55 protein-coding genes (1 of these 55 cut by a window edge) are annotated in these 56,482 nt (G+C 72.6%); 37 read left to right on the forward strand and 18 right to left on the reverse strand.

Going from position 1 to position 56,482, the window contains the following annotated elements; genetic code table 11:
• Positions 1-115 precede the first annotated feature (115 nt).
• The 8 genes from mshD (at position 116) to pstB (ending at position 9,674) form a co-directional block, all read left to right on the forward strand.
• Positions 116-1,078: a mycothiol synthase gene (mshD, locus tag AC07BF_RS28335; RefSeq protein ID WP_363586540.1), complete on the forward strand. Its 963-nt coding sequence runs from the start codon at positions 116-118 to the stop codon at positions 1,076-1,078.
• A gap of 321 nt (positions 1,079-1,399) precedes the next feature.
• Complete coding sequence (locus tag AC07BF_RS28340) at positions 1,400-3,577, forward strand: RNA degradosome polyphosphate kinase (RefSeq protein WP_363586586.1); 2,178 nt, start codon at positions 1,400-1,402, stop codon at positions 3,575-3,577.
• A gap of 103 nt (positions 3,578-3,680) precedes the next feature.
• Positions 3,681-4,769: a CHAD domain-containing protein gene (locus AC07BF_RS28345; RefSeq protein ID WP_363586541.1), complete on the forward strand. Its 1,089-nt coding sequence runs from the start codon at positions 3,681-3,683 to the stop codon at positions 4,767-4,769.
• A gap of 52 nt (positions 4,770-4,821) precedes the next feature.
• Positions 4,822-5,280: an NUDIX hydrolase gene (locus AC07BF_RS28350; RefSeq protein WP_400808967.1), complete on the forward strand. Its 459-nt coding sequence runs from the start codon at positions 4,822-4,824 to the stop codon at positions 5,278-5,280.
• 243 nt (positions 5,281-5,523) lie between these two features.
• Positions 5,524-6,654 carry a phosphate ABC transporter substrate-binding protein PstS gene (gene pstS / locus AC07BF_RS28355; RefSeq protein WP_363586542.1) on the forward strand — a complete coding sequence of 377 codons (1,131 nt, stop codon included), beginning with the start codon at positions 5,524-5,526 and terminating at the stop codon, positions 6,652-6,654.
• A 149-nt stretch (positions 6,655-6,803) separates the two neighbouring features.
• Positions 6,804-7,781 carry a phosphate ABC transporter permease subunit PstC gene (gene pstC / locus AC07BF_RS28360; RefSeq protein ID WP_363586543.1) on the forward strand — a complete coding sequence of 326 codons (978 nt, stop codon included), beginning with the start codon at positions 6,804-6,806 and terminating at the stop codon, positions 7,779-7,781.
• A complete protein-coding gene (gene pstA / locus AC07BF_RS28365; protein WP_363624989.1) occupies positions 7,778-8,854 on the forward strand; it encodes a phosphate ABC transporter permease PstA in 1,077 nt (358 codons plus the stop codon). Before pstC ends, pstA begins: the two co-directional genes overlap by 4 nt.
• Positions 8,855-8,897: 43 nt before the next feature.
• Entirely contained in the window at positions 8,898-9,674 is a 777-nt protein-coding gene (pstB, locus tag AC07BF_RS28370; RefSeq protein ID WP_063348284.1) for a phosphate ABC transporter ATP-binding protein PstB, read from the forward strand.
• Positions 9,675-9,831: 157 nt separating this feature from the next.
• Here the strand turns inward: pstB and AC07BF_RS28375 are convergent, their stop codons facing one another.
• Together AC07BF_RS28375 and AC07BF_RS28380 are read right to left on the reverse strand one after the other, a co-directional pair.
• Positions 9,832-10,827: an inorganic phosphate transporter gene (locus AC07BF_RS28375; protein ID WP_063348283.1), complete on the reverse strand. Its 996-nt coding sequence runs from the start codon at positions 10,825-10,827 to the stop codon at positions 9,832-9,834.
• Between the two features lie 5 nt (positions 10,828-10,832).
• Positions 10,833-11,453 (reverse strand): DUF47 domain-containing protein, encoded by a 621-nt coding sequence (locus tag AC07BF_RS28380; RefSeq protein ID WP_063348282.1) that lies wholly within the window; start codon positions 11,451-11,453, stop codon positions 10,833-10,835.
• Positions 11,454-11,867: 414 nt separating this feature from the next.
• On the opposite strand from AC07BF_RS28380, the gene AC07BF_RS28385 reads away from it, so the two are divergent.
• The gene (locus AC07BF_RS28385) at positions 11,868-12,260 is read left to right on the forward strand and encodes a metal-sensitive transcriptional regulator (RefSeq protein ID WP_363586545.1); all 393 of its coding nucleotides are present in this window, start codon (positions 11,868-11,870) and stop codon (positions 12,258-12,260) included.
• A gap of 70 nt (positions 12,261-12,330) precedes the next feature.
• Here the strand turns inward: AC07BF_RS28385 and AC07BF_RS28390 are convergent, their stop codons facing one another.
• Positions 12,331-12,531 carry a hypothetical protein gene (locus AC07BF_RS28390; protein ID WP_363586546.1) on the reverse strand — a complete coding sequence of 67 codons (201 nt, stop codon included), beginning with the start codon at positions 12,529-12,531 and terminating at the stop codon, positions 12,331-12,333.
• Between the two features lie 196 nt (positions 12,532-12,727).
• Positions 12,728-13,627 carry an SCO4651 family lipoprotein gene (locus AC07BF_RS28395; protein WP_363624991.1) on the reverse strand — a complete coding sequence of 300 codons (900 nt, stop codon included), beginning with the start codon at positions 13,625-13,627 and terminating at the stop codon, positions 12,728-12,730.
• Positions 13,628-13,789: 162 nt separating this feature from the next.
• Here AC07BF_RS28395 and AC07BF_RS28400 point away from each other — a divergent pair, with 162 nt between their 5' ends.
• Positions 13,790-13,987 carry a hypothetical protein gene (locus AC07BF_RS28400; protein WP_363586548.1) on the forward strand — a complete coding sequence of 66 codons (198 nt, stop codon included), beginning with the start codon at positions 13,790-13,792 and terminating at the stop codon, positions 13,985-13,987.
• Positions 13,988-14,001: 14 nt separating this feature from the next.
• On the opposite strand, the gene AC07BF_RS28405 is transcribed toward AC07BF_RS28400, so the two are convergent.
• On the reverse strand, positions 14,002-14,715 hold the full coding sequence (locus AC07BF_RS28405) for a phosphatase PAP2 family protein (protein ID WP_363586549.1): 714 nt from the start codon (positions 14,713-14,715) through the stop codon (positions 14,002-14,004).
• A 185-nt stretch (positions 14,716-14,900) separates the two neighbouring features.
• Positions 14,901-16,127: a C40 family peptidase gene (locus AC07BF_RS28410; RefSeq protein ID WP_478334096.1), complete on the reverse strand. Its 1,227-nt coding sequence runs from the start codon at positions 16,125-16,127 to the stop codon at positions 14,901-14,903.
• Positions 16,128-16,366: 239 nt separating this feature from the next.
• Here AC07BF_RS28410 and AC07BF_RS28415 point away from each other — a divergent pair, with 239 nt between their 5' ends.
• From AC07BF_RS28415 to AC07BF_RS28440, 6 genes are all read left to right on the forward strand, one after another.
• A complete protein-coding gene (locus AC07BF_RS28415; RefSeq protein WP_350885142.1) occupies positions 16,367-16,717 on the forward strand; it encodes a hypothetical protein in 351 nt (116 codons plus the stop codon).
• Between the two features lie 172 nt (positions 16,718-16,889).
• Positions 16,890-17,705: a hypothetical protein gene (locus tag AC07BF_RS28420; RefSeq protein WP_363586550.1), complete on the forward strand. Its 816-nt coding sequence runs from the start codon at positions 16,890-16,892 to the stop codon at positions 17,703-17,705.
• On the forward strand, positions 17,695-18,978 hold the full coding sequence (locus AC07BF_RS28425; protein ID WP_478334097.1) for a hypothetical protein: 1,284 nt from the start codon (positions 17,695-17,697) through the stop codon (positions 18,976-18,978). The genes AC07BF_RS28420 and AC07BF_RS28425 overlap by 11 nt, the downstream gene beginning before the upstream one ends.
• Before the next feature lie 7 nt (positions 18,979-18,985).
• Positions 18,986-20,560 carry an SCO6880 family protein gene (locus tag AC07BF_RS28430; protein WP_350885148.1) on the forward strand — a complete coding sequence of 525 codons (1,575 nt, stop codon included), beginning with the start codon at positions 18,986-18,988 and terminating at the stop codon, positions 20,558-20,560.
• Positions 20,561-20,614: 54 nt separating this feature from the next.
• The gene (locus AC07BF_RS28435) at positions 20,615-21,964 is read left to right on the forward strand and encodes an ATP-binding protein (protein ID WP_363586551.1); all 1,350 of its coding nucleotides are present in this window, start codon (positions 20,615-20,617) and stop codon (positions 21,962-21,964) included.
• Between the two features lie 248 nt (positions 21,965-22,212).
• A complete protein-coding gene (locus tag AC07BF_RS28440) occupies positions 22,213-24,012 on the forward strand; it encodes a bifunctional metallophosphatase/5'-nucleotidase (protein ID WP_363624999.1) in 1,800 nt (599 codons plus the stop codon).
• Between the two features lie 73 nt (positions 24,013-24,085).
• On the opposite strand, the gene AC07BF_RS28445 is transcribed toward AC07BF_RS28440, so the two are convergent.
• The 5 genes from AC07BF_RS28445 to AC07BF_RS28465 all read right to left on the reverse strand — a co-directional run bounded on the left by AC07BF_RS28445 (position 24,086) and on the right by AC07BF_RS28465 (position 29,612).
• Entirely contained in the window at positions 24,086-25,600 is a 1,515-nt protein-coding gene (locus AC07BF_RS28445; protein WP_363586553.1) for a sensor histidine kinase, read from the reverse strand.
• Positions 25,597-26,367 carry a response regulator transcription factor gene (locus AC07BF_RS28450; protein WP_363586554.1) on the reverse strand — a complete coding sequence of 257 codons (771 nt, stop codon included), beginning with the start codon at positions 26,365-26,367 and terminating at the stop codon, positions 25,597-25,599. The genes AC07BF_RS28445 and AC07BF_RS28450 overlap by 4 nt, the downstream gene beginning before the upstream one ends.
• 63 nt (positions 26,368-26,430) lie before the next feature.
• Positions 26,431-27,567: a S1C family serine protease gene (locus AC07BF_RS28455; RefSeq protein ID WP_400808931.1), complete on the reverse strand. Its 1,137-nt coding sequence runs from the start codon at positions 27,565-27,567 to the stop codon at positions 26,431-26,433.
• Positions 27,568-27,692: 125 nt separating this feature from the next.
• A complete protein-coding gene (locus AC07BF_RS28460) occupies positions 27,693-28,754 on the reverse strand; it encodes a LacI family DNA-binding transcriptional regulator (protein WP_363632082.1) in 1,062 nt (353 codons plus the stop codon).
• Between the two features lie 126 nt (positions 28,755-28,880).
• Positions 28,881-29,612: a response regulator transcription factor gene (locus tag AC07BF_RS28465; protein WP_478334098.1), complete on the reverse strand. Its 732-nt coding sequence runs from the start codon at positions 29,610-29,612 to the stop codon at positions 28,881-28,883.
• A gap of 679 nt (positions 29,613-30,291) precedes the next feature.
• Here AC07BF_RS28465 and AC07BF_RS28470 point away from each other — a divergent pair.
• From AC07BF_RS28470 to AC07BF_RS28500, 7 genes are all read left to right on the forward strand, one after another.
• Positions 30,292-30,585 carry a MoaD/ThiS family protein gene (locus tag AC07BF_RS28470; protein WP_478334099.1) on the forward strand — a complete coding sequence of 98 codons (294 nt, stop codon included), beginning with the start codon at positions 30,292-30,294 and terminating at the stop codon, positions 30,583-30,585.
• Between the two features lie 5 nt (positions 30,586-30,590).
• Complete coding sequence (locus AC07BF_RS28475) at positions 30,591-31,967, forward strand: hypothetical protein (RefSeq protein WP_363632083.1); 1,377 nt, start codon at positions 30,591-30,593, stop codon at positions 31,965-31,967.
• Positions 31,968-32,147: 180 nt separating this feature from the next.
• A complete protein-coding gene (locus AC07BF_RS28480; RefSeq protein ID WP_363586559.1) occupies positions 32,148-32,873 on the forward strand; it encodes an LmeA family phospholipid-binding protein in 726 nt (241 codons plus the stop codon).
• A gap of 301 nt (positions 32,874-33,174) precedes the next feature.
• Positions 33,175-33,255: an Ms5788A family Cys-rich leader peptide gene (locus AC07BF_RS28485; RefSeq protein ID WP_350517234.1), complete on the forward strand. Its 81-nt coding sequence runs from the start codon at positions 33,175-33,177 to the stop codon at positions 33,253-33,255.
• Positions 33,256-33,486: 231 nt separating this feature from the next.
• Complete coding sequence (locus AC07BF_RS28490; protein WP_063351213.1) at positions 33,487-34,323, forward strand: sulfurtransferase; 837 nt, start codon at positions 33,487-33,489, stop codon at positions 34,321-34,323.
• Between the two features lie 38 nt (positions 34,324-34,361).
• Positions 34,362-34,652, forward strand: coding sequence for a DUF1416 domain-containing protein (locus tag AC07BF_RS28495; RefSeq protein ID WP_030059605.1), 291 nt, complete (start codon positions 34,362-34,364; stop codon positions 34,650-34,652).
• Between the two features lie 118 nt (positions 34,653-34,770).
• Positions 34,771-35,043, forward strand: coding sequence for a DUF3099 domain-containing protein (locus tag AC07BF_RS28500; protein WP_350885170.1), 273 nt, complete (start codon positions 34,771-34,773; stop codon positions 35,041-35,043).
• Positions 35,044-35,046: 3 nt separating this feature from the next.
• Here the strand turns inward: AC07BF_RS28500 and AC07BF_RS28505 are convergent, their stop codons facing one another.
• Positions 35,047-35,409 carry a DsrE family protein gene (locus AC07BF_RS28505; RefSeq protein WP_063348267.1) on the reverse strand — a complete coding sequence of 121 codons (363 nt, stop codon included), beginning with the start codon at positions 35,407-35,409 and terminating at the stop codon, positions 35,047-35,049.
• 348 nt (positions 35,410-35,757) lie between these two features.
• Here AC07BF_RS28505 and AC07BF_RS28510 point away from each other — a divergent pair, with 348 nt between their 5' ends.
• The 3 genes from AC07BF_RS28510 to ygfZ all read left to right on the forward strand — a co-directional run bounded on the left by AC07BF_RS28510 (position 35,758) and on the right by ygfZ (position 37,904).
• Positions 35,758-36,360 (forward strand): heme-binding beta-barrel domain-containing protein, encoded by a 603-nt coding sequence (locus AC07BF_RS28510; RefSeq protein WP_350885173.1) that lies wholly within the window; start codon positions 35,758-35,760, stop codon positions 36,358-36,360.
• 106 nt (positions 36,361-36,466) lie between these two features.
• Positions 36,467-36,931, forward strand: coding sequence for a Fur family transcriptional regulator (locus AC07BF_RS28515; protein WP_363586561.1), 465 nt, complete (start codon positions 36,467-36,469; stop codon positions 36,929-36,931).
• A gap of 10 nt (positions 36,932-36,941) precedes the next feature.
• The gene (gene ygfZ / locus AC07BF_RS28520; RefSeq protein ID WP_363586562.1) at positions 36,942-37,904 is read left to right on the forward strand and encodes a CAF17-like 4Fe-4S cluster assembly/insertion protein YgfZ; all 963 of its coding nucleotides are present in this window, start codon (positions 36,942-36,944) and stop codon (positions 37,902-37,904) included.
• Positions 37,905-37,923: 19 nt separating this feature from the next.
• Here the strand turns inward: ygfZ and dtd are convergent, their stop codons facing one another.
• On the reverse strand, positions 37,924-38,364 hold the full coding sequence (dtd, locus tag AC07BF_RS28525) for a D-aminoacyl-tRNA deacylase (RefSeq protein ID WP_363586563.1): 441 nt from the start codon (positions 38,362-38,364) through the stop codon (positions 37,924-37,926).
• A gap of 500 nt (positions 38,365-38,864) precedes the next feature.
• On the opposite strand from dtd, the gene AC07BF_RS28530 reads away from it, so the two are divergent.
• From AC07BF_RS28530 to AC07BF_RS28540, 3 genes are all read left to right on the forward strand, one after another.
• Positions 38,865-39,485, forward strand: a complete 621-nt coding sequence (locus tag AC07BF_RS28530; RefSeq protein ID WP_363632086.1) for an RsiG family protein — start codon at positions 38,865-38,867, stop codon at positions 39,483-39,485.
• 73 nt (positions 39,486-39,558) lie between these two features.
• Positions 39,559-40,521, forward strand: a complete 963-nt coding sequence (locus AC07BF_RS28535) for an asparaginase (RefSeq protein ID WP_363586565.1) — start codon at positions 39,559-39,561, stop codon at positions 40,519-40,521.
• A 182-nt stretch (positions 40,522-40,703) separates the two neighbouring features.
• A complete protein-coding gene (locus tag AC07BF_RS28540) occupies positions 40,704-40,913 on the forward strand; it encodes a dodecin (protein WP_063348261.1) in 210 nt (69 codons plus the stop codon).
• Positions 40,914-40,974: 61 nt separating this feature from the next.
• Here AC07BF_RS28540 and AC07BF_RS28545 read toward each other — a convergent pair whose 3' ends face one another.
• The 3 genes from AC07BF_RS28545 to AC07BF_RS28555 are packed head-to-tail and all read right to left on the reverse strand — an operon-like array spanning position 40,975 to position 43,870.
• Positions 40,975-41,790 carry a heme ABC transporter ATP-binding protein gene (locus tag AC07BF_RS28545; protein WP_363586566.1) on the reverse strand — a complete coding sequence of 272 codons (816 nt, stop codon included), beginning with the start codon at positions 41,788-41,790 and terminating at the stop codon, positions 40,975-40,977.
• Positions 41,787-42,848 (reverse strand): FecCD family ABC transporter permease, encoded by a 1,062-nt coding sequence (locus AC07BF_RS28550; RefSeq protein WP_363586567.1) that lies wholly within the window; start codon positions 42,846-42,848, stop codon positions 41,787-41,789. Before AC07BF_RS28550 ends, AC07BF_RS28545 begins: the two co-directional genes overlap by 4 nt.
• Positions 42,845-43,870: a heme/hemin ABC transporter substrate-binding protein gene (locus AC07BF_RS28555; protein ID WP_400808916.1), complete on the reverse strand. Its 1,026-nt coding sequence runs from the start codon at positions 43,868-43,870 to the stop codon at positions 42,845-42,847. Before AC07BF_RS28555 ends, AC07BF_RS28550 begins: the two co-directional genes overlap by 4 nt.
• A 185-nt stretch (positions 43,871-44,055) precedes the next feature.
• On the opposite strand from AC07BF_RS28555, the gene AC07BF_RS28560 reads away from it, so the two are divergent.
• Positions 44,056-45,606, forward strand: a complete 1,551-nt coding sequence (locus AC07BF_RS28560; protein WP_363632088.1) for an HtaA domain-containing protein — start codon at positions 44,056-44,058, stop codon at positions 45,604-45,606.
• A 57-nt stretch (positions 45,607-45,663) separates the two neighbouring features.
• Positions 45,664-47,331: an HtaA domain-containing protein gene (locus AC07BF_RS28565; RefSeq protein WP_478334100.1), complete on the forward strand. Its 1,668-nt coding sequence runs from the start codon at positions 45,664-45,666 to the stop codon at positions 47,329-47,331.
• Between the two features lie 94 nt (positions 47,332-47,425).
• Here AC07BF_RS28565 and AC07BF_RS28570 read toward each other — a convergent pair whose 3' ends face one another.
• Positions 47,426-48,094, reverse strand: a complete 669-nt coding sequence (locus AC07BF_RS28570; RefSeq protein WP_363586572.1) for a biliverdin-producing heme oxygenase — start codon at positions 48,092-48,094, stop codon at positions 47,426-47,428.
• Between the two features lie 215 nt (positions 48,095-48,309).
• Complete coding sequence (locus AC07BF_RS28575; protein WP_063348256.1) at positions 48,310-48,801, reverse strand: inorganic diphosphatase; 492 nt, start codon at positions 48,799-48,801, stop codon at positions 48,310-48,312.
• A 76-nt stretch (positions 48,802-48,877) separates the two neighbouring features.
• On the opposite strand from AC07BF_RS28575, the gene dacB reads away from it, so the two are divergent.
• The 6 genes from dacB to folE form a co-directional block, all read left to right on the forward strand.
• Positions 48,878-50,530 carry a D-alanyl-D-alanine carboxypeptidase/D-alanyl-D-alanine endopeptidase gene (dacB, locus tag AC07BF_RS28580; RefSeq protein ID WP_478334101.1) on the forward strand — a complete coding sequence of 551 codons (1,653 nt, stop codon included), beginning with the start codon at positions 48,878-48,880 and terminating at the stop codon, positions 50,528-50,530.
• Positions 50,531-50,632: 102 nt separating this feature from the next.
• Positions 50,633-51,808: a zinc-dependent metalloprotease gene (locus tag AC07BF_RS28585; protein ID WP_363586574.1), complete on the forward strand. Its 1,176-nt coding sequence runs from the start codon at positions 50,633-50,635 to the stop codon at positions 51,806-51,808.
• A gap of 290 nt (positions 51,809-52,098) precedes the next feature.
• Complete coding sequence (tilS, locus tag AC07BF_RS28590; RefSeq protein WP_363586575.1) at positions 52,099-53,226, forward strand: tRNA lysidine(34) synthetase TilS; 1,128 nt, start codon at positions 52,099-52,101, stop codon at positions 53,224-53,226.
• Between the two features lie 70 nt (positions 53,227-53,296).
• Positions 53,297-53,851, forward strand: coding sequence for a hypoxanthine phosphoribosyltransferase (hpt, locus tag AC07BF_RS28595; protein ID WP_063348252.1), 555 nt, complete (start codon positions 53,297-53,299; stop codon positions 53,849-53,851).
• Positions 53,852-54,079: 228 nt separating this feature from the next.
• On the forward strand, positions 54,080-56,134 hold the full coding sequence (gene ftsH, locus AC07BF_RS28600) for an ATP-dependent zinc metalloprotease FtsH (protein WP_363586576.1): 2,055 nt from the start codon (positions 54,080-54,082) through the stop codon (positions 56,132-56,134).
• A 104-nt stretch (positions 56,135-56,238) separates the two neighbouring features.
• On the forward strand, positions 56,239-56,482 hold the 5' end (the start) of the coding sequence (gene folE / locus AC07BF_RS28605) for a GTP cyclohydrolase I FolE (RefSeq protein ID WP_063348250.1). Its footprint extends 362 nt past the window's final position; the window shows 244 of its 606 coding nt (coding positions 1-244); its start codon is at positions 56,239-56,241; its stop codon lies off the right edge, out of view.

The following is a 56,482-nucleotide window of genomic DNA, read 5'->3' on the forward strand; positions in this document are numbered from 1 at the left end:
TGCAGGGGGGACCCTGTGGGAGAGTAGGACGCCGCCGAACAATCATTCACAGAGAACCCCCATCCGGGAAACCGGATGGGGGTTCTCTGCATTTCCGGTGACGTATCGTCGGGGCATGGACGATCAGACAGCGGTCATTGCGAACAGTGTGCTCCGCCCCGAGCAGCGCGACGGCGCCCTGCGCGTTCTGGCGGACGCCCAGGCGGTGGACGGCCGGGCTGCCGTGTCCGAGCAGGGCCGGCTTCGGCTGCGTTCCTCGGACACTCCGCGCCCCGGCGTGAGCCACTTCATCGAGAGCGAGCACGGCGCCGCCGTCGGTTACGGACAGCTCGAAGTCCCGGAGGGCCCCGGGGCCAACCCCGCCGCCGAGCTGGTGGTCGACCCGGCCGCCCGCGGCCGCGGCCTGGCCCGGCCGCTGGTGGACGCGGTGCTGGCACAGGCCCACCGGGCCGGCCGTGACGCGGTGGACTTCTGGGTGCACGGTGGTCACCCGGCGGCCCGGCACCTGGCCGGCCGGTACGGGGCCGAGCTGGTGCGCGAGCTGCGGCAGATGCGCCGCAGCGGGCCGCAGACCGAGGCCGTCGCCATCCCCGAGGGCGTCGAGCTCCGGACCTTCCGCCCCGGCGAGGACGACGCCGAGTGGCTGCGGTTGAACGCGCTGGCCTTCGCCCACCACCCGGAGCAGGGCTCCTGGACGGAGCGGGACCTGGCCGAGCGGCTGGCCGAGCCCTGGTTCGATCCGGCCGGCTTCTTCCTCGCCACCCGGGGCGGCAAGGTGGTCGGCTTCCACTGGACCAAGGTGCACCCGGCCACCGCCACCGAGCCTGCGCTCGGCGAGGTCTACGTGGTCGGGGTGGACCCGGCGGAGCAGGGCAGCGGTCTCGGCCGTGCCCTGACCGCTGCCGGTCTGCGTCACCTGACCGGTTCGGACGCCGGCGAGCGCGGACTGGAGACGGTCCTGCTCTACGTCGACGCCGACAATCCGGCCGCGGTGCGGGTATATGAACGACTGGGGTTCACCATCCACGAGGTGGACCTCATGTACCGCGTCCAGTACCGCGAGGACCAGGCGGCCTAGGACCCGGACAGGACCTACGGGACCGGGCAGGACCTAGCGGCTCCGGGCGGTCCGGGGCAAGAGGCCGGATGTCACCGGCCCTTGCCCCGACCGACTCAGCTTTCCTCCTGGCCATGCGGTGTTTACCGTGGATTCAATTGCTGCCGCGAAGATCACAGGATGAAGTCCGTAGTGTCTCGCTCGTGCAGAGTCGACCGCCACGCGCCGGCCGGCCCTGTACGGACCGCGCCCGGCGGGTGGGCGTTGGCCCTGGGCGAGGACGACGGCCCGCAGAGCCATTCGCGTCCGGACGACGTCCTGCTGCTGGAGGAGCTGGAGCCCATGAGCATCCCCCGCCCCGTCTCTGCCTCGCTGTCCCCGCCGGCCAGGATGTCCGGTGCGCTGGGGATACCGCCCGAGCTGCCGGCCGAGGACGAGCAGGAGTTCGACGCACTGCCGCAGGGCCGCTTCCTGGACCGCGAGCGCAGTTGGCTCGCGTTCAACGAGCGCGTCCTGGAGCTGGCCGAGGACCCTGGGATCCCGCTGCTGGAGCGGGCCAAGTTCCTCGCCATCTTCGCGAGCAACCTGGACGAGTTCTTCATGGTCAGGGTGGCCGGGCTGAAGCGCCGGATCGCGACGGGCGTCGCCCAGCGCAGCGCGTCCGGCCTCCAGCCGCGCGAGGTGCTGGACCTGATCTGGACCCGCTCGCGCGAGCTGATGGCGCGGCACGCCGCCGCCTTCCAGCAGGAGGTGCTGCCGGACCTCGCCACCGAGGGCATCGAGGTGGTCCGCTGGCCGGAGCTGGCCGAGAAGGAGCAGGCCCGGCTGCACACCCTGTTCCGGCAGAAGATCTTCCCGGTCCTCACCCCGCTGGCGGTCGACCCGGCGCACCCCTTCCCGTACATATCGGGGCTCTCGCTCAACCTGGCCGTGGTGGTGCGCAATCCGGTCTCGGGGCACAAGCACTTCGCCCGGGTGAAGGTGCCGCAGTCGCTGGCCCGCTTCCTGGAGGCCTCGCCGCAGCGTTACGTCCCGCTGGAGGACGTGATGGGCGCGCACCTGGAGGAGCTGTTCCCGGGCATGGAGGTGCTCGCGCACCACGCCTTCCGGGTGACCCGCAACGAGGACCTGGAGGTGGAGGAGGACGACACCGAGAACATCCTCAAGGCCCTGGAGAAGGAGCTGATGCGGCGGCGCTTCGGCCCGCCGGTGCGGCTGGAGGTCGAGGAGTCGATCGACCCCTACATCCTGGACCTGCTGGTGCGGGAGCTGAACATCACCGAGGCGGAGGTCTTCCCGCTGCCCGGTCCGCTCGACCTGACCGGTCTGTTCGGGATCGCCGAACTGGACCGCCCGGAGCTGAAGTACCCGAAGTTCGTGGCGGGCACCGCCCGCGGGCTGACGGACGTCGAGTCGGCGTCCCAACCGGACATCTTCGCCGCGATGCGCGAGCGGGACGTCCTGCTGCACCACCCGTACGACAGCTTCTCCACCTCGGTGCAGGCCTTCCTGGAGCAGGCCGCCGCCGACCCGGACGTCCTAGCGATCAAGCAGACGCTGTACCGCACCTCCGGCGACTCGCCGATCGTGGACGCGCTGATAGACGCGGCGGAGTCGGGCAAGCAGGTGCTGGTCCTGGTCGAGATCAAGGCGCGCTTCGACGAGCAGGCCAACATCAAGTGGGCCCGCAAGCTGGAGGAGGCCGGCTGCCACGTCGTCTACGGCCTGGTCGGGCTGAAGACGCACTGCAAGCTGTCGCTGGTGGTCCGGCAGGAGGGTGACACCCTGCGCCGCTACTCGCACGTCGGCACCGGCAACTACCACCCGAAGACCGCCCGGCTGTACGAGGACCTGGGGCTGCTGACCTCGGACCCGCAGGTCGGCGCCGACCTCTCGGACCTCTTCAACCGGCTGTCCGGCTACTCGCGCCGGGAGTCCTACCGCCGCCTGCTGACCGCCCCGCGCGGCCTGCGCGACGGGCTGGTCTCCCGGATCCACAACGAGATCGCCCACCACCGGGCCGGCCGGCCGGCGTACGTGAAGATCAAGGTCAACTCGATCGTCGACGAGGCCGTGATCGACGCGCTGTACCGGGCCTCGCAGGCCGGCGTACCGGTCGACGTCTGGGTACGCGGGATCTGCGCGATCCGGCCGGGCGTGCCGGGGCTGAGCGAGAACGTCCGGGTCCGCAGCATCCTGGGCCGCTTCCTGGAGCACTCCCGGGTCTTCGTGTTCGGCAACAACGGCGATCCGGAGGTCTGGATCGGCAGCGCCGACATGATGCACCGCAACCTGGACCGCCGGATCGAGGCACTGATGCGGATCACCGACCCGGCCCACCGGGCCGAGCTGTCCGGCCTGATCGACCTCGGGATGTCGGACGAGACCGAGTCCTGGCACCTGGGGCAGGACGGCGCGTGGACCCGCCACTCGCAGGACGCCGAGAGCCGGCCGCTGCGGCACGTCCAGGATCTGCTGATCGACTCGCGCCTGCGCCGCCGGGCCGCCGCCTCGCGCTGACGCGACCACTGATGCGAGCCGCTGGAACCGCAGGGGACCGGTTCCGGCGGTCGGCCACCAGCCCCGGGGGGACGAACCCGGGGGAACGGGGATCTACCACGCCATGACCGATGCGCCGATGACGGCCCAGGCGGCCGCCACCACGACCGCCGGGGACATCCTCTCCAGCCACCTCACCGCCCAGGCCGGCGCGTTCCTGCGCGCCCTGCCGCTGACGGTGGGCGAGGTCGGCGCCAGACCGGGGACGGCCGCGGTCGTCCCGGCGGCCGGCACCGCCGACCTGCTGCGGGCGGTCCGGCGGATCGGCGGGCTGCTGCACACCTTCGGCTCCGTCTTCGAGCAGGCCTGGGCCCAGGAATCGCGCACCGAGCTGCGCTGGCTGCTCAACCTGCTGGCGCTGGAGCCCGGTTACGTCCGCCGCTCGGCCCGGCTGCTGGGCGCGCTGGACTCGCTGAGCGGCAGCGATCCGGACGGGACGGGCATGCTGGCCGGGCACGTCGGGGCGCCCAAGGCGCGGGCGCTGCTGGACCGGCAGCTGACCCTGGCCCGGACCAGGGCGCACTCCTCGGTGCTCCAGGAGCTCCGGTCGGCCCGGCTGCACGCGCTGGCGGACCGGATGACGCTGCTGGTCGGCGACGCCCCGCTGCTGGAGTCGGCGGGCGGCCGGGCGCCCGCGGTGCTGCTGCCGCAGGCGGCCGCCGCGTTCACGGCGCTGTCGGCGAGCGCCCAGCAGCTGCCGCTGCACCGGGCGGCCACGCCGTACGGAGGTGACGGGCTGCGCCGGCTGGGCGCCGTCCCGGCGGCGCGCGGCGCGGTGGACGCGGACACGGCGCTGGCGGCCGACGACGCGCCGTGGGCACGGACGCGCATCCTGGTGAAGCGGGCCCGGTACGCGCTGGAGGTGTGCGGTCGCGGGTCCGCCGAACTGGACGAGTTGGACGGGGTGTTGGGCCGGCACCAGGAGGCGGCGGACGCCGCGGTCACCGCGGCCACCGCCGCGCGGACCCCGCGGATCACCCCGGCGACCGCCTACGTGCTGGGCGTGGTGCATGCTGATCAGCGACTGGAGGTGGAGGCGGCGCGGTACGCCTTCGGCCGCCGGTGGTCCGACCTCCCGCCCGGCCTGGACGGCTGGCCGGACCTCCCCCCTGCCGAGGGCTGGGGGCATTCCCCCGCACCACGGACGGCCTGAATTGCGCGATCGCCTGAGCACCGGGCCGGCAGCGGACGCACCCGCGACCGGGGTGGGGCACGCCCGGGTGATCCTGGCGGCGGGTGCGGTGCTGTGGCTGCCGGGACGGCCGAAGAAGAGCGGCCGGCTGGGGCGGCCGCGGATCGCGGTGATCCACCGGCCCAAGTACGACGACTGGAGCCTGCCGAAGGGCAAGCTCGACCCGGGGGAGGGAGTGGTCGCGGCGGCGCTGCGCGAGGTGCGCGAGGAGACCGGGTTCGCCTGCCTGCTCGGTCCGGAGCTGCCGGCCCAGCACTACCTGGCGCAGGGCCGGCCGAAGGAGGTGCGCTACTGGGCGGCGGTGCCGTCGAGCGGGGCGTTCCGGCCGAACCGCGAGGTGGACCGGCTGGAGTGGCTGCCCGCCGGGAAGGCCCGCGCCCGGTTGACGCACGACCGCGACCGGTTGCTGGTCGACGCCCTGCTGGCGATCCTGGGTGCGAAGCCCGTACGGGCGAGTGATCACCCTCGGTGACGGGACGGTGGAAGTGATCTCGTCGCGCCCTCGCCGTGACGCAACCGTGACTACCTGGCGTAGTTTCCTGTCATCCTTTCGAGGTTCACTCTCCGTTCACTTGTGACCGGCTGTCGTGTCACCTACCCGGCCTAACTTCGGGTTTACCGGAGGGCCGAACGGGCCCCGGACCACAGCAGAACCCGCGCCCGCCGTCCTCGCACGGCCCGCGCGACGGGCAATGCCACAGAAAGGGACACCCCTGTGAAGCTCCAGCGGAACGGCCGCTCCAAGGCCCTCGCCATCGGTGCCATGGCGCTCGTCAGCTCGCTGTCGCTCGCTGCCTGCGGCTCGGACGACAACGGTGCCAAGGCCGCCGGTGGCTCCAGCGGCTCCGCTTCGGCCGCCGCGGTCAACTGTGGCAAGGGCGGGACGCTGCTCGCTGCGGGCTCGACGGCTCAGGCCAACGCGATCGACGTGTGGAAGACCACCTACGGCGCGTCCTGCTCCGGCACCACCGTCAACTACAGCGGTGGCGGTTCCGGCGCCGGTGTGCAGCAGTTCAACCAGGGCAAGGTCGCCTTCGCCGGCACCGACTTCGCGCTCAAGCCCGCCGACGTCGACACCTCCAAGACGGTCTGCACCGGCGGCAAGGCGATCGACCTGCCGCTGGTCGCGGGTCTCGTCTCGCTGGTCTACAACGTCGACAACGTCGACAACCTGGTCCTGGACGGCCCGACCTCCGCCAAGATCTTCGACTCGCAGATCACCAAGTGGAACGACCCCGCGATCGCCGCCCTGAACCCGGGCGTGCAGCTGCCGGACGCCGAGATCCAGACCGTCCACCGCTCGGACGACTCCGGGACCTCGTACAACCTCACCTCCTACTTCGCCAAGACCTCCGGTGGCGCCTGGAGCGCCGCGCCGGACAAGGCGTGGAAGGGCAAGGGCGGCCAGTCCGCCCAGGGCAGCGCCGGCGTCTCCGCGCAGATCAAGCAGGTCAAGAACTCCATCGGCTACGCCGAGCTGTCCTACGCGCAGAGCAACAACCTCAAGAGCGCCAAGATCGCCACCGGTGCGGCCAAGCCCGTCGAGGCGACCGCGGCCAACGCCGCCCTCACCTTCGCCTCCTCCACCGTCGTGGGCACCGACGGCGACCTCGCCCTCTCCCTGGACTACGGGACCAAGGCCGACAACGCCTACCCGATCATCCTGGTGACCTACGAGATCGCCTGCGACAAGGGCAACAAGCCGGAGAACCTCGAGAACCTGAAGTCCTTCCTGACCTACGCCATCAGCGACGCCGCGCAGAAGGCGATCGGCGACAAGGGCTACGTCCCGCTCCCCGCCGCCATCAGCGACAAGGTCAAGGCCGCCGTCTCCTCCCTGGCCTGACCCGACAGGAGCACCGGTGGGACGGCCCCGTGAGCGAGGGGGGCCGGGGTCGTCCCACCGGAACGCACCGACCCAGCACCAACGTCCGGGGCACCGCCGCCATGGTGCCGTCCCCCTTCCGGGGCGGCACCACCAGACCGGAGTAGACAATGACTTCATCCTCCCCTGCCGCCCCGCGAGGCAGGGAACGCCGACCGCGCGACAGCCGCTTCGGCGACAAGATCTTCATGAACCTCGCCCGCGGTTCGGGCATCCTGCTGCTGGTCATCATGGCCGCGATCGCCGGCTTCCTGGCCTGGCGCGCGGGCCTGGCCCTCAGCACCAACGAGGGCAACTTCCTCACCACCTTCGAGTGGACGCCGGACGCCACGAAGCCGGTCTTCGGCATCGCCGTCCTGGCCTTCGGCACCCTCGTCAGCGCCGTCATCGCGATGACGATCGCCGTCCCGGTGGCCATCGGGATCGCGCTGTTCATCTCGCACTACGCGCCGCGGAAGATCGCCCAGCCGTTCGCCTACCTGGTCGACCTGCTCGCCGCCGTCCCCAGCATCGTCTACGGCCTGTGGGGCGCGCTCTTCCTGGTCCCGCACATGGACGGCCTGACCAGCTGGCTCAACCAGTACCTCGGCTGGACGTACCTCTTCGACCAGACCAAGACCGGCACCCCGCGCAACCTGTTCACCGTCGGCATCCTGCTGGCGATCATGGTCCTGCCGATCATCACGGCGGTCTCCCGCGAGGTGTTCCGCCAGGTGCCGCGGATGCAGGAGGAGGCGGCGCTCGCGCTCGGCGCGACCCGCTGGGAGATGATCCGCACCGCGGTGCTGCCGTTCGGCCGCCCCGGCATCATCTCGGCCTCGATGCTCGGCCTCGGGCGCGCGCTCGGCGAGACCATCGCCGTCGCGGTGGTGCTGTCCGCGAGCAACGTGCTCTCGCTGCACATCCTCGACGCGGGCGGCGGCACCTTCGCGCAGAACATCGCGCTGAAGTTCGCCGAGGCCGGCAACAACGGGCGCGACGCCCTGATGGCCTCCGGCCTCGTCCTGTTCGTCATCACCCTGCTGGTGAACGGTGCCGCGCGACTGATCATCGCCCGCCGCAAGGAGTACTCGGGGGCCAACGCATGACCGCGGCAACGACTTCCGTCACGGCCGACGCCCGGCCGCTCAGCCGGTCCCTGACCGCCAACCGGCTGCCCAAGTGGGCCCCGGCCGCCGTCGCGGTCGGCTCGATCGCGGTCGGCTGCGGGATCGGCGCCGCCGCGGGGCTGGAGAGCCACTTGCAGTGGGGCCTGATCTCGGCCCTGCTGTTCCTGCTGGTCAGCTACGGCGTCTCGGCCCAGGTCGAGGGCCGCCGCCAGGCCAAGGACCGGTTCGCCACCTCGGTGGTCTGGGTCGCCTTCATCCTGGCCGTCGTCCCGCTGATCTCCCTGACGGTCTACACGGTCCAGCAGGGCATCGGCGTGGTGAACGGGAACTTCCTGAGCCACTCGATGAAGGGCGTGATCGCCTCCGGCCCCGGCGGCGGCATCTACCACGCGCTGCTCGGCACCATGCAGCAGGTCGCCCTGGCCACCGCAATGGCCGCCCCGGTGGGTCTGCTGACCGCCGTCTACCTGGTCGAGTACGGCCGCGGCACGCTCGCCAAGACCGTCACCTTCTTCGTCGACGTCATGACGGGCATCCCGTCGATCGTCGCCGGTCTGTTCGTCCTCTCGCTCTGGAACATCGCCCTGGGCTTCAGCTACTCGGGCTTCTCGGGCAGCCTCGCACTGGCGATCCTGATGATGCCGGTCGTGGTCCGGTCCACCGAGGAGATGCTCAAGCTCGTCCCGAACGAGCTGCGCGAGGCCTCGTACGCGCTCGGCGTGCCGAAGTGGAAGACCATCCTGCGGATCGTCCTCCCCACCGCGATCGGTGGCATCACCACCGGCGTGATGCTGGCGGTCGCCCGCATCACGGGCGAGACCGCCCCGGTGCTGATGCTGGTCTTCGGCGCCGACGCCATCAACAGCAACCCGTTCGACGGACCGCAGCAGTCCCTGCCGATGTACATCTGGCAGCAGTACTCGGTGGTCAACAACGACTTCGGCTACGCCCGCGCCTGGGGCGCCGCGCTGGTGCTGATCGCCTTCGTGATGGGGCTCAACCTCATCGCCCGGGGCATCGCACGCTGGCGCTCGCCCAAGGGCGGACACTGAGCGACCGACTGACGTACGAAGACAGACGAGAGAAGCAACGATCATGGCCAAGCGCATCGACGTCAGCGGACTGTCCGCCTACTACGGCACCACCAAGGCCATCGAGGACATCTCGATGAGCATCGAACCCCGCTCGGTGACCGCCTTCATCGGCCCCTCCGGCTGCGGCAAGTCCACCTTCCTGCGCACCCTCAACCGGATGCACGAGGTGATCCCCGGCGCCCGGGTCGAGGGCAAGGTCCTCCTGGACGACGAGAACCTCTACGCCTCGAACGTCGACCCGGTCGCCGTCCGCCGTTCGGTCGGGATGGTCTTCCAGCGCCCGAACCCGTTCCCGACCATGTCGATCTACGACAACGTGATCGCCGGGCTCAAGCTCGCGGGCGTGCGCAAGAAGTCCGTCCTGGACGAGGTGGTCGAGCGCTCGCTGAAGGGCGCCAACCTCTGGAACGAGGTTCACACCCGGCTGAACAAGCCGGGGGCCGGCCTCTCCGGCGGCCAGCAGCAGCGGCTGTGCATCGCCCGTGCCATCGCGGTCGAGCCGCAGGTCCTGCTGATGGACGAGCCCTGCTCCGCGCTCGACCCGATCTCCACCCTCGCGATCGAGGACCTGATCGGTGAGCTGAAGTCGCAGTTCACCATCGTCATCGTGACCCACAACATGCAGCAGGCGGCCCGCGTCAGCGACCGCACCGCCTTCTTCAACCTGGCCGGCGTCGGCCAGCCGGGCAAGCTGGTCGAGCTGGACGACACCCAGCGGATCTTCTCCAACCCGTCGGTCCAGGCGACCGAGGACTACATCTCCGGCCGCTTCGGCTAGGCCGTACCCCCGCCACGAGCCGACGGACCGCGGTGTCCGGAGGCGAACGGCGAGCACACAGGCTGCTCCGCGGTGCTGCATGGCGGTGCCGCCGTGGAGCATGAAGAAGGGCCCGCCCCCGAGATGTGGGGGCGGGCCCTGTCACGTGCGGGGCCGGTCAACCCCAGAACAGGTGGGCGAACCAGTACACCAGCGCTGCGACGATGGCGGCCGCCGGCATCGTGATGAACCAGCCGAGCACGATGTTCTTGGCGACGCCCCAGCGCACCGCGCGGATCCGCTTGGTGGCTCCCGCGCCCATGATCGCCGCGGTGATCACGTGGGTGGTGGAGATCGGAGCCTTGAAGACGAACGAGGTGACGTACATGACCGTCGCGGCGGTGGCCTCGGCGGCGAAGCCCTGCGGCGGATCCAGCTCGATGATCTTGCGGCCGAGCGTCCGCATGATCCGCCAGCCGCCCGCGTAGGTGCCCAGCGAGAGCATCGTGGCGCAGGAGATCTTCACCCACACCGGGATGCCCTCGCCGGAGTGGTGGCCGGAGATGGTGAGCGCCATCACCACGATGCCCATGGTCTTCTGCGCGTCCTGCAGACCGTGCGCCAGCGCCATCGCGGCGGCCGAGGCGGTCTGGGCGACCCGGAAGTTGCGCTTGGCCTTGTGCGGGTTGGCCCGGCGGAAGATCCACAGGATCGCCAGCATCACCAGGAAGCCGCCGACCAGGCCGACCACCGGCGAGACGATCATCGGGATGACGATCTTGTCGAGGACGCCGCCCCAGATCACGTCGATGCCGCCGGCCATGGCCGCGCCCACCATGCCGCCGAACAGCGCGTGCGAGGAGGAGGACGGCAGGCCGAAGTACCAGGTGACCAGGTTCCAGGCGATCGCCCCGACCAGTGCGGCGAACAGGATCACCATGCCCCGGTCGCCGGTGGGGGTCTCGATGATCCCCTGGGAGACGGTGTGCGCCACGCCGCTGCCGAGGAAGGCGCCGGCCAGGTTCATCACCGCGGCCATCGCCAGCGCGGCCCTGGGGGTCAGCGCCCGGGTGGAGACCGAGGTGGCGATCGCGTTCGCGGAGTCGTGGAAGCCGTTGGTGTAGGTGAAGAAGAACGCAACGCCGACGACGGCGATGAGTGCTGCCATGTCCACGAGGGTCAGGACTCCTTGACGGCGATGGTCTCCACCGTGTTGGCGACGTGCTCGAACGCGTCCGCCGCCTCCTCAAGAACGTCCACGACCTGCTTGAGCTTGAGCACCTCGATGGCGTCGTACTGGCCGGAGAACAGGTGGGCGAGCAGCTTGCGGTGGATCTGGTCGGCCTGGTTCTCCAGCCGGTTGACCTCGATCCAGTACTCGGTGAGGTTCGACATGCTGCGCAGGTTCGGCATCGCCTCGGCGGTGAGCTCGGCAGCCCGGGCCAGCACCTCGATCTGCTGCTCGATCCCCTTCGGCAGCGTCTGGATGTCGTAGAGGACGACCAGGTCGACGGCCTCCTCCATGAAGTCCATGATGTCGTCCAGCGACGAGGCGAGGTTGTAGATGTCCTCGCGGTCGAAGGGCGTGATGAAGGACGAGTTCAGCTGGTGGAACACGGCATGGGTGGTGTCGTCCCCGGCGTGCTCGGCGGCGCGCATGCGCTCGACGATCTCCGCGCGGGCCGACACGTCTGATCCCAGCAGTTCCAGCAGGAGCTTCGAACCGACGACGAGGTTCTCCGCGGCGGCAGAGAACATGTCGTAGAAGCTCGTCTCCTTCGGGGTCAGGCTAAAACGCACGGAAATCTCCGATGTGCGGGGTAGGGACTGAACGATGCTAGGTGCAACCAAGCGCAATCGCGCAAACGGGGTGGTGATGGTGGAGGCGGAACCTCCTCTTCCGTTCGGCTGCCGCACCAGCTGACCCGGACCGCACACCCAGGTGCGGACGTGAGCCCCCAGTCTGACGGAACCTCGCCCGGATTGTCCCCGTGGTACGTACGGAAGACGGGGGCGCCGCTCAGACGGGTGAACCGCGCGGCGGCCCGCCCGCAGCCCGTTCGCAGACCATCCGGAACCCGTTCGCAAACCGTCCGGAACCCGTCCGGAACCCTTCGGCACATGCCGCGTCGGCCGTCGGAACACCACGGACGGCCCCGGTGTTGGACACTGGTGGCCGACGCAGCCACCAGGCATCCAGACGAAGGCGGGCCGATGACCACGACGCAAGCGCGCACCGAGCCGGACCACGGGCACGGCACCGACGCGCAGGCCGACGCACCCGCCGCCCCCGCGGCCGCCGCAGGACATCAGGGCGGGCACGGTCCGCACGGCTACAGCGCGCAGAAGGACGCCCACCTCAAGCGGCTGCGCCGGATCGAGGGCCAGATCCGGGGCCTCCAGCGCATGGTCGACGAGGACGTCTACTGCATCGACGTGCTCACCCAGGTCTCGGCCGGCACCAAAGCGCTGCAGTCCTTCGCGCTGTCCCTGCTGGAGGAGCACCTGCGGCACTGCGTCGCGGCCGCCGCCGAGGAGGGCGGTGCCGAACTCGACGCCAAGGTCGCGGAGGCCACGGCCGCGATCGGCCGGCTGCTGCGCAGCTGAGGCCGGGCCGGGCGAGCGGGTCCGGGCCGCGCACGCCCCCGGTCGCCGACACCCCCGAGCCGCGAACGCCCTACCCGTCGGCCTGCCGCCAGGCCTCGCCGTCGGTCCGCCCCGGCTCGGTCCGGTCGAGCAGCACCTCGTCGATCCGCTCGGTCGGCAGCCGGTCGCCGGTGCTGGCCGTCGCGGCGATCATCAGCTCGCCGGCCAGATCGATCTCGTCGAGGGCCGCGTCGTCGTGGCCGCCGCTGCGGCCGCCCGTGGACGACACCACCTGCACCACCCCTTCAGTGCCTCGCCAGCCCGGGCGGCAGCCACCCGACGTCCAGCCTAGGCACTTCGGAGCCCGTCCACATGGCACGGACGGGCCATCTCGACGCCGCCGAAACGGGTGACCGCCGCTCCCCGGGCGGCCACCCGCTCCGGCGGCGCCCCGGTTCGCCCCGGCGCCGGAGCCCTGCCCCGGCGGCCTACTTCGGACTTTCCGAGGGCTTCATCGCGTAGATGTCCGAGGCCGGCGGCTCGGCCGCCTCCACCGGCTTGCCGAAGTCCGTCACCGAGGTGGTCGACGTCACCTTCACCTGGTCCTTGGCCTCCTTCGAACCGGCCACCCCGGCGAAGGTGAACACCTCGACCACCTTGTGCAGCCGGCCCTGGTCGTCCAGCCAGGCGTCGTACGGGACCTCCTTCACGGTGAAGGTCTGGGCCCCCATCCGCAGGCCGTCCCCGCCGCGGCCGCCGGTCGCGTCGGCCGCCTTGGCCAGGTCCAGGGTGCCGCGGTAGTGGTGCAGCGCCACCCCGTCGACGGTCTCGGTGCCGACCGCGTCCGCCTTCTGCGCCCCGCGCAGGGCGCCCGCCGCCGAGGCCGGGTCGGTGGCGCCGCTGCTGACCAGGTTGCCGTCCGGCAGCTGGCGCACGTCCAGCTTGACCCACTTGCCCTCGGGCACCTTGGCGCCGCTGTTCTGCAGGTAGACGGTGCCCGGCAGGACCACCTCGACGATCTTCCCGGTGGTCGCCGCGCCCGGCGGCACCTGGACCTCCAGTCGGCCGATCCGCTTCACGTAGTCGTAGCCGCCCGTCCCGGTGAAGACGGCCTTCTTCTCGGACGACTCGGTGACCAACTCGGTGGCGGTGTGCGCGGAGCCGGTGCGGCCGGTGATGTCGGCGGTGTTGCGCACCGCCGTCAGCGGGTCCGCGGCGAGCTGGTCGGGGGCACCCGACTGCTGGTCGGAGGAGCCGCCACCGGAGCCGGCCGCGCAGCCGGCGGACAGGCCGGCCAGGGCGGCGGCGAGCAGGGCGGCCCCGGCCGCCGAACGCAGATGCGGCCGCGGACGGCGCCCCGGCCGTCCGCCACGCTGCTGGTCGGTCATCTTCATCCTCGCGACAACCCCCTCGGGCCCGACTGCCCTGCCGACACCACCAGGTGAACAGAGCTCTTTCCGGGCAAACGAGTTGAGCCGCGAAGGGTTACGCGGAAGAGGTCTTGTGGACGGCATCGCGCGCCCGGCGCCCGGCGCGTTACGGTGAACCACGTGCACAGTGAGCTGCCGGCCTCCCCCGGCACCGCCCGGATGCCCGAACACCGCGTCGCGGTCAGCGAGCGCGGTTCCTTCGCCTTCGCGACCTGCAGCTGCGGCTGGTTCTCACCGGCCCGCCGCTCGCGCGACCTGGTCCGGCGCGAGGGGGACGACCACCTCGCGCTCGCGGAGAGCGGCGGCGGACCGGGGTAGCCGGGCCGGGCGGCTCACGCGGCCAGATCGGACTCCGGCGGCTGCTCCTCGGAGCGCACCGCCCCGCGCTCGCGCCCGCGCCGCCGGCCGCGCGGGCCGCCGCCGGCGCGCTCCGGCGCCCGGATCAGCGGGGCGAGGGCGGTCCGGCCCAGCGCGTGGCAGAGCGGGACGAGCACCGCCATCGCGATCGGCGCCAGCAGCAGCACCACCGCGGCGGCGAGCGCGAAGCCGCCGATCACGTCGGTCGGGTAGTGCACGCCCATGAACATCCGGCAGAAGCCCTGCAACAGGGCCAGGCCCCCGGCGATCCAGCCGAGCCGCCGGTTCACCAGGAACAGCGCCACCGCCACGCCCATCGTCATGGTCGAGTGGTCGCTGACGAAGGAGTGGGTGCCTGCCTTGCCGTCCACCAGCACCAGCAGCCCGCTGTGGTCGACGAACGGGCGCGGACGGTTCACGATCGCGGCGATCGGCAGGTTGGCCAGCTCGGCGATGGCGACGGAGAGCGGCACCCAGAGCAGCCCGGCGACGGCCACCGGCGCGTCCGGGCGGCGTCTCGCCTGCAGCCAGGCCACCAGGCCCAGCATCGCCAGGCCGATCAGGATGCCGTACTCACCGATCCACGAGACCAGGTGGTCCAGCCACTGCGGGGAGCGCTTGGCCAGTCCGTTGACGGCGTAGAGCAGGCCGAGGTCGGGGTTGGTCGTGTCGGCAAGCGGCGTCGACACGCCGCACCTCCTTCTGGTCCGCTGCAGCTGTTCGATCCGGTCGGGGCCCTTCCCGGCGCGGGAAGCTGACGGTGGGCCATCGGGACCAACGTCATCGCCGGGGCACAGCGTTCCACGGAAACGCGCGGTTATGGAAACTTGACTCAGCGTCCACAGGGCACTCACACCTCGGGGCCACGGGCGGCTCAGTTCTTCGCCGCCGGCCGCCCCGCCCCGGCGGGGTCCGGGCCGGTCGGGGCGGGCGGCGCGGCGGCCACGGGCGGTCCGGCGGCGGGCCGGGTGGCGGCGCTGCTGGGGCTCACCAGGGCTGCCGGGGCCACCGGGGCCGAAGGGGTGGTCGCCGCGGTCGGGCCGGTCGGCGCCGTCGAGCCCGGGCGGCTCGGGGCGCTCACGGAGCCGTCCGCGTTGCGGGCCGGCAGCGCCTGGGCGCCGTCCGAGGTGACCCGGGTCGCGCCGATGTACTCCCTGGTGTCGATCTTGTCGTAGCGGATCACCGCGCCGGTGTGCGGCGCGTTGATCATGTAACCGCCGCCGACGTAGATCCCGACGTGGTGGATGCTCCGCGGATCGTTCAGGTCCGTCGCCCAGAACACCAGGTCGCCCGGCCGCAGCTGGTCGCGCGACGGGTGCGGCCCGGCGTACCACTGGTCGTTCGCCACCCGGGGCAGCGTGATGCCCACGCTGGCGTACGCCGCCTGGGTCAGGCCCGAGCAGTCGAACCGCCCGTTCTGCGAGGGCAGCCCCTCCCCGCCCCACAGGTACGGCGTCCCGAGCTTGCTCTGCGCGAAGTAGATCGCCCCGGCCGACTGCCCGGACACCTCCACCGGCGCCGTGGGCACCGAGAAGCTGCGGGCCATCGCCTGAATGTTCCTCACATAGCCCTGGGTCTCCTTGTACGGCGGCACCCCGTTGTACTTGGTCACCGCGTACGGGCCGGCGTTGTAGGCGGCCAGCAGGTTGGCCTGCCGGTCGCCCGGGACCTTGGCGACGTCCTTCGCGAGCGCGCAGTCGAAGGTGGCCGCCGAGGCGATCGCGTCCAGCGGGTCCCAGACGTCCTTCTTGCCGTCCCCATTGGCGTCCGTGCCGTACGCCGCCCAGGTATCGGGCATGAACTGCGCCATTCCCTGTGCCCCGACGCCCGATTGGGCCTTCGGATCGAAACCGCTTTCCTGGTAGAGCTGTGCCGCGAGCATCGGCGGCGAGATCTCCGGGCAGAGCGCGCCCCACTGCTGGATCGGCGCCTGGAACGCCGCCGGGACCGTCCCCGGCGAGAGTGCGGCGCGATTCGCCGACTGCTGCGGCGTCCCACTCGCCGCGAACGTCCCCACCGTCACCAAACCGAGCAACCCGAACGTCACAACTCCCGCAGCGGCGGCGGCCGTACCGGCCTTCCGGAGTACCATCAGCACCATCCCGACGAATCGTCAGTCGAAGTGTTCCGGAAGGCGTTGCTCACCGCAATCATCAGAGATACAAAGAGTGAGCGCTATCCTTCGTACGGTGGACATCCTCGCGTACGTGCCCGGTGCCTCACGACCAATCCGCGAGAAGTAGCCAAGTCGACATCAGATCTGGCCAAGAATAGGTACCGACCCTTCGCGCGGGCGGGGTCAGGGCCCTTGAATTTGCCTGATCGGGCGGTGAGATGGAAATGAACCTGAGCAGCGTGCACACGAACGCGATCGGCCACCTGGCCGAGGACCCTCCAAAGAAGCCGAATATCGACACCATCATCGGCGGGATCGCCCCGGACTGGGGCCCGTTCGCGACCCTCGGGTCGGAGGCCAGGGTGATGGTCGAGGTCATCATGGCCGTCGCCATCCTCATCTGCCTCGGCATCGCCGTCTGGGGGGCGGCCAAACAGCGGATCGGTGCGACCGCGATGCGCGACAGCTTCGGCGCCGAACAGGGCAAGGGGCTGATCGTCGCCGGTCTGACCGGCGTGTTCATCATTGGATCACTCGGCACGCTGTTCACCATTGTCTACGGCATGGCGATCTGACGATCGGACAGCAGTAGTCAGGCCCGCCCGCCCGCCCCGGGGCCAGGTCCCCGTCCGGACCGCCCCGAGCCCACCCGCCAGCAGTCCACCCCCCGTTCCCACCCTCCGTCCGCGCCCGCCCCCGGCGGAGGGCCCCCGGAGCCCCCCGGCTCCCCGCACCAGGAGGGCCGCCGTGCCGTTGTCCGACGACCAGCCGCACACCCGTACGCGGCTGCCGGTCGGCGAACAGCCCTCCTCCCAGCCGACCCCGCGTCAGGCCCGACCGCTCCGCACCCTGCTGACCGTCCTCGTCGTCGTCACCCTGCTCGTCGTGGCCATCGCCATCGCCAACCGCGACAAACCCGACCCCGGCAGCACCGGCCGCTCCGCCGACCACGCCGCCCCCACCGCGCCCGCCGGCGCCGGCCCCGCCCCCAGCGGCGACCAGCCCGTCGGCACCACCACCAACGGCATCGGATCCGGCTACCCGCACACCGACCAGGGCGCCCAGTCCGCCGCCGCCAACTACGCGGTGGCGATCGGCTCCGCCGACATGTTCCGCGCCGACAGCCGCCACGCCATCGTCGCCACCATCGCCGACCCGGGCGCGGTCTCCGGCCTGCAGAGCCGCCTGGACCAGGGATTCTCTCCCGAGACGGCGGCCAGGTTCGGGGTCGATGCCCAGGGACAGCCGCCCAAGGGGATGGCGTTCGTCAGCCGGACCGTCCCGGTCGGGACCAAGAGCAGCAGTTACACCGCGGAGAGCGTCAAGGTCGACGTCTGGTGCACCGGGTTGTTCGGACTGGCCGGCGAGCGTTCCACCAGGCCGGTGTCCGAGGAGTGGTTCACCCTGACACTCAGCCTGCGGTGGACCGGGACGGACTGGAAACTCACCGACTTCAGCCGGGCAGCCGGTCCGGCGCCGGTTCCGCCGGACCAGCAGGCCGCAACCGCCGAGGAGATCACTGGTGCCGTCGAGCAGTTCGGAGGCTTCCGTTATGCCCGCTGACGGTTGTTCCGGTTTCGTGCGGCGGGGCATGGGCCGCTTGGCCGGCGGGGCGCTGTTCGGCGTCCTCACGGTGGTCCTGACGGCCCACCGCGCCATGGCTGAGCCGTCGCCGACCCCGACCTCAGGGGCGACCAATACGAGTTGCCCGGGTGTTCCCCTGCCCGGTAACGACGTCTACTGCGCTCCGGGCGGATCCGGCTCGCTCCCGGGCAGTGGGACCGTCGGGAGTGTGACCGATCCGTTGGGGTCGTTGGCCAAGGGGTGTGCCCAGGCGGCGGCTTGGGTGGTGCGGAAGCTGTCGAGCGCGATCGACGGGACGACGCAGGTGGACTTCACCAATGCGTCGTTCCTGCAGCAGTACGCGGTGGTGTTCGCCGTGTCGACGGTGATCACGCTGGTGCTGTGGCTGCTGGCGGTGACGAAGCGGGCGGTGCGGGGGGCGCCGTTGGCGACGGCGTTCACGGAGGCGATCGGCTTCCTGTGGCTGACCGTCGTGGCGTCCGCGTTCACGCCGCTGATCCTCTACACCGTGGTGAGCGTGACGGACGGGCTGACCAAGGCGATCGCGGTGGGGACGAAGTCGGACACCGGGTCGTACCTGGGCGCGTTCGCCGACACCCTGGAGAAGGGTGACATGGGCGGTGGCCCGCTGATCCTGATCATCGTGTCGCTGGTGGCGGTGCTGGCGGCGGCGGTGCTCTGGATCGAGCTGCTGATCCGGGCGGCGATGCTGTACGTGGGCGCGCTGTTGGGTACGGCGGTGTACGCGGGGTTGGTGGACAAGCAGCTGTGGAAGCACGTGCGCCGGTGGGCGGGGGTGATGGTGGCGGTGGACCTGGCGAAGCCGATCATCGTGGTCATCCTGGGCCTGGCGGGTGCGGTGGCGACGGGTGCCGGGGCCAGCGACGACTTCGCGCGGGTGCTGTCGGGGCTGGCGATCCTGTTCCTGTCGATCTTCGCGAGTGCCGCGGTGTACCGCTTCGTGCCGGGCTTCGGCGACGAGATCATGAACATGCGCCATGCCCGGGCGAGCGCGGTGTCGGCCGGATCGGCGATGATCAACGGCACCGCGAACCTGATGAAGCAGGGCATCACCACCCACGGTGACCGCGGGCCGGTCGGTGCGGGTGGCGGCGGCGGGGGTGCGGGCGGCGGTTCCGTCGCGCCGGGCATCGCCGCGCACGCCGGGCGGACGCCGGCGCCACCACCGCAGGCCGGGCCGCCGCAGACCTCGGTTCCGATCCGCGACAGCAACTCAGCGAAGGGAGGGTGACGGGTAAGTGAGCAGTGAACCGCTCGGCCAGTACGGAGCCCAGTACGCCCAGCCGTACGTGCACCAGCGCCGCACCTACCTGATCGGCAAGGCCCGCCCGAACGCGCCGATCGGCCGCAACCGGGAGTCCGGCGAGATCGTCCTGATCATCTTCGGGGCGTTCCTCGGCATGCTCTGGGGCCTGCTGATGCCGATCCTGCCGCTGCGGATCGGCGGCCTGATCGGCCTGCCGATGGTGGCCATCGCGGCGGTGTACGTGCCGTACCGCAGGCGGACGTTCTACAAGTGGGCGGAGATCAACCGCACCTACCGCCGGACGGTGCGGAGCGGCCGGTCGGTGTGGCGCTCGGACGTGATGGACGCCGGGACCCGGATGGACGGCCGCGAGGTGGAGGTCGGCCCGCCGCCCGGGGTGGGGCGGCTGCGCTGGCTGACCGCGCCGTTCGGGCCGGACGAGGTCGGGGTGCTGATGCACCTGGAGCGGCGGACGGTGACGGCCGCGATCGAGATCGAGGGCCCGGGTGTAGGCCTGCGCGACTCGGAGGACCAGGAGGCGCTGGTCGACCGGTTCGGCACGCTGCTGAAGCACGTCGCCAACGGGGACGGCTTCGTGACCCGGTTGCAGATCCTGGCCCGGACGCTGCCGGCCGACCCGGACGCGCACGCCAAGGACGTCGAGCGGCGCGGGGACCACGACGCGCCGCGCTGGCTGCAGGACTCGTACGACCAGTTGCAGTCGATGGTGTCGACCTCCTCGGAGCAGCACCGGGCGTACCTGGTCGCGTGCATGCACTACACCCGCGACCTGGCGGCCGAGGCGCACGCGATGGGCCGTACGGCGACCGGTCGGCGGGCCCGGGACGACGAGGGGCTGGCGGCCGTGATGGCGCGCGAGCTCACCGACATCTGCGCCCGGCTGGCGGAGGCGGACATCCGGGTGCGCCAGCCGCTGGGGCAGGCCCGGCTCTCCTCGCTGCTGCACTCGATGTACGACCCGGACCACCCGATCGACCACATCCAGGCGATGTCCCGGCGCAACGCCTGGCCGGCCGAACTGGACGCGACCAACCCGCAGTACCTGGAGGCGAAGACCCGCGAGTCGGCGACCCGGGAGCCGTGGTGCCACGCCACCGCGTGGATCAAGGAGTGGCCGCTGACTCCGGTGGGGGTCAACTTCCTGGCGCCGCTGCTGGTGCACACCCCGGACGTGATCCGGACGGTCGCGGTGACGATGGACCTGGAGCCCACCGACGTCGCGATCGAGCGGATGCTGACCGAGAAGACCAACGACGAGGCGGAGGCCAGCCGCGCGGCCAAGATGAACCGGACGGTCGACCCGCGCGACCTGGCCCACACCGGCCGGGTGGACCAGCGCGGCGACGACCTGGCCTCCGGCGCGGCCGGCGTGAACCTGGTCGGCTACATCACGGTGTCCTCGCGCAACCCCGACGCGCTGGCCCGGGACAAGCGCACCATCCGGGCCTCGGCCGGCAAGAGCTACCTCAAGCTGGAGTGGTGCGACCGCGAGCACCACCGGGCCTTCGTCAACACCCTGCCGTTCGCGACCGGCATCCGCCGCTGACACCCGGTTCGCACCGCTCCACCACCGCCCGTCGACCAGACCAGGAGGCCGTACATGGCGCTCGGCAACCTCTCCGAGGCGTTCACCAGCCTGATGTTCGGCAAGGTGGAGACCACCCGGCTGCCGGTGCGCACCTCCACCGGCCAGGCGCAGGCGGTCTACCTGCCCACCGCCGCGCCGGGGCTGGGCGACTCGGGCGTGATCATCGGCCGTGAGGTGTACAGCGGCAAGGGGTACGTCTACGACCCCTTCCAGCTGTACGGGCAGCAGCTGCCGGCCCCGCACTGGCTGGTGCTCGGCGAGTCCGGCAACGGCAAGTCGGCGCTGGAGAAGACGTACGTGCTGCGGCAGTTGAGGTTCCGCGACCGGCAGGTCGTGGTGCTCGACGCGCAGGGCGAGGACGGCGTCGGCGAGTGGAACCTGATCGCCAACGCGCTGGGCATAAAGTCGATCCGGCTCGACCCGATGGCCGCCCGGGACGGCGGGGTGAAGCTCAACCCGCTGGACCCGGCGATCACCCAGACCGGCCAGCTGTCGCTGCTGCGCACCATCGTCGAGGTGGCGATGGGGCGGGGCCTGGAGGAGCGGGCCGGGTTCGCGCTGAAGGCCGCGCACGCCCATGTGGTGGCGACGGTGACGGACCGCCAGCCGGTGCTCGACGACATCATCGACACCCTGCGCAGCCCCGAGCTGTCCTCGGTGGAGTCGCTGGGCGTGGCGGTGGACGAGGTGCAGTCCTGGGGCCTGGACGTGGCGCTGGTGCTGGACCGGCTGGTCGACGGCGACCTGCGCGGCATGTTCGACGGGTCGACCACCGACGGCATCGACCTGGACGCGCCGCTGATCGTCTTCGACCTCTCGCACATCGACCGGAACTCGATCGCGATGCCGATCCTGATGGCGATCGTCGGCGTGTGGCTGGAGCACACCTGGATCCGGCCGGACCGGAAGAAGCGCATCTTCCTGGTCGAGGAGGCCTGGCACATCATCAACAGCCCCTTCGTGGCGCAGCTGTTCCAGCGGCTGCTGAAGTTCGGCCGCCGGCTCGGGCTCTCCTTCGTCGCGGTGGTGCACCACCTGTCGGACGTGGTGGACGGCGCGGCGGCCAAGGAGGCGTCGGCGATCCTGAAGATGGCCTCCACCCGGACGATCTACATGCAGAAGGCGGAGGAGGCGCGGGCCACCGGCCGGGTGCTGGGCCTGCCGCGCTGGGCGGTGGAGATCATCCCCACCCTGTCGCCGGGCATCGCGGTCTGGGACGTCAACGGCAACGTCCAGGTGGTCAAGCACATCATCACCGAGGCCGAGCGGCCGCTGGTGTACACCGACCGTGCGATGACCGAGGACGCGGTGGCCGAACGGGACCGGGCCGAGCGGCAGTTGGCGGCCGAGCCGGGAGTCTGAGCGGCCGGCGGGGGTCCGGGCGGCTCTGCAGGGCGGCGCCGGGAGGCTCGGACAGGCGGCGCCGGGAGGCTCGGACGGGGGCAGCGGCCCTGGTCGGACGGCGACGGTTCGTCAGGAGGTAATCCTCTCGTTACGTTCGACATCCTGACAGCTACGCGCGTTGACTCTAGGCTTCACAGGCGCAACACATCGCTCAGACGCCCGGTCCAGTCCACAGCGGGCGCTCCTCCAAGGTGCAGGGGACCCTCATGCTCACCGTCAGATCCCGACGCGCGGCGCTCGCCGTCGTCGCCGCCGCAGGTCTGTTCGGCACGGTGGCCGTGCCGACGGCCGCGCAGGCCGCCGACGCCAACGCCAAGCGTCACAAGACCGTCAACCTCCAACTGCTGGCGATCAACGACTTCCACGGCAACCTGGAGCCCCCGGCCGGCTCGTCCGGCACCATCCGGGAGATCGACCCGGCCACCGGCAAGGAGGTCTCGACCCCGGCCGGTGGCATCGAGTACCTGGCCACCGAGCTGCGCAAGGCGCGGATCCCGGCCGACGACTCGATCACCGTCGCGGCCGGCGACATCATCGGCGCCAGCCCGCTCACCTCGGCGCTCTTCCACGACGAGCCGACCATCGAGGCGATGGACAAGCTCGGCCTGGACGTCACCTCGGTCGGCAACCACGAGTTCGACGAGGGCGCGCAGGAACTGCGGCGCATGCAGGACGGCGGCTGCCACCCGGTCGACGGCTGCTACGAGCCCGGCCGCACGTTCAAGGGCGCCAACTTCAACTACCTGTCGGCCAACGTCACCGACGAGAAGACCGGCAAGCCGCTGCTGGCCCCCTACTGGGTGACCAAGTCCCAGGGCGTGAAGGTCGGCTTCATCGGCGTCACCCTGGAGGGCACGCCGAACATCGTGACCGCCGAGGGCGTCAAGGGCCTGAAGTTCGCCAACGAGGTCACCACGATCAACAAGTACGCCGCCGAGCTCAAGGCCAAGGGCGTCAACTCGATCGTCGCGCTGATCCACGAGGGCGGCTACCCGGCCAGCAGCGTCTACAACTACGACTGCGGCCCGGCCGGCCAGGGCATCTCCGGTCCGATCGTCGACATCTCCAAGAAGCTCGACCCGTCGATCGGCGCCATCGTCACCGGCCACACCCACAACGCGTACGCCTGCACCATCCCCGACCCCAACGGCGTCCCGCGCTCGGTCACCAGCGCCGCCTCCTTCGGCCGGCTGTACACCGAGATCGACATGAAGCTGGACAAGACCACCGGCGAGATCGTGCGCCCGACGGTCAAGGCCGAGAACCACGTGGTGCGCCGCACCGTCGAGAAGGCGCCCGACATGACGGCGCTGGTCGACCACTACTCCAAGCTGGCCGCCCCGATCGCCAACCGGCCGATCGGCTACATCGCCTCGGACATCAACGGCCGCGGCAACAGCGACCTGGAGAAGCCGCTCGGCGACCTGATCGCCGACGCGCAGGTGGAGGGGCTCGCCCCGGCCGCCAAGGGCGGGGCGCAGATCGCCTTCATGAACCCCGGCGGCATCCGCGCCGACCTGGTCTACAAGGCCTCCGGCGCCGAGGGCGACGGCGTGGTGACCTACGGCGAGGCGTTCACCGTCCAGCCGTTCACCAACATGATGCAGGTCAAGACACTGACCGGCGCCCAGCTGGTGCAGCTGCTCCAGCAGCAGGTCAGCGGCTCCAACGAGGCCGCGCCGAAGATCCTCCAGGCGTCCTCGGGCCTGCGCTACACCCTGGACATGCGCAAGACCGGCGCGGACCGGGTGGTCGTCGACTCGATCCGGCTGAACGGCGCTCCGATCGACCCGGCCGCCAAGTACCGGGTCGCGGCCAACGAGTTCCTGGCCGGCGGCGGCGACGGCTTCCCGGCCTTCGCGGCCGGCACCGACAAGCTCGTCGGCGCCTCCGACCTGGACGTCTTCGCGGCCTACCTGGGCGCCCACAGCTCGGCGGCCTCGCCGCTGAAGGCCCCGGCGCAGGACCGGATCAAGGTCATCGGCCCGGGCGTCGACATCGACTGACCGTGAGCCGGTACGGGACGGGCGGGGCGCTGTCGGGGCGCCCCGCCCGTCCTGCGTTGTCCGCGGTCCCGCCCTATTCGGGGGTGGGGCCGCCGGGCAGCCGGACGGTCGCCAGCGCGCCCGGGCCGCCGTCCCCGGCCGGGCCCAGCGACACCTCGCCGCCCGCCTCCCGGACGCTCTGCGCGACGATCGACAGGCCCAGGCCGGAGCCGGGCAGCTGCCGCGAGGACGGCGAACGCCAGAACCGGTCGAACACGTACTGCAGTTCCTCCGGCGGAATGCCGGGGCCGTGGTCGCGGACGGTCAACACGCCCTGCTGGAGCCGGACTTCGATGGTGCCGCCGGGCGGGCTGTACTTGACCGCGTTGTCCAGCAGGTTGATCACCGCGCGTTCGAGCCCGGGGGCGTCGCCGTGCACGAACCAGGGGTCGGTCGCGGTCTCGAAGACCAGCCCCGGGCCGCGCAGCTTCGCCCGCTCGACCGCCCGTCCGGCGATCTCGTGCAGGGCCACCACGGTGGGGTTGTGGACCGGCTTGGGGGAGTCCGGGCGGGACAGCTGGAGCAGGTCCCCGATCAGGACGGTGAGCTCCTGCATCTGCGCCTTCATGTTGCCCAGCAGCTTGGTCTTGGTCGCGGCGGGCAGCGGGCGGCCCGTGTCGTTGCTGCGGATCAGCAGGTCGACGTTGGTGCGCAGCGAGGTGAGCGGGGTGCGCAGCTCGTGCCCGGCGTCGGCGATCAGCCGGGTCTGCCGCTCGCGGGAGTTGGCGAGGGCGGTGCTCATCGAGTTGAAGGAGGTGGAGAGCCGGGCGATCTCGTCGTCCCCCTGGACGGGGATGGTGGTGCCGACCTCCTCGGTGCGGGCGATGTGCTCGACGGCGTCGGTGAGTTGGTCGACGGGCTTGAGCGCGGACCGGGCGACCACGCGGCCGGCGATGGCGGCGAGGATGATCCCGCCGAGGGCCACGCCGCCGAGGATGAAGGCGAGTTGCCGGAGAGATTCCTCGGCGGCCTGCGTGGAGGTGGCGACCAGCACCAGTGCGGTCGGATAGCCGAGGACCTCCGAGGGGGCGCTGGTCACCAGGACCATGGCGGGCTTGCCGTTGGTGTAGTGGCCGTCCCGGATGATCGACTGGCCGGGCTTGAGGTTCAGGACCTTGCTGTCGTCCGTCTGGACCAGGATCGCCTTGCTGGCGCTCATCGGCAGGCAGACCAGCGGGGGCCGGGCCGGGCCGAGCAGGACGTACTGGGTGTCCCGGGGGACGGAGGCTCCGACCGGGGGCTGCCGGACGTTGCCCTGGAGGTTCCGGAGGGCGGCCTGGGGGGTCGCCGCGCAGTCGCTGATGTTGATCGGGGGGAGCTGGACCCGGATGTTCTGGAGGTCGCTGCGGATCAGCCCGTACATCCGCTGTTCCACGATGAACCAGCAGGCCAGCGCCGACAGGGCGATGGCCACCGCGACCGCGGCCGCGCTCAGGAAGGTGAGGCGGCTGCGGAGGGAGCGGGAGCGGAGCCAGTGGGTGAGGCGCCGGCGGCGGGGGGCGCCGGGTGGAGCCAGTGGCGGGGGCGGGTAGGGCGTGGGGGAGGTCACGTGGTGGCGCCGGCGGCCGGGCGCAGGGCGTAGCCGACGCCGCGTACGGTCTGGATGAGGCGGGGCATGCCGCCCTGCTCGGTCTTGCGGCGCAGGTACATCACGTAGACGTCCAGGGAGTTGGAGGAGGGTTCGAAGTCGAAGCCCCAGACGGCCTTGAGGATCTGTTCGCGGGTGAGGACCTGGCGGGGGTGGGAGAGGAACATCTCCAGCAGCATGAACTCGGTGCGGGTGAGTTCGACGGGCTTGCCGGCGCGGGTGACCTCGCGGGTGGCGGTGTTCATCCGCAGGTCGCCGAAGGCCAGCACCTCGCTCTCGTCCTCGGCGGCGGCGCGGGCGGCGGCCTCGGTGGCGAGGGCGTTGCGGCGCAGCAGGGCGCGGACGCGGGCGAGCAGTTCGTCGAGTTCGAAGGGCTTGGCGAGGTAGTCGTCGGCGCCGACGTCCAGGCCGGTGACGCGGTCGCCGACGGCGTCGCGGGCGGTGAGCATCAGGACGGGGACGGTGTCGCCGCGGGAGCGCATCCGGCGGACGGCGGTGAGGCCGTCCATCCGGGGCATCATGATGTCCAGCAGGACGAGGTCGGGCCGGTCGCGTTCGACGGATTCCAGGGCCTCGTAGCCGTCGGTGGCGGTGGCGACCTCGTAGCCCTCGAAGGCGAGGCTGCTCTCCAGGGCGTCCCGGAGGGCGGGTTCGTCGTCGACCACGAGGAGCCGGGCGGAGGGGTGGCCGGCCTCGGCGGGGGTGCGGTCGTCGGCGGACGGGGTCATGGGCTGCTGCCCTTTCTCGTCGGGTGGAGGGCCTGCTGGGAGTACCGGGGGTAATTGTCCGTCTTACAGGTTCTGGCCGGCCTCCAGTTTCGGCAGAACCTGCTTGATGTCGTTGATCGGGATGGCGAAGCCGAGGCCGACGCTGCCGGCGCTGCTGCCGCCGCCGCCGGCGGTGGAGCTGGCGCCGCTGGGGGCGTACATCGCCGAGTTGATGCCGATGACCTGGCCGTTGGCGTTGATGAGCGGGCCGCCGGAGTTGCCGGGGTTGAGGGCGGCGTCGGTCTGGAAGGCCTTGTAGGTGGTGGTGCTGCCGCTGTTCTGCTGCGGGAGGTTGCCGCGCGTTCCGGGCAGGTTGGGCAGGCCGGGCAGGCTGGGGAAGCCGAAGCCGCCGTTGCTGCTGGTGGTGCCCTCGTCGAGCTGGACGGTGACGTCGCGGTTCTCGGCGCTGATGATGCCGGAGGTGACGGTGCCGGTGAGGCCGTCGGGGTTGCCGATGGCGACGACGGGGTCGCCGACGGCCACGCCGGAGGAGTCGCCGAGGGTGGCGGGGGTGAGGTTCTTGCCGCCGCCGGCGGTGATCACGGCGACGTCGAGGGACTTGTCGGTGCCGGTGACGGTGGCCGCGGCGGTGGAGCCGTCCTTGAAGGTGACGGTGATCTGGCCGCCGTCGGCGGCGGTGTCGATCACGTGGTAGTTGGTGAGGATCCGTCCGCTGGTGTCGAGGATGACGCCGGTGCCGGTGGCGGTGCCGTTGCCGTTCTTGACGGTGATCTGGACGACGCTCGGCGAGACGGCGGCGGCGATGGCCGGCACGTCGGCTCCGCCGTCGGAGCGGGCGGAGACGGGGCTGGCGACGGTGCTGGTGCGGGTGGCGGAGCCGTGCTGCTCGGCGGCGACGAACCCGCCGGTGACGCCGCCGATGACGGCGGCGACCGCGGCGACGGCGGTGACCAGGGCGAGCCGCCCGCGCAGCAGGCCGCGCCGGGTGCGGTTGCCGTGGCCGCCGTGGCCGCCGGGCCGGCCGGCGGTGGGCGGCTCGGGGGGCATGGGCGGGGGCGGGGAGTCGAAGCCGCCGGCCGAGTGGTCCTCGCGGTACCCGTAGGCGGTCGTGGCGGCGCTGCTGCCGAGGACGGTGCCCTCGACCACGCGGGGCTCGTACGGGCCGTACTGCTCGTCGTGGTGCTGCTGCTGTTCGCTCATGCAGACCAAAGTCCGCCTGGTGGATGAGGATGGCATGAGAACCGGCTCAGAAGGGTCCGAGAAGCCCGTTGGGTTCTCATAAAGCCTGGTCAGGCGGTGTGCGGCGGCGGGTGGAGCGGAGTGCGCTACTCCGCTTCCCCGGTCGGGACCGCCGCGGCGCCGCCGCAGCCGCAGGAGCGCCGGATCACCAGGCGGGACGGGAACTTGCGGACCCGCTCGGTGTCCGATCCGGGCACCATCAGCGAGTCGTCGAGCACCAGGTCCACGGCGGCCCGGGCCATCGCGTCGCGGTCGGAGGCGACGGTGGTCAGCGGCGGGTCGGCGAGCGCGGCCTCGGGGACGTCGTCGAAGCCGGCCACCGCGAGGTCCTCCGGGACCTTCAGGCCGACCTCGCGGGCGGCCCGCAGCACGCCGATCGCCTGGTCGTCGGTGGAGCAGAAGATCGCCCGCGGCCGGTCCGGCGAGCGCAGTACCCCGAGCGCGACCTCGTACGCGCCGTAGCGGTGGAAGGGCGCGTCGATCAGGTGGGGCTCGGTGGGCAGGCCGTGCGCGTCCATGGCGCGCTGCCAGCCCTCGACGTGGTCGATGACCGGGTCGCCGGGGGCGGGGGACTCGACCGGGCCGCCGAAGCAGGCCACGTACGGGTGCCCGTGCACCTCCAGCAGGTGGCGGACGACGGCCTCGGCGCCGCCCACGTCGTCGGTGACCACCGCGACGTCGTCGATCGCCTCGGGGCGGCGGTGCAGCAGCACGACCTTGGCGCCCTCCATCGCGGCGAACTCCTCGGCGGCACGCTGCGAGGGGCCCTGGCTGACCAGGATCAGGCCGGAGACGCGCATGCCGAGGAAGGCCCGGACGTAGTGCACCTCGCGGTCGTCCACGTAGTCGGAGTTGCCGATCAGCACGAGCTTGCCGCGCTCGGAGGCGGCCCGTTCCACGGCGTGCGCCATCTCGGCGAAGAAGGGCTGGCGGGCGTCCGGGACGACCATGCCGATCAGGTTGGTCCGGCGGGAGGCCATCGCCTGGGCGACGCTGTTCGGCCGGTAGCCGAGCTGCTCGATCGCGGCGAGGACCTTCTCCCGGGTCGCGGGCGCGACCGGGCGCGGCCCGTTGTTGATGACGTAGCTGACGACCGCGGTCGAGGTACCAGCCAGCCGGGCTACATCGTCGCGCGTCACTTTGGCCACGGGGGGAGTCTACGCGTGTGGCGTGCGCGTCGGCAGTGGGACCTGGGGCTTTCCGGCAGGGCTTTCGGCAGGTGCCGGGGGAACGAACCGGACAAGCCGGGCGGGGTCGGCCCGCCCGGCCGCCGGTCAGGCCTCCAGCGGCGCCGAGGGGCGCTGGGCGAGCTCCGGGCGCTCGCCCTTCTCCGGCTTCTCCGGGACGACGAAGCGGTAGCCGACGTTGCGCACGGTGCCGATCAGCTGCTCGTGCTCGACGCCGAGCTTGGCGCGCAGCCGTCGGACGTGCACGTCCACCGTCCGGGTACCGCCGAAGTAGTCGTAGCCCCAGACCTCCTGCAGCAGCTGGACCCGGGTGAAGACCCGGCCGGGGTGCTGGGCGAGGTACTTGATCAGCTCGAACTCCTTGAAGGTGAGGTCGAGCGCCCGGCCCTTGAGCTTGGCGGAGTAGGTGGCCTCGTCGACCGAGAGGTCGCCGTTGCGGATCTCCATCGGGCTGTCGTCGGTGCTGATGTGGAGCCGGCCGAGTGCGAGCCGCAGCCGGGCCTCGACCTCGGCCGGGCCGGCGGTGTCCAGCAGGACGTCGTCGATGCCCCACTCGGCGGTGACGGCGGCGAGGCCGCCCTCGGTCACCACCAGGATCAGCGGGCAGCCGATGCCGGTGGAGCGCAGCAGCTGGCAGAGGCTACGGATCTGCGGCAGGTCGCGCCGGCCGTCGACCAGGATGACGTCCGCACTGGGGGTGTCCACCAGGGCGGATCCCTCGGCGGGGGCCACCCGGACGTTGTGCAGCAGCAGGCCGAGGGCCGGCAGCACCTCCGCGGAGGGTTGCAGAGCGTTGGTGAGGAGGAGGAGAGAACTCATACCCGGTAGTCCCCTTTCCGGGTCGTCGCGGTCGCGTTACGGCTGCCGCCACAGCCGGATGGCGCACGTGCTGAGGGCGGGGGGAGGAGGACGGACGCCCGAGGAGCGCCGGAGGACCGGCCGGTGCGCAGGACGCGACGGCGCACGCGCCGAGGGTCCCGCAACCCCTGGCGCACCGTTTCTGCCCTGTTCATCCCGCGAACCCTCCGGTTTGTTCCGGTCCCGGGCGGCGGCCCGGGTGCCGGGTGGACACCCCGGCCGGCCGGGGCACGTCGTCGTGCCGCGTGGGGCGGGGCGGTTCCCGCGACGCGCCGGGGGTGGGCCGACGAATCGCAAGAATGTCCGTACTGGCGTCCTGAAAGCACAAAAGGACCCGGGGGCGACTCTGCCCGGATCCCTCTTGGACGTCGAGAATAGCCGACGGCCCTCCGCGCCGGGAGGGCTCGAATCCGGCGGTTCGCCCAATCCGGGCGCGCGCCGGGTGAGCCTGGACACAGCTTCGAGCCGTCCTCCGGGCCCCCTCGGCCAGGGCGATTGCCCCTCGTGGCGGCGGACACGCCATCATGGGACGCACATCGGCGGCGCCGTGCGAGTCCATCTTTCGGGTGGTCGGGCGGCCCGGTGGCGAGCCGGACCGGGGCACCGGGGCCGGGCGAGGACGACGAGAAGGGGTGGCCCGATGGGTGCGACCACGGAGCCCGCGAGCGGCGCCCGGGTGCGCGGGACGATCCGCTACTGGGCGGCCGCGAAGTCCGAGGCCGGGCTGGCCGAGGAGCCGTACGAGGCGGTGACCCTGGCGGACGCGCTGGCACAGGCCAGGCGGCGGCACGCGGACCGGCCGAAGCTCGTCCAGTTGCTCGGGCACTGCTCCTACCTGGTCGACGGCTCCCAGGTCGGCGGCCGGGACCACACGGCCGTGCCCCTCACCGAGGGCGGCACGGTCGAGGTGCTGCCCCCGTTCGCGGGAGGCTGAGCGGCGTGACGGACATGAACAACGCGAACCAGGGCGGCTACGGCGAGTGGCCGCAGCAGTCCCCGCCGCCCCAGCCGCCCTACCGGCATCCGCAGCAGCAGCCCCACCCCCCGTACCCGCAGCCGCCGTACCCGCAGGCCCAGGCGCCGCAGCCGGGGCAGCAGCCGCCGTACGGCTACCCGGGGTACGGTCAGCCGCCGATGGATGACGCGGCGACCACGCTGCTGCCGCCCGTCCCCGCGCTGGACGACGCCACGGCGACCACGCTGCTGCCGCCCGTGCCGCCGATGGACGACGCGGCCACCACGCTGCTGCCGCCCGTGCCCCCGATGGACGACGCGGCCGCGACGACGCTGCTGCCGCCGGTGGTCGTGTCCGGCGCGATGCCGACCGCTCCGCCGGCCTGGACGCCCGCCCCGCCGCCGCCGGCGGCACGGCATGCCGCGCCGCCGCAGGCCCGGCACGCCGCTCCGGCACCGGTCCCGCGGCAGGCGGCCCCGCCGACGGCGCCCCCGCAGCAGGGGCAGGGAGCGCCCGCCCTCGACTCGCCGACCATGACGCTCAAGCGCCCGGTCGCCCCCGGCGGCCCGGCGGGCGCCCCGGCCGCGCCGCCGTACGCGGCCGTCCCGGCGCGGCCCGCGCCGGTGGCACCGCCCGCCGGCCCGCGCGGCCGGACCGGTTCGCCGATCATCGATCCGGGCCTTCAGCCCGCGCTGATCACCGCCGGCGTGGCCGCGCTGCTGGCCGGCGGCGCCGCGCTCGGGCAGGTGGCGCTGGCACTGGTGGTGGCGCTGCTCCAGGTGCTGACGGCGGCCGGCTGGTTCCGGCTGAACGGGATGTGGCCGGCCCGCCAGGGCATCGCGCTCGCCGCGCTGGCCGGGCTGACCGCGGACGCGGCGGTGCTGCTGGCGGACTCCGAGGGCAGCGTGGCGGCGGTGGTCGGCACGCTGGGCGGGTTCTTCCTGCTGGTCCTGGTGCTGCAGACGTTCCGTCCCTCGGACCCGAAGGAGCGGTTCTACGCGCTGACGGTGCTCGGCTCGGCCACGGTGGTGACGGCGCTGTGCACCTCGCTGCTGGTGGCCGACTGGGTGCCGGCCGGGGTGGGCGCGGTCGCGCTGGCCACCGTGCTGGCGGCGGCGCCGTTGCCCGGCCCGAAGCTGCTGGGCCCGGTGCTGGGCCTGGCGGCGGCGGTGCTGCTGGGTCTGCTGGTGGGCGCGCCGCCGGCGCTGGGGGTGCTGGCGGGGCTGGGTGCGCTGGTCGGCCGACGGGTCGCGGCGTACGACTTCCCGTCCCGGTTCGTGCACATGACGGCGGGCGTGGCGCTGCCGCTGGCGGTGGCCTCGCCGCTGATCTGGATCGCCACGGACCTGCTGGCCGGCTGACACCCGGCCGACGACGGCGAGTCCCGCTCCGGAACCATGCTCCGGGGCGGGACGTCGTACGGTCGGGCGGGAACGGCCTTGGCCGGGGCCGCCATGGAACGCCGGGCAGGGAACGCCGGGCGAGGAACACCGGACGAGGACAGCGAACGACGACGGCGACCGGCGACGACGGGGAGTGCGATGCGCGGATGGCTGAAGGCGACGATCGGCCTGGTGGTGCTCTCCGGCCTGCTGGTCGGTGCCGACCGGATCGCGGTCGGGGTGGCCGAGGACCAGGCCGCCGACCGGATGGTGAGCAGCGGCCGGATGAGCCAGCGGCCGGACATCTCGATCGAGGGCTTCCCGTTCCTCACCCAGGCGCTGTCGATGAAGCTGGACGACGTCCGGATCTCCTCCGACGGCCTGACCGTCGGTGACGGCGGCCGCCAGGTGGCGCTGCGCTCCTTCAAGGCCCGGCTGTCCGGCGTCACGGTGAGCGACAGCCTGAGGAGCGCCACGGTGGACAGCGGCACCGGCAGCGGCCTGATCTCGTACGCGGACCTCGCGCAGCTGCTGCCGCCGGCCTCCCAGCTGATGTCGGGGGCGGGCAAGCTGCCGGTGGGCGGCAACACCCGGCTGGCCCTGTCGTACGGCGGGCCGGGCAAGATCAAGGCCGCGCTGGGGCCGGTCGCGGTCGGCGAGGGCTCGGTGCACAGCAGCGGGAGCACCGTCACCGCGGACGGCTTCCAGCTCAGCGCGCTGGCCGGGATGTTCGCCGGGGTCACCGACCAGCGGCTGAAGCCGATGAGCTTCACCCTCGACTCGCTCCCGGCCGGGCTGAAACTGGCCGACAAGGACGGGGCGACGCCGCTGCCGGAGGGCCTGCAGCTGACCTTCGAGGGCAAGGGCGTCAACCTGCTGGGCTGACCGGCCGGTCACTTCCGCTCCCGTGCCGTTCCCTCCCCCCGTTCCCTCCCCCCCCGCTCCCTCCCTCCGTTCCTTCCATTTCTTCCGTCTCCTGCGTTCCGCTCCGCGAGACGCGCCGTCCGGTGCCTCTCGCGGAGCGGTGTCGTTTCCGCCCGTTGTGGGCCGCCCGGGGCCGCCGGCCTCGGGCGGGACGGCGGCCCCGCAGGCCATGAAAGGGTCAAATCTCGGTATTCGGGCTATTCAGTCTCGACATTCGGTACGCTGATGACAGCGGGCCTCCGGTGTCCCTAGCATCGTCGACATGAAGCGACAGACGGATCTCACGAAGCGGCGGGCGGTCGACCTGTGCCGCGTGGCCGCCTGTCTGTGTCGAATGCGCTAACTCGGCGTTTTGGCTGGGCAGTTGAAGCCCGCCGCCGATTTTCCCGGTGACCTTGCCCGGCCACCCCGGCCGGCCGTCGCCGCCGCACCCCGCAGCTCCCCGCCGGTCGGCCCGGACCGCCACCCCCGTCCCAGTATTCGGACAGGAATTCGGACCGCAGTCGCCCGGGCACCCAGCAGCACCTCCCGAGCAGAACCTTCCGCACACCGCCCTCGGATGGAGAACACCACCATGAGCCGCAGCGACGTCCTGGTCGACGCCGACTGGGTCCAGGCCCACCTGGACGACCCGAAGGTCGTCATCGTCGAGGTCGACGAGGACACCTCCGCGTACGACAAGAACCACATCCGCAACGCCGTCCGGATCGACTGGAAGCAGGACCTCCAGGACCCGGTCCGCCGCGACTTCATCGACCAGGCCGGCTTCGACGCGCTGCTCAGCGCCAAGGGCATCGCCAACGACGACACCGTCGTGCTCTACGGCGGCAACAACAACTGGTTCGCCTCGTACGCCTACTGGTACTTCAAGCTGTACGGCCACGGTGACGTCCGCCTGCTGGACGGCGGCCGCAAGAAGTGGGAGCTGGACTCCCGCGACCTGGTCGCCGAGGTGCCGGCCCGCGAGGCCACCGAGTACCGGGCGCAGGCCGCCGATTCCTCGATCCGCGCCTTCCGCGACGACGTGCTCGCGGCCATCGGCCAGCTCAACCTGGTCGACGTCCGTTCGCCCGACGAGTTCTCCGGCAAGCTGCTCGCCCCGGCGCACCTCCCGCAGGAGCAGTCGCAGCGCCCCGGCCACGTGCCGAGCGCCCGCAACATCCCGTGGGCCAAGAACGCCAACGACGACGGCACCTTCAAGAGCGACGACGAGCTCAAGGCGCTGTACGAGGCCGAGGGCATCGACCTGGCGAAGGACACCATCGCCTACTGCCGCATCGGCGAGCGCTCCGCGCTCACCTGGTTCGTCCTGCACGAGCTGCTCGGCCAGGAGAACGTCAAGAACTACGACGGTTCGTGGACCGAGTACGGCAGCCTCGTCGGCGTGCCGATCGAGCTCGGCAGCAACTGAGCCCGCGGCTCGACCGTCGTCAGAAGGGAAGACAAGACATGTGCGGTGCGAAGGCCGGCGGCCCGGACCTGGCAGGAGTTGACGTGGCGAACGAGACGATCATCCAGGGTTCGGTGACCCGCGACGGTGAGCCGGTCAACGGCTACGTCCGGCTGCTCGACGAGGGGGGCGAGTTCACGGCCGAGGTGCCCACCTCGGCGACCGGCCAGTTCCGGTTCTTCGCCCGCCCGGGCAAGTGGACCCTGCGCGCGCTGGTGCCGGGCCAGACCGTGGACCGTCAGGTGGTGGCCTCCCAGGGCACCGCCGTCGAGGTCGCGATCGCGGTCTGATCGGTACCCGATCCGCCCGTTCCACCTGAGCCACCCGAACTACCCGATCCGCCTGATCCACGGGCGGAGTACACCGAGGGCCCTGCCGCGGCAGGGCCCTCGGTCGTACCGTGGAGACGTGCAGACAAGGCGGCGGCGGCATTACTACTTCGCCCTGATGGGCGTCTGCCTGGGCCTGTTCGTGCTGGCCTGGGGCGTGGTGAGGTTCTTCTCCGTGCCCGCCGCCATCGGCATGTGCGTGGTCGCGATGGTGATCCCGCCGGCCGCCGCCGTGTTCGCCAACAAGCGGGACCCGGACGACGACTGGTGGAACGACCCGCGCTGGGACGATCCGAAGTGGGACGAGCCCGGCCACGACCGGGACCGCCCCGACCACGAGGAGCACCCGTAGCCGTCAGTAGACGAGTGCCTGGACGTTGTCCGCCATGATCTCGCTGACGAAGACCTGCGCGCCCGCGATCCGGACGCCCTCGACGGTGTCCTGCTGCACGATCCCCCGGCGGGCCGCACACTGGGTGCACAGCGTCACCGAGCCGCTCGCGAGGATCGCCTCCAGCAGGTCCGGAAGCGGTGCCGCGTGCGGCAGTTCGAACTCCGCCGCCCGCCCCGGCAGGGCGAACCAGGAGGACTCCCCGGTCAGCCAGAGCGAGACCTCGATCCCGCTGGCGACGGCCACCGCCGCGACGGTGAACGCCTGCGAACACCGCTCCGGCGCATCGGCCCCGGCGGTGACCTTGATGACGAGTTTCTTCGACATGGCGCCACCTTAGAGGGCTCGCGGCCCCCGCTCGCCGTCATCCCGGGATCCCTTGGGGAAACCTTGGACGGCGGAGGAGAATCGGCGCGAACGATGACGTGGTGGGGCTCACCGCGACCGGTCGATGACCGGCGGATAGAGTGAGCGGCAGCAAAATCCACCACACTGTCGCCGCCTGGGAGCCACCCGTGTCCGGTCTGGAAATCTTCTTCGACGGTCTGCTGGCCCTCATAGCCGTGCTGATCACCTGGTTCGCCATCTTCTCGGTGATGAAGCTCTACCAGGGCCAGCGCTGATCCTGCCGTACGGTTGAGGCAGCCCACACCGACGACGACAGCGACCAGGAACATGATCGAGATCCCCTCTGACCTCCACAAGGACGTCGTCCCGCTCGCCTTCCTCCTCGGCACCTGGGAGGGCGCGGGCGTCTATGCCCCGTTGCCAGATGAAGAGGGCCCTGGCACCGAGAAGTGCAACTTCGGCCAGGAGATCGTGATCCGGCACGACGGCCGGCCCTTCCTGGAGTTCCGCTCCCGCACCTGGGTGCTGGACAACGAGGGCGAGAAGGTCCGCCCGCTGGAGAACGAGCACGCGTTCTGGCGCATCACCAGCAACCACGACGGCACCAGCGGCGTCCGCGGGATCGAGATCTCGTCCGTCCGCGACGACGGCACCGTGGAGATCTGGTACGGCGAGCTGGCCGACGGCAAGCCGCAGATCGACGTCTCCACGGACGCGGTCGCCCGGATCGAGGGCTCGCCGGAGTACTCGGGCGGCAAGCGGCTGTACGGCTTCGTCAACGAGGAGCTGCTCTGGGTCGGCGAGAAGGCTGCCCCGAACGTGCCGCTGCGCCCGTACATGTCGGCCCAGCTGAAGAAGGTGCTCAGCCCGGCCCAGCTGATCAAGGACATCAACGACCTGCCGGACGACGGCATCGCGTTCTTCAAGTGAGCCCGGCGCTCCGCTGAGCGGTACGGCTTTCGCGTGAGGTAGGGACCGGCCGCCGGCCGGTCCCTACACTTGCCTCAGGACCCCCGACCTTGGCAGGGACAGCACCGTGGCGGACACCGGCACCACCGACTGGCAGCTCTCCGGCGACTGGAAGGCCGACCTGCGCGAACGCGGCTACCGGCTGACCCCGCAGCGGCAGCTCGTACTCGAAGCCGTCGACCGCCTCGACCACGCCACCCCCGACGAGATCCTCTGCCACGTCCGGCAGACCGCCAGCGGCGTCAACATCTCCACCGTCTACCGGACCCTGGAGCTGCTGGAGGAACTCGGCCTGGTCTCGCACGCCCACCTCGGCCACGGCGCCCCGACCTACCACCTGGCCGGCCGCCACCACCACCTGCACCTGGTCTGCCGGGACTGCGACAAGGTCTCCGAGACCGGCACCGAGATCGCCGAGCCGCTGATCCGCAGCCTGCGCGAACAGCACGGCTTCGACACCGACCTCAAGCACTTCGCCATCTTCGGCCGCTGCGCCGACTGCACCGCCAAGCTCGCGGACGGCCGGTCGTAAGCTGGCCGGTATGAAGAGCCCGCTGCTGAGCCTGCCCGGAGCCGTCCCCGCCGAAGGCGCCGACGAGGGCGTCGCCGCCCACTACGGCGACATCTTCCGCGAGCAACGCAACCTCGCGCGGGGCACGGGCTTCGTGGACCTCTCGCACCGCGGCGTGCTCACCGTCACCGGCCAGGACCGCCTGGCCTGGCTGCACCTGCTGCTCACCCAGCACGTCAGCGCGCTGGCGCCGCAGGAGGCCACCGAGGCGCTGGTGCTCTCCCCGAACGGGCACGTCGAGCACGCGCTCTACCTGGTCGACGACGGCACCACCACCTGGGCGCACGTCGAGCCGGGCACCCAGGAGGCGCTGCTGGGCTACCTGGAGAGCATGAAGTTCTTCTACCGGGTGGAGGTCGCCGACGCGACCGCCGAGTACGCCGTGGTGCACCTGCCGGCGGGCTCCACCGCCTCCGTCGAGGGCGCCGCGGCGGTGCGCGAACTCCCGTACGGGCGCGACCTGTTCGTGCCGCGCGCCGAGCTGGCGAAGCTGACCGCCGGGTACGGCCCGGCGGCGGGGGTCTGGGCGTACGAGGCGCTGCGGATCGAGGGCCACCGGCCGCGGCTGGGCTTCGAGACCGACCACCGGACCATCCCGCACGAGGTGGACTGGCTGCGCACCGCCGTCCACCTGCAGAAGGGCTGCTACCGCGGACAGGAGACCGTCGCCCGGGTGCACAACCTGGGCCGGCCGCCGCGCCGCCTGGTCTTCCTGCACCTGGACGGCACCGAGGAGACGTTGCCCCCGCACGGGACGCAGGTGCGGCTGGCCGCGGAGCCGGACGGGCGCCCGCTCGGCTTCGTCACCTCCTCGGCCCGCCACCACGAGCTGGGGCCGATCGCGCTGGCGATCGTCAAGCGGAACGTCCCGGTGGACGCGGTGCTGCTGGCCGGGACGGTGCCGGGCACCCAGGACGTGATCGTCCCGCAGTAGCCCGTGCGCCCGGCTGCGGTCAGACCTCCACGAGGACGGTGAACGGGCCGTCGTTCACCAGCGCCACCTGCATGTCGGCGCCGAACCGGCCCGTCTCCACCTTGGCGCCGAGCGCGCGCAGTCGGGCGACCACCTCGTCCACCAGGGGCTCGGCGACCGGGCCGGGGGCGGCGGCGTTCCAGGTCGGGCGGCGGCCCTTGCGGGCGTCGCCGTAGAGGGTGAACTGGCTGATCACCAGCAGCGGGGCCCCGAGGTCGGAGCAGGACTGCTCGACGCCCTCGTCGTCGGCGGGCAGCAGCCGCAGCGTCCACAGCTTGCGGGCCAGCTGGGCGGCCTTGGCCGGGGTGTCCTCGTGGGTGACGCCGACCAGGACGCAGAGTCCGGGCCCCTCGATCGCGCCGACGGTCTCTCCGGCCACGGTCACTCTGGCCTCGGTCACTCGCTGCACCACTGCTCGCATGCCGCCATTGTGCCGGAGGCCCGGGGCGTGCCCGACGGGCACCCGGCGCCGTGCCCGACGGGCATCCGGGGCGTGCGGGAGGGGCGCGTGTACAGGTGGTGCACGCTGGGTGGTGCGCGCCTGCGCGGGGTCGGGCGCCGCTCTTCCTGCGGAAAGGTCCGGTCATATCAGCCACCCCCGTTCGCCAGGGGGCCGTTCGGGTGCACGGGCGGTGCGCCCGCGCCGGGCGGGGTGGCACGCTGGTGGACCGTACGGAGGGCCCGGCGCGCCATATGGTCCGCCGCACCGGGCCGGGCTCGGCCGGGCGGTCGAGCCCGTAGGTCAGGCGTTCTGGCGGCATCGCCCCGGTGGGTGGTTCCGGCCGGGAACCGGAACCTTCGGGGGCGGCCGGGCGTGCCAACGGACGGGACGCGTGAGCCCGTCGGGGGACGGGCCGGACCGGCGGCAGGGACGCAGTGCCGCGAGCGGGCGGGATCGGACGACGGCAGGTGGGTTGGTTGATGGACGCGAGCAGCGCGGCGTGGGACCGGTCCGGGCACGTGGCGGAGGTCGCCGGGGGCGCCGGGGCCCTGGGCACGGCGATAGAGCCCGATCTGGAGCGGCTGGGCCTGGACCAGCTGCGGATCCTGCGCCGGGAGACCCTGGAGCAGGAGGCCGACCTCTCCTACCTGCGGCGGCTGCTGCACGGGCGGATGGACATCCTGCGCGCCGAACTCGACCGCCGGCCCGGCGGTCCGGTCCGGGCGGCCGGGCCGGCGGGGGCGGGCGGCGCCGACGGGCCCCCCGGCGACCTGCTGGACCGCCTCCCGGCCATCCTGACCGACGCGCCCTCCACCGTGCGGCGCTCGGCCCGGCACGTCACGCTCGGGCCGCCGCGCGGCCACGAGTCCCAGCTGGAGGCGGCCGAACTGATGGGGGACGTCCAGCTCGCCGACCTGGCCGCGCACCCGGCGGAGGAGCTGCTGGCCGCGCTGGAGCGGCTGCGCGCGCACGAGCGCGAGGTGTCCGGGCGGCGGCAGCGGCTGCTGCGGACGGCCGACGGTTGCAGCGCGGAGATCACCCGCAGGTACCGTGATGGGGAAGCACGGGTCGAGGACCTGCTCGCAGGGGGGCCGCTCTGACCGGGTGAGGTACCACGGGCGGGCGGGGCCCGGCTCGCCCCCCGGTCCACCCTCACCCCGGAAGGCTCCCGCCATGTCCCAGTCCGCCACCCCGCCCGTCGTCCTCGCCGAGGTCATACGCTCGGGCTTCACCGAGGGCCGCCACCACGGCTCCCTGGTGCTGCTCGCCGCCGACGGCTCGGTGGAGTTCGCGCTCGGCGACCCCGACGCGCCGGTCTTCCCCCGGTCGACCGCCAAGCCGTTCCAGGCGGTGGCCACGCTGCGGGCCGGGCTGGCGATCGAGGGCGAACTGCTGGCGCTGGCCGCCTCCAGCCACTCCGCGGAATCGTTTCACCTCGACGGTGTCCGGACCATCCTGAGCTCCGCGGGGCTCGACGAGTCCGCCCTGCGCACCCCGGCCGACCTCCCGCTCGACGAGACCGAGGCGGAACTGCTGCTCGGTTCCGGCGGCCGCCGCGCCCCCGTCCTGATGGACTGCTCCGGCAAGCACGCCGGCTGGCTGGCCGCCTGCGTCGCCAACGGCTGGGACACCGCGAGCTACCTCGACCCCGGGCACCCGATCCAGCGGCTGGCCCGCGAGGCCCTGGAGGAGGGCACCGGCGAGACCGCCACGCACGCCGGGGTGGACGGCTGCGGCGCGCCGCTGCTGGCCGTCACGCTGACCGGCCTGGCACGCGGCTACCGCGGCCTGGTGCTGGCCGCCGAGGGCACGGCGCCCCGCCGGGTGGCCGACGCGATGCGCGCCCACCCCGAGTACGTGGCCGGCACCCGCCGGGCCGACACCTGGCTGATGCGGGCCGTCCCCGGCGCGCTGTCCAAGATGGGCGCCGAGGCCGTCCAGGTGGTGGCGCTGCCGGACGGGCGGGCGCTCGCCTTCAAGATCGACGACGGCGGCGAGCGGGCCCGCGGCCCGGTGCTGGCGGCCGCGCTGCGCCGGCTCGGGGTGACCGGCGCGGACGAGACCGTCGAGCGGATCGGGGCGGCCCCGCTGCTGGGCGGCGGTGCCCCGGTCGGGCAGGTGCGGGCGGCCTTCTAGCGGCCTCCGCGGCCTCCCTCGGCCGCCCCGGGGTGCGCCGGCGGCCTCCCCGGGGCCTGCCAGGGGCCTGCCGGCGGCCTTCCAGGGGATGCGGGGAGGCCGGAGGCGGCCGTCGGCGTGCGGGCGGAGCGGTGGCGGTGCACGGTGGACCGGGGGCCGTCGCACAGCTGAGGGAGTCCGCCATGACTGACCACGTGTACCGGGTGACCGAGATCGTCGGATCCTCGACCGAGAGCGTCGACGCCGCGATCCGCAACGGGGTGGAGCGGGCCTCCCGGACGCTGCGCAACCTCGACTGGTTCGAGGTGACGCAGGTCCGGGGCCACCTGGAGGACGGCGGGGTGAAGCACTACCAGGTCGGGCTGAAGCTCGGCTTCCGGCTGGAGGACTGAGCCCGCTTCCGCGGCCCGCCCAGGCCCGTCCGCAGCCCCGCCGCGCCGGCCCCGCGCCCGGTCAGCGTTCGGGCAGCACCAGCGGCACCCCGGTGCGCGGGTGCGCCAGCACCTCGACCGGGTGGCCGTACACCTCGCTGAGCAGCGGGGCGCGCAGCACCTCGGCGACCGGCCCGTCCGCGACCGTCGCCCCGGCGTTCAGCAGTACCACCCGGTCCGCGTAGGCCGCCGCCAGGGACAGGTCGTGCAGCACCACGACCACGCCGTCCCCGGCGGCGGCGCGCTCCCTGGCGACCCGCAGCACCAGCTCCTGGTGGCGCAGGTCCAGGGCGGCGGTCGGCTCGTCCAGGAGCAGCAGCGACGCGCGCTGGGCCAGCACCCGGGCCAGTGCCACCCGGGCCCGCTCGCCGCCGGACAGCGCGGTGAACGGGCGCCCGGCGAAGGCGGCGGACTCGGTGGCGGCCATCGCCTCGGCGACCACGGCCTCGTCCTCGGCGGCGGACGCCGTGCCGGTCCAGGGGGCGCGGCCCATCCGGACCACCTCGTCGGCGGGGAACGGGAAGGACAGCGCGGCGGACTGCGGCAGCAGCGCGCGGTGCAGGGCGAGCTCGGCGGCGCCGTAGCCGGCCAGCGGGCGGCCGCGCAGCCGGACCTCGCCGCCGTCCGGCCGGACGTCGCCGGCCAGGACGGACAGCAGGGTGGACTTGCCGGCGCCGTTCGGCCCGAGCAACGCGACCACCTCTCCGGCGGCGACCCGCACCGACGCGCCGTCCAGCAGGGCGCGCCCGCCGATGGTCAGCCGGACGGTCTCGGCGGTCAGCAACTCGGTTCCGGGCAGGGGCCGTTCGGGCACCTGCCGGGGGGTTCGCAATCTCATGCCCAGCCTCCCTGCCGACTCCTGGTCCGGCGCAGCAGCCAGAAGAAGAACGGACTGCCGATCAGTGCGGTGAGCACCCCGAGCGGCAGCTCGGCCGGCTCGGCGACGGTGCGGGCGGCGAGGTCGGCGGCCACCAGGACCAGCGCGCCGCCGAGGGCCGAGGCGGGCAGCAGGAAGCGGTGGCCGGGCCCGGCCAGCATCCGCAGCAGGTGCGGGACGACCAGCCCGACGAAGCCGATGATGCCGCTGACCGCGACGGCCGCGGCGGTGAGCAGCGCGACGACGGTGATCAGCACCAGCCGCATCCGCTCGACGTCCACCCCGAGGTGGCGGGCCGGGCGTTCGCCGAGGGCCAGCAGGTCCAGCTTGCGGGCGTACAGCGGGGCGACGGCCAGGCCGACGGCGGCGAACGGCAGGACGGCGAGCACCTTGCCCCAGGTGGCCTGGGAGAGCGAGCCGAGTTGCCAGAAGGTGACCTGGCTGATCGCGGCGGAGTCGGCGGTGAACAGGAAGATCCCGATCAGCGCGCCGCAGAAGGCGTTCACGGCGACCCCGGTGAGGATCAGCGTGACCACCTCGGTGCGGCCGCCGGAGCGGGCCATCAGGTACACCGCGAAGACGGTCAGCAGGCCGCTGGCGAAGGCGAAGGCGGTGATCGTCCAGCTGCCGAGGGCGTCCAGGCCGAGCACGATGCAGGCCACCGCGCCGACCGCGCCGCCCGAGGAGACGCCGATCACGGCGGGCTCGGCCAGCGGGTTGCCGAACACGCCCTGCATCAGCGCCCCGGCGCAGCCGAGCGAGCCGCCGACGAGCAGGGCGAGCACCACCCGGGGGAGCCGGACGTTCCACAGCACCGACTCGGGCACCCGGTCCAGGGCGTGCCCGCCGAGGCCGAGCCGGTGGGCGGCGGAGGCCAGGATGTCGCCGAGCGGGATGCGGTAGGCGCCGATGCCGGCGGCGAGCAGGGCGCAGAGCACCAGGGCGGCGGCGAGCCCGGCGGTGATCAGGGTGGTCCTGCTGACGGCGGGCGCGGTCTTCGCCCGTACGGCGGTGGTCACTTGGCGTCCGCCGGGTAGAGCTGGGCGGCGATCTCGCGGAGCACCTGGGGGGTGCGCGGGCCGTAGCTGAGCAGTTGGCCGTCCTCGATCGAGACGATCCGGCGGTCGAGGCCGGCCGGGGTCTGGGCGACGCCGGGCAGCTTGAGCAGGCCGTCGACGCCGCCGACCGAGTCCAGGCCCTTGCTCATCACGAGGATGGCGTCGGGCGCGGCCTTGACCAGGGCCTCGCTGGTGAGCGGGGTGAAGTCGCCGGTGAGGCCGGCGGCGGTGCCGGCGTCCTGGCCGCCGACCGCCTCGATCAGCGAGCCGGCGCCGGAGGCGGGCCCGCCGAGCAGGTAGACGGAGGCGCTGCCGCGCAGGTAGAGGAAGGCGACCTTGGGGTGGCGGGCGGCGGCCGGGGCGGCGGCCCTGGCCTCGTCGATCCGCTGTTCGGTGCGTTCCTTCAATTGCCGTCCGGCGTCCGGGACTCCGAGGGCGGCGGCGACGGTGTCGATGCGCGGGCCGACGTCGGCGAGCCGCTTGGCGTCGTCCAGGACGAGCAGCGGGACGCCGGCCGCGCGGATCTGCGCGATGGCCTCGGCCGGGCCGGTGGAGCGGTCGGCGAGGACGACGGTGGGGTGCAGCGACAGCACGCCCTCGGCGGACACGTCGTGGGCCTGGGTGATCACCGGCAGGGCGGCGGCCTGCTGGAAGGTGGTGGAGACGTCCCGGGCGACCACCTTGGGGCCGAGGCCGAGGCTGAACACCAGCTCGGAGAGGCTGCCGTTGAGCGGGATGATCCGCTCGGCGCTGGTGACGGTGACCTGGCGGCCGTCGACGGAGGCGGTGGTGGCCGGGAGCTGCGGGACGGGCTCGACGGGCAGCGGTTCGACCGCGTCGGGGGCCCGGGAGGAGCTCGCCGCGGCTGCTCCGCCGGCGGTGCCGGACGGGCCGCAGGCGGTGAGGGCGAGCAGCAGGCCGAGGGCGAGCAGCAGGAGGGCGGGCCCGCGGGCCGCCCCGGTTCGGATCGTACTGCTGCTCAACGTGCTTCCCTTCACTGGGAGTTGTCGCCGCTCCGGTCCTGGTGGAGGGGTCGCGGCGGGACTCTTGACTCATATATTAGGTTAGCCTTACCTGAGTTCCGCAAGGGGGTCAGCGCCACGCCCGACCCCTCCCTTGCCGCGTCCTTCACCGCCACTGACCGCACCCCGCCGAGGAGTGATCCGCCGTGCCCCTGTCCAGCCGGCTCCGCCGTCTGGCCGCCACCCTGGTGGCCGCCCTCGCCGCCCTGCTGGCGGTGGGCCTGTCGCCCGGCCCGGCGCACGCGGCGGAGGGCAAGGTCGCCGGCGGACGGCTGGACTGGGGCATCAAGCAGTCCTTCCTGACATACATCACCGGGCCCATCGCCAAGGGGAGTTGGACGCTCAACGGCGGCGCGGCCACGGTCGGCGGCAGCACCTTCCGGTTCCACTCCGCGACCGGCGGCTACGACCCGGCGACCGGTGCGCTGACCGCCGCCTTCTCCGGCGGGGTCCGGTTCACCGGGCACCAGGAGAACGGCGCCAACGCGCTCGACCTGAGCCTCGGCCGGCTCACCGTCCGGGCCGTCCAGGGCGGCGCGGCCGGGCTGTACGCCGACGTCAGCAGCAAGTCCAAGGACACCGGGCAGGTCAGCAGCGCGAGCCAGGCCAAACTGGCCGAGCTCTCACTGGCCGGCGTCGACCTGCGCGGCGCGGCCGGCACCCTGACGCTCAGCAACGTGCCGGGCACCCTCACCGACGCCGGGGCCAAGGCCTTCGGCAACTTCTACCCCGCCGGGACGGCCCTGGACCCGCTCACCCTCTCGGTCAACCTGCCCGCCGCGCAGCCGACTTCGTCGACCCCGTCGCCGACCGCCGCGGCCACCCCCTCGGCGGCCGCCGTGCCGACGCCGTCGGCGACCGCCGAGACCCCGACCGCCCCGCCCGTCGCCCAGGCCCCCGCCCGGACCGAGTTCGCGAACGGCGCCCTCGACTGGGGCGTGCGCCGCACCTTCCGCGACTACGTCACCGGCGCGATCGCCCAGGGCCGCTGGGAACTCGGCGCCGGCGCGGCGGACGGCGGCGCCTACTTCCGCTGGACCCCGGCCAAGGGCGGCTACGACCCCGCCAACGGCGACCTCACCGCTGCCTTCACCGGCACCGTGCGCTTCACCGGCCTGCGCAGCGGCGACACCTACGGCCTGGACCTCACCCTCGCCAACCCGGGCGTCACCGTGGCCGGAGGCCAGGGCCGACTGGTCGCGGACGTCTCCGGCCGGACCCCGGACGGCGCCACCCAGCAGCTCACCGGCGTCGAGCTGGCCGCCTTCGACCCGGCCGGCCTCAAGCCCGAGGGCGGCCTGCTGAAGGCCGTCGAGGTGCCGCTGAAGCTCACCGAGGGCGGCGCCAAGGCCTTCGGCGGCCTCTACCCGGCCGGCACCGAGATGGACCCGCTGAGCTTCGCCGTCGCGCTCGACCCGGCCGCCGCGCTGCCCCCGCTGCCCGACCTCGGCAGCGCCCCGGCCACCGCGCCGAGCGCCACCGCGACCCCCGCCACCGGCCCCTCCGCCGCGCCCGTCGCCGCCGCCTCCTCCCCGGGCGGCTTCCCGGTGGCGGCCGTGGCCGGCGGCGCCGTGCTGGTGGCCGCGCTCGCCGTGACCGGCGGCCTGCTCGTCCGGCGCCGCCGCGCGGCCGCCGCGTCGGGCGCGGGCGCCGACGGCGGCCCCGGTGCCGCACCGGGCCCCGGCGACGCGGCCTGACACCCCGGAGCGTCCCCCCGCTCCCTCCCCCCGCCCCATCCGAACGGAGTACCCACCATGTCCCGCAACCGCACCCGGCTGGCCGCCCTCGCGGCCGCCACCGCCGGCCTCGGCCTGACCGCCCTCGGCGCCCCCGCACTGGCCTTCGGCGCGGGTGGTCCCGGCAGCGTCACGTACGACACCGGCTCGCTGGACTGGGGCGTGAAGGCCAGCTTCCGCAGCTACGTCAGCGGCCCGGCCTCCCAGGGCGGCGCCATCGAACTGACCGGCGGCGCCACCACCAACGCCGACGGCACCTTCCACTTCGGCCTGGCGAACGCCACGTACGACCTCGCCACCCACGCGCTGAGCTCCTCCTTCACCGGCGGGGTCCGCTTCACCGCCCACCACGGCGCGCTGGACGTCGCCCTCAGCGACCTCAAGGTCACCACCGCCGGGACGACCGGCACGCTCACCGCCGACACCGCCTCCAAGGAGTCGATGGGCGCCACCGAGGTCACCCGACGGGACGACGTGCCGCTGGTGACGTTCACCGTCGGGCGGGACACCACCACCGGGGTGCCGACGGCGGCGAAGCTGACCGAGCAGGGCGCCAAGGCCTTCGCGGGCTTCTACACGGCCGGGACGGACATGGACCCGCTGTCGCTGCTGCTGAAGCAGAGCCCGGCGACGCCGTCGCCGACCGCCACGGCGACCGCCACCGCTTCGCCGACGACCCCGACCCCGACGTCGACGCCGTCCGCCACGGGCACGCCGACCGCCTCGCCGTCCGCCACCGGCACGCCGACGGCCACGCCCTCCGCCACGCCGTCGGCCACCTCGACGCCGTCCGCGACGCAGTCGCCGAGCGCCACCGCCTCGCCGTCCACGAGCGCCACCCCGTCCGCGACCGGGACCCCGGCGCCCACCGGCGCCCCCGGCCGGCTGCCCGTGCTGAACGGCACCCTCGACTGGACGGTCAAGGAGAGCTTCCGCGCGTACCTGGCCACCCCGATGGCGAGCGGCAAGGTCGAGTTCGGCGGCGGCGCGGCCGACTACCGCTTCGGCGGCGCCACCGGCGGCTACAACACCGCCGACCACTCGCTGACCGCCGCCTTCGACGGCTCGGTCCGCTTCCTCGGCCACCCCGGCAAGGACGGCTGGGCGCTCGACACCACGCTCTCCAAGCTGGGCCTGGCGATCGACCAGGGCGGCGCCTTCCTGACCGCCGACGTGAACGGCAAGTCCCCCGACGGCAAGGCGACGTCGCTGAGCGGCGCGCGGATCGCCAAGCTGGATGTGCCCGCCTCCGCCCTGAAGCCGGTCAACGGCGTGGTGACGCTCTCCGGCGTCCCGGCCACGCTCACCGCCGAGGGTGTCCCGGTGTTCTCCAACTACCCGGCGGGCACGGCCCTGGACCCGGTCAGCGCCACCCTGGCGTTCGACAAGGACGCCAAGCTGCCGGCCACCCCGCCGACCGCCGGGTCCGGTGCCGGTGCCGGTGCCGGTGGCGCCAACCAGCCTGCCGGAGGCCAGGGTTCGGGCACCGGAACGGTCGGCGGCGCCTCGCTGACCACCGGCGGCGGCCTGACCGGTGCGGGCAGCGCGGGCGGTGCGGGCGGCGTGCTGGCCGCCACCGGTTCGGAGACCCCGGTGGTCCCGCTGCTGGCCACCGCGGCCGGTCTGCTGCTGGTCGGCGGCAGCGCCACCGTGCTGGTGCGCAACCGGCGCGGCGCGCGCTCCTGACGCACCCCCGGGACGCGCGGCGGCCCCGGCGAGCAACCGCTCGCCGGGGCCGACCCGTTGGCGCACCCGGGCGGGTGCGCCTCGGGAGAAACGTTCAGGCGCTCAGGGGGTAGCGCGCGTCCAGGTCCCGGAAGACCGCGCCGTTGAGCACGAAGGCCCGCTTGCACTCCTCGACCACCCGGCGCCGCTCCACCTCGTCCATCGCCAGCCCGGCGGCGTCCAGCCGGGCTCGGTACTCGCGCTTGAAGGCGGCCGGATTGTCGACCTCCTCGAAGACGTAGAACCGCACGCCGTCGCCCTTGCGCTCGAAGCCCCAGGTCTTCTCGGCGATGCCGCGGATGATCTGACCGCCGGACAGGTCGCCCAGGTAGCGGGTGTAGTGGTGCGCGATGTACCCGGCCGGCCACGTCTCGGCCAGTTCCTCCACCCGCGCGACGTACGCGGCGGTGGCGGGCAGCGGCGCCAGGCCGTCCCGCCAGTCCGGCCCGCGCAGGTGCGCCAGGTCGCGCTCGATGGCGGCGGTGCGCAGCAGCGCCCGGTCGATGAAGGGCCCGGCGAGCGGGTGCTCGGCCAGGTGTCCGGCGCGGTTCTCCAGGGCCCGGTAGACGTACCAGAGCTGGCCGGTGAGGTCGGCGTAGGCCTCGACCCCGAGCCGTCCGCCCAGCAGGTGGCTCATGAACGAGGACTGCTCCGCAGCCTCGTGCTCCTCGCTGCTGGCGGTGCGGAGCGCGGTGGAGAACGGGACGGGCTCGGGCGTGGGCATGCGGCCTCCAGGATCGGATTCGGCCCCGACTGTTTTGGTTAGCCTAACCTAACAAGCCGTCTTGCCGACAGGCTGTCGGCAAGACGGCCGCGCCCGGCCCCGGACACGGCGAAGGCCGGGGCCCGCGGACGAATCCGCGAACCCCGGCCTCCGGCTGCCCCGACCTACCTCGAACTGCTCAGAACTATCTGATCGAACGAGATCGGAACGACGGCTCAGTGACCGCCCTGCTCCGCCAGACGCTTGATCGAAGCGGTGACCTCGGCCTCGGCCTCGGCGCGGCCGACCCAGTTGGCGCCCTCGACGGACTTGCCGGGCTCCAGGTCCTTGTAGACCTCGAAGAAGTGCTGGATCTCCAGGCGGTCGAACTCCGACACGTGGTGGATGTCCCGCAGGTGCTCCCAGCGCGGGTCGGTGGCCGGAACGCACAGCAGCTTGTCGTCGCCGCCGGCCTCGTCGGTCATCTGGAACATGCCGATGGCACGGCACTTGATGAGGCAACCCGGGAAGGTCGGCTCGTCCAGGATCACCAGCGCGTCCAGCGGGTCGCCGTCCTCGCCGAGCGTGCCCTCCACGTAGCCGTAGTCGGCCGGGTAGCGGGTCGAGGTGAAGAGCATCCGGTCGAGCCGCAGCCGGCCGCTCTCGTGGTCGACCTCGTACTTGTTACGAGAGCCCTTCGGGATTTCGATAAGGACGTCGAATTCCAACGGTTCCTCCAAGGTAGGGACTGACAGAATCCAAGTGTCTCCTACGGGAGTGAGTGCTCAGGAAAGGGGCCGGTCGGTGGGAACAGGGGTCGGGGCGGCGCGCCGCCGCAGGGGGACGGCCGCGGGACTGTTCGGAGCGGCCCTGCTGGTCGCCGGAACGGTCCTGACCTCGGGCGGAGCGTACGCGCAGCCCTCCCCGGGCCCCGGCGGCCACAGCACCGAGCACGGCGAGGGCGACGGCCGGGGCGACGGCCGGGACGGCCGCGACGGCGGGAAGGGCGGCCGGGGGAGGGGCGACGGCAAGCCCAGGCCGGGCGACACCCCGGCCACCCGCCCGGGCGAACAGCCCACCGCCCCCGGCACCGCCGGCGGCTCCACGCCCACCGGCACCGGCTCCACGGGCCCCACCGGCTCGGCCCCCGCCCCGGGCGGCGGCGCCCGCCCGGCCCCCGCCCCCGGCGCCGTCCTGGCCACCGTCGAGGCCGGCGGCCCCGCCGCCGCACCCACCGCCCAGGGCCTCCAGCAGGCGCTCGCCGCCGCCGTCGCCGACAAGAGCCTCGGCACCGTCACCTTCGCCGTCGCGGACGCCGCCGACGGCCAACTCCTGTACGGCTCCGGCGAGAACACCCCGGCCACCCCCGCCTCCACCACCAAGCTGGCCACCGCGATCGCGGCCCTGTCGCTGATCCCCGGCGACACTCGGCTGACCACCCGGGTGGTCCGGGGCGCGGACCCCGGCACGATCACCCTGGTCGGCGGCGGCGACCCGACGCTCACCGCGCTGCCCGCCGACCAGGTCCAGATCGGCGGCCGGGCGGCCGACGCCGACACCGCCCCCGCCTCGCTCGACGCCCTGGCCCGGCAGACCGCCGCCGCCCTCAAGGCCGCCGGCACCACCACCGTCAAGCTCGACTACGACCTGTCGATGTACGCGGGCAACCCGCAGCACAAGAACCACGACGGGCAGAACATCGCCCTGGTCGTCCCGTTGATGGTCGACGAGGCCAAGGTGGACCCCAAGAGCCGTGACGATGCGCCGGCCCGGGTCGCCGACCCGGCCGGGAAGGCCGCCGAGATCTTCGCCGCTCTGCTCAAGGCCCAGGGCGTCACCGTCGACGGCGCGGCCAGGCCCGCCGCCGCCCCGGCCGCTTCCGCCGCCCCCGTCCTCGGCCGGGTGGACTCGCCGACCGTCGCCCGGCTGGTCGAGCGCATGCTCACCACCTCCGACAACCAGATCGGCGAGGCGATGGCCCGTCAGGCGGCCCTCGCCGCAGGCCAACCGGCCAGCTTCGAGGGCGCCGCCACCGCCGTCACCCGGGAACTCGCCAAGCTCGGCGTGCCGATGGCGGGCGTGTCCCTGAACGACGGCAGCGGACTGCACCCGGGCAACGCCGTCCCGCCGGCCGTCCTCGTTCGACTCCTCGCCCTGGCCGCCTCCGACCAGCACCCGACCCTGCGCCCGGTCCTCACCGGCCTGCCCATCGCCGGCTTCACCGGCACTCTCGGCAAGCGCTACGGCACCGGCTCGGGCGCCGCCGACGCGGCCGGCCTGATCCGTGCCAAGACCGGGACCCTCAGCGGCGTCAACACCCTCGCCGGCACCGTCGTCGACGCCGACGGCCGCCTCCTCGCCTTCGCCGTCATGACCCGCACCACCGCCCCCGCCGACACCGCGCGCGCCGCCATGGACCGCATCGCCGCCCGCCTCGCCGCCTGCGGCTGCCACTGACCCGCCCCCGCCCGCCCGCGGCCCCCGCCCCGCCGGGGGCGGGGTGAGGGTGTTCGTGGCGGGTGGCTGCCGCTGGTGGGTGGGAGCACGTACGGTGAGGGCATGACGAGCGCGAGTGGCGGTGCTGGCATGGTCGACTGGAATCTCGCGGTCGCAACCGCGACCAGGTTGGTGCGGCCGGGGCCGGAGGTGAGTCGGGCGGAGGCGGCGGCCGTGGTCGCCGAACTGCGCCGGCACGCGCTGGAGGCCGAGGAGCACGTCCGGGCGTTCACGGGGATGCGGTCGAGCAGTCTGACGGCGGCCACCGCGACGCCGGTGCTGGTGGTGGACCGCCCGGGCTGGGTGCGGGCGAACGTGGCCGGCTTCCGCACGGTGGTCCAGCCGCTGGTGGAGAAGCTCCAGGCGCGCCGGGCGAGCAGCCCGACGGCCGGGGTGTTCGGCGCGGTGGGGGAGAAGGCCACCGGGATCGAGGTGGGCGCGCTGCTGGCGTTCCTGTCCGGGAAGGTGCTCGGCCAGTACGAGACCTTCGCCCCGGCGGAGCCTTCGCTGGAGGCCCCGGACAGCCCGGCGGCGCTGTTCGACAAGCCCCGGCTGGGGCCGGAGGGCCCGGGGCCGGGCCGGCTGCTGCTGGTGGCGCCGAACATCGTGCACGTCGAGCGGGAGCTGGACGTCGACCCGTCCGACTTCCGGCTCTGGGTCTGCCTGCACGAGGAGACGCACCGGACGCAGTTCACCGCGGTGCCGTGGCTGCGCGACCACATCCAGTCCGAGGTGCAGTCCTTCCTGGCGGAGACCGACGTGGACCCCGGCGCCCTGCTGGAGCGGCTGCGGGACGCGGCGGGTTCGCTCGGCGGCGGGCTGCCGGGTGCCGGGGGCCGGGACGGCATGCCGTCGGCGGGGCTGATGGAGGTCGTCCAGTCGCCGGCGCAGCGCGAGATCCTGGGCCGGCTGACGGCGGTGATGTCGCTGCTGGAGGGCCACGCGGACGTGGTGATGGACGGGGTCGGCCCGGCGGTGGTGCCGACCGTGGCGGAGATCCGGGAGAAGTTCCAGCAGCGCCGGGACCGCGGGGCGAACCGGCTCGACCTGCTGTTGCGCCGGCTGCTCGGGATGGACGCGAAGCTGCGCCAGTACCAGGACGGCGCGGTGTTCGTGCGCGGGGTGGTGGAGCAGGTCGGCATGGAGGGCTTCAACCGGGTCTGGACCTCCCCGAACACGCTGCCGACCAAGGAGGAGATCCACGATCCGGCCGCCTGGGTCGCCCGCGTCGCCCGCTGAGGCGGGCACGGACGGGGCTCGGACGGGGCTCGGACCCCAAGCGCCGGGCGGTGGTCGGTGGTGGTCAAACCCGCTCGTACGAGTGGTCCAATCGGGCAGACGGAGGGTGAAGATACGTTTCTCCATTCACCCGAACGTGGGACGGTGGTCGTACCGGTGGCGCGGGTGGCGTAGCGGGGTGCTCCTTTCTGCCACCATCTGTGAGCGCCCGGTAACAGGGCGCTCATGAAGCTGCGCGGCCCCGCCGCGCGAGCCGCCGTCCTGTCCCCTCCGTCGAGGAGTCGTCCGCCGTGGGTCCACACCCCGCAGTCGCAGCGATACGCCTGGCCGTCCGCCGCACGCTCACCGACCTCGCCGCCGAGGCCGGTACCACCTTCACCGCGCCCGTGCGTGAGCCCCGCCAGCGTCCGGCCGGGGCGCCCCTGGTGGGCGCCGCCGTCGGCACCACCCTGATCGGCAACGCCGCCCGGCACCCGTCCGGACTGCCCCGGACCCCGGCCGCCCCCGGCTCGCCGCTGGTGCTGGTCGCCGTCAGCGGCGGCGCCGACTCGATGGCGTTGGCCATCGCCGCCGCCTTCGAAGCCCCCAAGATCGGCCTGCGGGTCGGCGCCGTCACCGTGGACCACGGCCTGCAGCCCGGCTCCGCCGACCGGGCCGCCCAGGTGGCCGAACGGCTGCGCTCGCTCGGCCTGGACCCGGTCGAGGCGATCCCGGTGCGCGTCGGCCGGTCCGGCGGCCCGGAGGCCGCCGCCCGGGACGCCCGCTACGCGGCCCTGGACGCGGCCGCCGAGCGGCTCGGCGCGCTCGCGGTGCTGCTCGGCCACACCCGGGACGACCAGGCCGAGACGGTGCTGCTGGGCCTGGCGCGCGGTTCGGGCTCCCGCTCGTTGGCCGGGATGCCGGCGCAGAAGGGCCGCTACCGCCGCCCGCTGCTGGAGCTGGACCGGGCGGCCACCCGGCAGGCCTGCTCCGCCCAGGCGATCCCGGTCTGGGACGACCCGCACAACTGTGATCCCGCCTACACCCGCTCCCGGGTCCGGCACGAGGTGCTGCCGGTGCTGGAGAAGCACCTGGGCGGCGGGGTGGTCGAGGCGCTGGCCCGCACCGCCCGGCTGTTCCGCGACGACGCGGACGCCCTCGACCAGTGGGCCTCCCTGGCCGAACGCGACCTCCGGACGGGTGAGGGCGCCCTGGACGCGGTGAAACTCGCCGAGCTCCCGCCCGCGGTCCGCCGCCGGGTGCTGCGCCGGGCCGCGCTGCGGGCGGGCTGCCCGGCCGGGGACCTGTTCGCGCGGCACCTGGAGACGATCGACCTGCTGGTCACCGGATGGCGCGGCCAGGGGCCGCTGCACCTACCCGGGGGCGTCGAGGCCACCCGCAGGTGTGGCACGCTGGTCTTTCGGCGGCAGGGCGACTGACGGGCGGGCATGTCCCGGGGTAGTCGGCCGCCGGCCACACAGACCCCGAACGTTTGAGGACGTATCCCCGGTGGACCAGAACGACATGGGCGCTGACCTCGCGAAGGTGCTCATCAGCAAGGACGAGATCGACGCCAAGCTCCTGGAGCTGGCCGAGCGCATCGACCGGGACTACGCAGGCAAGGATCTGCTGATCGTCGGCGTTCTCAAGGGGGCTGTGATGGTCATGGCCGACCTCGCCCGGGCCCTGCACTCGCAGGTCACCATGGACTGGATGGCGGTGTCCTCCTACGGCATGGGCACCAAGTCCTCCGGCGTGGTCCGCATCCTGAAGGACCTGGACACCGACATCGCCGGCCGGGACGTCCTGATCGTCGAGGACATCATCGACTCCGGTCTGACCCTGTCCTGGCTGCTGGGCAACCTGAGCTCGCGCGGCCCGGCCTCGCTGGAGGTCTGTGCCCTGCTGCGCAAGCCGGACGCGGCCAAGGTCGAGATCGACGTGAAGTACGTCGGTTTCGACATTCCGAACGAGTTCGTGGTCGGCTACGGCCTGGACTACGCGGAGAAGCTGCGTAACCTGCCCTTCATCGGGACGCTCGCCCCGCACGTCTACGGGGGCTGAGGGCTCCGTTCGGGCTACGGGTGGGAACAGGAGCCGGTTCCCGCCCGTTGGACCGGGGGGACCAAGAACGACGGCCGTGTCGCTGCGCTCCCGCCATGGGCGGGTGCGACTGCGGTACGGTCCATTAAAACCGCTCTTCACATGAGCACCGACCAGGATGCGCCGGCGGCACCCAGCCCGCGGCGCCGCTGAGTGGCAGGAGGGACGGGGCGGCAACGCCCCGCATGGATGGACGTCAAGCGATACTTCCGTGCGCCGATCATGTGGATCGTGCTGGCCGTCCTCGCCGTCATCGTTTTGATGCAGGTCGTTTCGGATTCGAACGGCTACAAGACGGTGGACACCGGTCAGGTCGTCGCGGCGATCGACGCGAAGCAGGTCAAGTCGGCGCAGATCACCACTGGTGACTCGAACACGATCAAGATCCAGCTGAAGGACGGCGCCACGCTGTCCAACGCCGGTACCGGCAAGACGCCGTCCGGCAGCAAGTTCCAGGCCTCGTACATCGGCGACCAGGGTGTTGCGATCGCCGACAAGCTCCAGGCCCAGATCAACGACAACGACCAGAGCACGCTCGCCGAGGGCTACACCATCAGCCCCGAGAAGCAGAGCACCTTCGTCAGCCTGCTGCTGTCGATGCTCCCGATCGTCATCATCGTCCTGGTCTTCCTGTTCCTGATGAATCAGATGCAGGGCGGCGGCTCCCGGGTCATGCAGTTCGGCAAGTCCAAGGCCAAGCTGCTCACCAAGGACACCCCGAAGACGACCTTCGCGGACGTCGCGGGCGCCGACGAGGCGGTCGAGGAGCTCCACGAGATCAAGGAGTTCCTCCAGGAGCCGGCCAAGTTCCAGGCCGTCGGCGCCAAGATCCCCAAGGGTGTGCTGCTCTACGGCCCGCCCGGTACCGGCAAGACCCTGCTGGCGCGTGCCGTCGCGGGCGAGGCCGGGGTGCCGTTCTACTCGATCTCCGGCTCGGACTTCGTCGAGATGTTCGTGGGTGTCGGCGCCAGCCGCGTCCGCGACCTCTTCGAGCAGGCCAAGGCGAACGCCCCGGCGATCGTCTTCGTCGACGAGATCGACGCCGTCGGCCGGCACCGCGGTGCGGGTCTGGGCGGCGGTCACGACGAGCGCGAGCAGACCCTCAACCAGCTGCTGGTCGAGATGGACGGCTTCGACGTCAAGGGTGGCGTGATCCTGATCGCGGCCACCAACCGCCCCGACATCCTGGACCCGGCGCTGCTGCGCCCGGGCCGCTTCGACCGCCAGATCGCGGTCGAGCGCCCCGACCTCCAGGGCCGGCTGGACATCCTCAAGGTGCACCAGAAGGGCAAGCCGATCGCGCCCGACGTCGACCTCTCGGCCGTCGCCAAGCGCACCCCCGGCTTCACCGGCGCGGACCTGTCGAACGTCCTCAACGAGGCCGCTCTGCTGACGGCCCGTTCGGACAAGAAGCTGATCGACAACGGCATCCTGGACGAGGCGATCGACCGCGTCGTGGCCGGTCCGCAGAAGCGCACTCGGATCATGTCCGAGAGGGAGAAGAAGATCACCGCGTACCACGAGGGCGGCCACGCCCTGGTGGCGGCGGCGTGCCCCAACAGCGACCCGGTGCACAAGATCACGATCCTCTCGCGCGGCCGGGCCCTCGGCTACACCATGGTGCTGCCGGACGAGGACAAGTACTCCACCACCCGCAACGAGATGCTCGACCAGCTGGCCTACATGCTGGGCGGGCGCGCGGCGGAGGAGCTGGTCTTCCACGACCCGACCACCGGTGCGTCGAACGACATCGAGAAGGCCACCGCCACCGCCCGGGCCATGGTGACCCAGTACGGCATGACCGAGCGGCTCGGTGCCATCAAGTTCGGCTCGGACAACGCGGAGCCGTTCCTGGGCCGTGAGATGGGCCACCAGCGCGACTACTCGGAAGAGGTCGCCGGGCTGGTGGACGAAGAGGTCAAGAAGCTCATCGAGAACGCGCACAACGAGGCCTGGGAGATCCTGGTCGAGAACCGCGACGTGCTCGACAACCTGGTTCTGGAGCTCCTGGAGAAGGAGACCCTGAACAAGGAGCAGATCGCGGAGATCTTCGCCACGATCGTGAAGCGCCCGGCCCGGCCGGCCTGGACGGGCTCGTCCCGTCGCACGCCGTCCACCCGGCCTCCGGTGCAGTCCCCGAAGGAGCTGGCGCTCACCAACGGCGCCGCCGCGATCGACACCGCCCCGGTGGACATCGTGAAGCTCCCGCCGTTGCCGACGTCGGAGCCGCCCGCCGAGGGCTGATCCCGCGCACCGTACGGAATGGATGCCGCGTCACCGGGGTTTGTACCCTGGAGACGCGGCATCCGTGCTGTTCAGCAAAGTCGTCCCAAGTAAGCGAGGCCCGCATGATCGACCCGGTGACGCTCGACGGTCCACCCACCGTCGGGACCTTCGACCAGAAGCGGGCCGAGAACGCCATCCGCGAGCTGTTGCTCGCCGTGGGTGAGGACCCGGACCGCGAGGGGCTGCTGGAGACCCCGGCCCGGGTCGCGCGCGCCTACAAGGAGATATTCGCGGGCCTCTGGCAGGAGCCCGAGGACGTCCTCACCACCACCTTCGACCTCGGGCACGACGAGATGGTGCTCGTGA

Source organism: Kitasatospora sp. NPDC043950, assembly GCF_056435345.1.

Bases quoted from the DNA above. Each gene is read 5' to 3' on its own strand.
- AC07BF_RS28410 (WP_478334096.1), bottom strand. From the start codon at position 16,127: ATGGTGCTGATGGTACTCCGGAAGGCCGGTACGGCCGCCGCCGCTGCG.
- mshD (WP_363586540.1), top strand. From the start codon at position 116: ATGGACGATCAGACAGCGGTCATTGCGAACAGTGTGCTCCGCCCCGAG.
- dtd (WP_363586563.1), bottom strand. From the start codon at position 38,364: ATGCGAGCAGTGGTGCAGCGAGTGACCGAGGCCAGAGTGACCGTGGCC.
- ygfZ (WP_363586562.1), top strand. From the start codon at position 36,942: ATGAAGAGCCCGCTGCTGAGCCTGCCCGGAGCCGTCCCCGCCGAAGGC.
- AC07BF_RS28455 (WP_400808931.1), bottom strand. From the start codon at position 27,567: ATGAGCGAACAGCAGCAGCACCACGACGAGCAGTACGGCCCGTACGAG.
- AC07BF_RS28345 (WP_363586541.1), top strand. From the start codon at position 3,681: ATGACCGATGCGCCGATGACGGCCCAGGCGGCCGCCACCACGACCGCC.
- AC07BF_RS28470 (WP_478334099.1), top strand. From the start codon at position 30,292: ATGGGTGCGACCACGGAGCCCGCGAGCGGCGCCCGGGTGCGCGGGACG.
- AC07BF_RS28565 (WP_478334100.1), top strand. From the start codon at position 45,664: ATGTCCCGCAACCGCACCCGGCTGGCCGCCCTCGCGGCCGCCACCGCC.
- AC07BF_RS28490 (WP_063351213.1), top strand. From the start codon at position 33,487: ATGAGCCGCAGCGACGTCCTGGTCGACGCCGACTGGGTCCAGGCCCAC.
- AC07BF_RS28495 (WP_030059605.1), top strand. From the start codon at position 34,362: ATGTGCGGTGCGAAGGCCGGCGGCCCGGACCTGGCAGGAGTTGACGTG.
- AC07BF_RS28480 (WP_363586559.1), top strand. From the start codon at position 32,148: ATGCGCGGATGGCTGAAGGCGACGATCGGCCTGGTGGTGCTCTCCGGC.
- AC07BF_RS28540 (WP_063348261.1), top strand. From the start codon at position 40,704: ATGACTGACCACGTGTACCGGGTGACCGAGATCGTCGGATCCTCGACC.
- AC07BF_RS28435 (WP_363586551.1), top strand. From the start codon at position 20,615: ATGGCGCTCGGCAACCTCTCCGAGGCGTTCACCAGCCTGATGTTCGGC.
- AC07BF_RS28535 (WP_363586565.1), top strand. From the start codon at position 39,559: ATGTCCCAGTCCGCCACCCCGCCCGTCGTCCTCGCCGAGGTCATACGC.
- AC07BF_RS28545 (WP_363586566.1), bottom strand. From the start codon at position 41,790: ATGAGATTGCGAACCCCCCGGCAGGTGCCCGAACGGCCCCTGCCCGGA.
- AC07BF_RS28440 (WP_363624999.1), top strand. From the start codon at position 22,213: ATGCTCACCGTCAGATCCCGACGCGCGGCGCTCGCCGTCGTCGCCGCC.
- AC07BF_RS28395 (WP_363624991.1), bottom strand. From the start codon at position 13,627: ATGACCGACCAGCAGCGTGGCGGACGGCCGGGGCGCCGTCCGCGGCCG.
- AC07BF_RS28485 (WP_350517234.1), top strand. From the start codon at position 33,175: ATGAAGCGACAGACGGATCTCACGAAGCGGCGGGCGGTCGACCTGTGC.
- AC07BF_RS28570 (WP_363586572.1), bottom strand. From the start codon at position 48,094: ATGCCCACGCCCGAGCCCGTCCCGTTCTCCACCGCGCTCCGCACCGCC.
- AC07BF_RS28585 (WP_363586574.1), top strand. From the start codon at position 50,633: ATGACGAGCGCGAGTGGCGGTGCTGGCATGGTCGACTGGAATCTCGCG.
- AC07BF_RS28385 (WP_363586545.1), top strand. From the start codon at position 11,868: ATGACCACGACGCAAGCGCGCACCGAGCCGGACCACGGGCACGGCACC.
- pstA (WP_363624989.1), top strand. From the start codon at position 7,778: ATGACCGCGGCAACGACTTCCGTCACGGCCGACGCCCGGCCGCTCAGC.
- AC07BF_RS28465 (WP_478334098.1), bottom strand. From the start codon at position 29,612: ATGAGTTCTCTCCTCCTCCTCACCAACGCTCTGCAACCCTCCGCGGAG.
- AC07BF_RS28510 (WP_350885173.1), top strand. From the start codon at position 35,758: ATGATCGAGATCCCCTCTGACCTCCACAAGGACGTCGTCCCGCTCGCC.
- AC07BF_RS28505 (WP_063348267.1), bottom strand. From the start codon at position 35,409: ATGTCGAAGAAACTCGTCATCAAGGTCACCGCCGGGGCCGATGCGCCG.
- AC07BF_RS28415 (WP_350885142.1), top strand. From the start codon at position 16,367: ATGAACCTGAGCAGCGTGCACACGAACGCGATCGGCCACCTGGCCGAG.
- AC07BF_RS28450 (WP_363586554.1), bottom strand. From the start codon at position 26,367: ATGACCCCGTCCGCCGACGACCGCACCCCCGCCGAGGCCGGCCACCCC.
- AC07BF_RS28340 (WP_363586586.1), top strand. From the start codon at position 1,400: ATGAGCATCCCCCGCCCCGTCTCTGCCTCGCTGTCCCCGCCGGCCAGG.
- ftsH (WP_363586576.1), top strand. From the start codon at position 54,080: ATGGACGTCAAGCGATACTTCCGTGCGCCGATCATGTGGATCGTGCTG.
- AC07BF_RS28425 (WP_478334097.1), top strand. From the start codon at position 17,695: ATGCCCGCTGACGGTTGTTCCGGTTTCGTGCGGCGGGGCATGGGCCGC.
- pstC (WP_363586543.1), top strand. From the start codon at position 6,804: ATGACTTCATCCTCCCCTGCCGCCCCGCGAGGCAGGGAACGCCGACCG.
- pstB (WP_063348284.1), top strand. From the start codon at position 8,898: ATGGCCAAGCGCATCGACGTCAGCGGACTGTCCGCCTACTACGGCACC.
- AC07BF_RS28530 (WP_363632086.1), top strand. From the start codon at position 38,865: ATGGACGCGAGCAGCGCGGCGTGGGACCGGTCCGGGCACGTGGCGGAG.